The 57671-nt window shown below is 35.9% G+C and carries 69 protein-coding genes and 1 riboswitch (2 of these 70 cut by a window edge); of the genes, 62 read left to right on the plus strand and 7 right to left on the minus strand.

Annotation, left to right across the window (positions count from 1 at the left end; all coding sequences use genetic code 11):
• The 3 genes from QYB95_RS07145 to QYB95_RS07155 all read left to right on the plus strand — a co-directional run.
• Positions 1–183, plus strand: the 3' end of a protein-coding gene (locus QYB95_RS07145) for a 5-formyltetrahydrofolate cyclo-ligase (RefSeq protein ID WP_301137615.1). The gene continues 405 nt to the left of window position 1, outside the view; 183 of the gene's 588 nt are visible here — the last part of the coding sequence; its start codon lies off the left edge, out of view; the stop codon is at positions 181–183.
• The gene (locus QYB95_RS07150; RefSeq protein ID WP_301137616.1) at positions 180–392 is read left to right on the plus strand and encodes a YqgQ family protein; all 213 of its coding nucleotides are present in this window, start codon (positions 180–182) and stop codon (positions 390–392) included. Before QYB95_RS07145 ends, QYB95_RS07150 begins: the two co-directional genes overlap by 4 nt.
• A 383-nt stretch (positions 393–775) precedes the next feature.
• Positions 776–2680: an LTA synthase family protein gene (locus tag QYB95_RS07155; RefSeq protein WP_301137617.1), complete on the plus strand. Its 1905-nt coding sequence runs from the start codon at positions 776–778 to the stop codon at positions 2678–2680.
• 242 nt (positions 2681–2922) lie between these two features.
• Here the strand turns inward: QYB95_RS07155 and QYB95_RS07160 are convergent, their stop codons facing one another.
• Positions 2923–3102: a DUF2759 domain-containing protein gene (locus QYB95_RS07160; RefSeq protein WP_301137618.1), complete on the minus strand. Its 180-nt coding sequence runs from the start codon at positions 3100–3102 to the stop codon at positions 2923–2925.
• Between the two features lie 165 nt (positions 3103–3267).
• Here QYB95_RS07160 and QYB95_RS07165 point away from each other — a divergent pair, with 165 nt between their 5' ends.
• Entirely contained in the window at positions 3268–3912 is a 645-nt protein-coding gene (locus tag QYB95_RS07165; protein ID WP_301137619.1) for an MBL fold metallo-hydrolase, read from the plus strand.
• 239 nt (positions 3913–4151) lie between these two features.
• Here QYB95_RS07165 and QYB95_RS07170 read toward each other — a convergent pair whose 3' ends face one another.
• Together QYB95_RS07170 and QYB95_RS07175 are read right to left on the minus strand one after the other, a co-directional pair.
• Positions 4152–4394 carry a DUF2626 family protein gene (locus QYB95_RS07170; RefSeq protein ID WP_126657079.1) on the minus strand — a complete coding sequence of 81 codons (243 nt, stop codon included), beginning with the start codon at positions 4392–4394 and terminating at the stop codon, positions 4152–4154.
• A gap of 116 nt (positions 4395–4510) precedes the next feature.
• Entirely contained in the window at positions 4511–5206 is a 696-nt protein-coding gene (locus QYB95_RS07175) for a helix-turn-helix transcriptional regulator (protein ID WP_301137620.1), read from the minus strand.
• 290 nt (positions 5207–5496) lie between these two features.
• On the opposite strand from QYB95_RS07175, the gene comGA reads away from it, so the two are divergent.
• The 11 genes from comGA to gcvPB all read left to right on the plus strand — a co-directional run bounded on the left by comGA (position 5497) and on the right by gcvPB (position 14253).
• The gene (gene comGA, locus QYB95_RS07180) at positions 5497–6507 is read left to right on the plus strand and encodes a competence type IV pilus ATPase ComGA (protein ID WP_301137621.1); all 1011 of its coding nucleotides are present in this window, start codon (positions 5497–5499) and stop codon (positions 6505–6507) included.
• A complete protein-coding gene (gene comGB / locus QYB95_RS07185) occupies positions 6488–7558 on the plus strand; it encodes a competence type IV pilus assembly protein ComGB (RefSeq protein WP_301137623.1) in 1071 nt (356 codons plus the stop codon). Before comGA ends, comGB begins: the two co-directional genes overlap by 20 nt.
• Before the next feature lie 18 nt (positions 7559–7576).
• On the plus strand, positions 7577–7918 hold the full coding sequence (comGC, locus tag QYB95_RS07190; protein ID WP_301137624.1) for a competence type IV pilus major pilin ComGC: 342 nt from the start codon (positions 7577–7579) through the stop codon (positions 7916–7918).
• The gene (comGD, locus tag QYB95_RS07195; RefSeq protein WP_301137625.1) at positions 7908–8372 is read left to right on the plus strand and encodes a competence type IV pilus minor pilin ComGD; all 465 of its coding nucleotides are present in this window, start codon (positions 7908–7910) and stop codon (positions 8370–8372) included. The genes comGC and comGD overlap by 11 nt, the downstream gene beginning before the upstream one ends.
• Positions 8362–8670 (plus strand): hypothetical protein, encoded by a 309-nt coding sequence (locus QYB95_RS07200; RefSeq protein WP_301137627.1) that lies wholly within the window; start codon positions 8362–8364, stop codon positions 8668–8670. The genes comGD and QYB95_RS07200 overlap by 11 nt, the downstream gene beginning before the upstream one ends.
• Complete coding sequence (comGF, locus tag QYB95_RS07205; protein WP_301137628.1) at positions 8646–9107, plus strand: competence type IV pilus minor pilin ComGF; 462 nt, start codon at positions 8646–8648, stop codon at positions 9105–9107. Before QYB95_RS07200 ends, comGF begins: the two co-directional genes overlap by 25 nt.
• Entirely contained in the window at positions 9085–9273 is a 189-nt protein-coding gene (locus QYB95_RS07210; RefSeq protein ID WP_301137630.1) for a hypothetical protein, read from the plus strand. The genes comGF and QYB95_RS07210 overlap by 23 nt, the downstream gene beginning before the upstream one ends.
• Positions 9274–9308: 35 nt before the next feature.
• Positions 9309–9821, plus strand: a complete 513-nt coding sequence (locus QYB95_RS07215) for a shikimate kinase (RefSeq protein WP_301137632.1) — start codon at positions 9309–9311, stop codon at positions 9819–9821.
• Positions 9822–9954: 133 nt separating this feature from the next.
• A riboswitch (glycine riboswitch) is annotated at positions 9955–10048 on the plus strand.
• A 269-nt stretch (positions 10049–10317) separates the two neighbouring features.
• Positions 10318–11421: a glycine cleavage system aminomethyltransferase GcvT gene (gcvT, locus tag QYB95_RS07220; RefSeq protein ID WP_301137633.1), complete on the plus strand. Its 1104-nt coding sequence runs from the start codon at positions 10318–10320 to the stop codon at positions 11419–11421.
• A gap of 23 nt (positions 11422–11444) precedes the next feature.
• Positions 11445–12791: an aminomethyl-transferring glycine dehydrogenase subunit GcvPA gene (gene gcvPA / locus QYB95_RS07225; RefSeq protein ID WP_301137634.1), complete on the plus strand. Its 1347-nt coding sequence runs from the start codon at positions 11445–11447 to the stop codon at positions 12789–12791.
• Positions 12784–14253, plus strand: a complete 1470-nt coding sequence (gcvPB, locus tag QYB95_RS07230) for an aminomethyl-transferring glycine dehydrogenase subunit GcvPB (protein WP_301137635.1) — start codon at positions 12784–12786, stop codon at positions 14251–14253. The genes gcvPA and gcvPB overlap by 8 nt, the downstream gene beginning before the upstream one ends.
• 356 nt (positions 14254–14609) lie before the next feature.
• On the opposite strand, the gene QYB95_RS07235 is transcribed toward gcvPB, so the two are convergent.
• Entirely contained in the window at positions 14610–14993 is a 384-nt protein-coding gene (locus QYB95_RS07235) for a rhodanese-like domain-containing protein (RefSeq protein WP_301137636.1), read from the minus strand.
• A 107-nt stretch (positions 14994–15100) separates the two neighbouring features.
• Here QYB95_RS07235 and QYB95_RS07240 point away from each other — a divergent pair, with 107 nt between their 5' ends.
• Positions 15101–15934, plus strand: a complete 834-nt coding sequence (locus tag QYB95_RS07240) for a lipoate--protein ligase family protein (RefSeq protein ID WP_301137637.1) — start codon at positions 15101–15103, stop codon at positions 15932–15934.
• 57 nt (positions 15935–15991) lie between these two features.
• On the opposite strand, the gene QYB95_RS07245 is transcribed toward QYB95_RS07240, so the two are convergent.
• Both QYB95_RS07245 and QYB95_RS07250 read right to left on the minus strand, forming a co-directional pair.
• Positions 15992–16756 carry a TSUP family transporter gene (locus QYB95_RS07245; protein ID WP_301137638.1) on the minus strand — a complete coding sequence of 255 codons (765 nt, stop codon included), beginning with the start codon at positions 16754–16756 and terminating at the stop codon, positions 15992–15994.
• Positions 16757–16886: 130 nt separating this feature from the next.
• Complete coding sequence (locus QYB95_RS07250) at positions 16887–17771, minus strand: DUF1385 domain-containing protein (RefSeq protein ID WP_301137876.1); 885 nt, start codon at positions 17769–17771, stop codon at positions 16887–16889.
• Positions 17772–17953: 182 nt separating this feature from the next.
• On the opposite strand from QYB95_RS07250, the gene QYB95_RS07255 reads away from it, so the two are divergent.
• The 41 genes from QYB95_RS07255 to QYB95_RS07455 all read left to right on the plus strand — a co-directional run bounded on the left by QYB95_RS07255 (position 17954) and on the right by QYB95_RS07455 (position 53267).
• Positions 17954–18406, plus strand: coding sequence for a hypothetical protein (locus QYB95_RS07255; protein ID WP_301137639.1), 453 nt, complete (start codon positions 17954–17956; stop codon positions 18404–18406).
• A gap of 35 nt (positions 18407–18441) precedes the next feature.
• On the plus strand, positions 18442–18870 hold the full coding sequence (aroQ, locus tag QYB95_RS07260; RefSeq protein WP_301137640.1) for a type II 3-dehydroquinate dehydratase: 429 nt from the start codon (positions 18442–18444) through the stop codon (positions 18868–18870).
• A 15-nt stretch (positions 18871–18885) separates the two neighbouring features.
• Positions 18886–19947: a M24 family metallopeptidase gene (locus tag QYB95_RS07265; protein ID WP_301137641.1), complete on the plus strand. Its 1062-nt coding sequence runs from the start codon at positions 18886–18888 to the stop codon at positions 19945–19947.
• 15 nt (positions 19948–19962) lie between these two features.
• On the plus strand, positions 19963–20520 hold the full coding sequence (gene efp / locus QYB95_RS07270) for an elongation factor P (RefSeq protein WP_036202010.1): 558 nt from the start codon (positions 19963–19965) through the stop codon (positions 20518–20520).
• A 204-nt stretch (positions 20521–20724) separates the two neighbouring features.
• A complete protein-coding gene (locus QYB95_RS07275) occupies positions 20725–20931 on the plus strand; it encodes a stage III sporulation protein AC (RefSeq protein ID WP_137729024.1) in 207 nt (68 codons plus the stop codon).
• Positions 20932–20940: 9 nt separating this feature from the next.
• Positions 20941–21318, plus strand: coding sequence for a hypothetical protein (locus QYB95_RS07280; RefSeq protein WP_301137642.1), 378 nt, complete (start codon positions 20941–20943; stop codon positions 21316–21318).
• A gap of 14 nt (positions 21319–21332) precedes the next feature.
• Entirely contained in the window at positions 21333–22244 is a 912-nt protein-coding gene (locus tag QYB95_RS07285; RefSeq protein ID WP_301137643.1) for a stage III sporulation protein AE, read from the plus strand.
• Entirely contained in the window at positions 22241–22378 is a 138-nt protein-coding gene (locus QYB95_RS07290) for a hypothetical protein (RefSeq protein WP_301137645.1), read from the plus strand. The genes QYB95_RS07285 and QYB95_RS07290 overlap by 4 nt, the downstream gene beginning before the upstream one ends.
• A 181-nt stretch (positions 22379–22559) precedes the next feature.
• On the plus strand, positions 22560–22973 hold the full coding sequence (locus QYB95_RS07295; RefSeq protein WP_301137646.1) for a hypothetical protein: 414 nt from the start codon (positions 22560–22562) through the stop codon (positions 22971–22973).
• Positions 22970–23506, plus strand: a complete 537-nt coding sequence (locus QYB95_RS07300; RefSeq protein WP_301137647.1) for a SpoIIIAH-like family protein — start codon at positions 22970–22972, stop codon at positions 23504–23506. Before QYB95_RS07295 ends, QYB95_RS07300 begins: the two co-directional genes overlap by 4 nt.
• A gap of 185 nt (positions 23507–23691) precedes the next feature.
• A complete protein-coding gene (gene accB, locus QYB95_RS07305; RefSeq protein WP_301137649.1) occupies positions 23692–24198 on the plus strand; it encodes an acetyl-CoA carboxylase biotin carboxyl carrier protein in 507 nt (168 codons plus the stop codon).
• A gap of 14 nt (positions 24199–24212) precedes the next feature.
• Positions 24213–25592, plus strand: coding sequence for an acetyl-CoA carboxylase biotin carboxylase subunit (accC, locus tag QYB95_RS07310; protein WP_301137877.1), 1380 nt, complete (start codon positions 24213–24215; stop codon positions 25590–25592).
• Between the two features lie 194 nt (positions 25593–25786).
• Positions 25787–26767 carry an LLM class flavin-dependent oxidoreductase gene (locus QYB95_RS07315; RefSeq protein WP_301137650.1) on the plus strand — a complete coding sequence of 327 codons (981 nt, stop codon included), beginning with the start codon at positions 25787–25789 and terminating at the stop codon, positions 26765–26767.
• 138 nt (positions 26768–26905) lie between these two features.
• Entirely contained in the window at positions 26906–27310 is a 405-nt protein-coding gene (locus QYB95_RS07320) for an Asp23/Gls24 family envelope stress response protein (RefSeq protein ID WP_301137651.1), read from the plus strand.
• Between the two features lie 140 nt (positions 27311–27450).
• Positions 27451–27678: a small acid-soluble spore protein Tlp gene (gene tlp, locus QYB95_RS07325; RefSeq protein WP_301137652.1), complete on the plus strand. Its 228-nt coding sequence runs from the start codon at positions 27451–27453 to the stop codon at positions 27676–27678.
• Positions 27679–27879: 201 nt separating this feature from the next.
• Positions 27880–29370 (plus strand): glycerol kinase GlpK, encoded by a 1491-nt coding sequence (gene glpK / locus QYB95_RS07330; RefSeq protein WP_301137653.1) that lies wholly within the window; start codon positions 27880–27882, stop codon positions 29368–29370.
• A 326-nt stretch (positions 29371–29696) separates the two neighbouring features.
• A complete protein-coding gene (gene nusB / locus QYB95_RS07335; protein WP_301137654.1) occupies positions 29697–30080 on the plus strand; it encodes a transcription antitermination factor NusB in 384 nt (127 codons plus the stop codon).
• Positions 30081–30102: 22 nt separating this feature from the next.
• On the plus strand, positions 30103–30981 hold the full coding sequence (gene folD / locus QYB95_RS07340) for a bifunctional methylenetetrahydrofolate dehydrogenase/methenyltetrahydrofolate cyclohydrolase FolD (RefSeq protein ID WP_301137655.1): 879 nt from the start codon (positions 30103–30105) through the stop codon (positions 30979–30981).
• Positions 30982–31110: 129 nt separating this feature from the next.
• Entirely contained in the window at positions 31111–32463 is a 1353-nt protein-coding gene (gene xseA / locus QYB95_RS07345; protein WP_301137656.1) for an exodeoxyribonuclease VII large subunit, read from the plus strand.
• 3 nt (positions 32464–32466) lie between these two features.
• Positions 32467–32697: an exodeoxyribonuclease VII small subunit gene (locus QYB95_RS07350; protein WP_301137657.1), complete on the plus strand. Its 231-nt coding sequence runs from the start codon at positions 32467–32469 to the stop codon at positions 32695–32697.
• A gap of 3 nt (positions 32698–32700) precedes the next feature.
• On the plus strand, positions 32701–33585 hold the full coding sequence (locus QYB95_RS07355; RefSeq protein WP_301137658.1) for a polyprenyl synthetase family protein: 885 nt from the start codon (positions 32701–32703) through the stop codon (positions 33583–33585).
• Between the two features lie 216 nt (positions 33586–33801).
• Complete coding sequence (dxs, locus tag QYB95_RS07360; RefSeq protein ID WP_301137659.1) at positions 33802–35706, plus strand: 1-deoxy-D-xylulose-5-phosphate synthase; 1905 nt, start codon at positions 33802–33804, stop codon at positions 35704–35706.
• A complete protein-coding gene (locus QYB95_RS07365) occupies positions 35703–36521 on the plus strand; it encodes a TlyA family RNA methyltransferase (protein ID WP_301137660.1) in 819 nt (272 codons plus the stop codon). Before dxs ends, QYB95_RS07365 begins: the two co-directional genes overlap by 4 nt.
• A 114-nt stretch (positions 36522–36635) precedes the next feature.
• A complete protein-coding gene (gene ahrC / locus QYB95_RS07370; protein ID WP_036202066.1) occupies positions 36636–37085 on the plus strand; it encodes a transcriptional regulator AhrC/ArgR in 450 nt (149 codons plus the stop codon).
• Positions 37086–37179: 94 nt separating this feature from the next.
• Positions 37180–38883, plus strand: a complete 1704-nt coding sequence (gene recN, locus QYB95_RS07375; RefSeq protein ID WP_301137661.1) for a DNA repair protein RecN — start codon at positions 37180–37182, stop codon at positions 38881–38883.
• A 177-nt stretch (positions 38884–39060) separates the two neighbouring features.
• Positions 39061–40011: a SpoIVB peptidase S55 domain-containing protein gene (locus tag QYB95_RS07380; RefSeq protein WP_301137662.1), complete on the plus strand. Its 951-nt coding sequence runs from the start codon at positions 39061–39063 to the stop codon at positions 40009–40011.
• Positions 40012–40304: 293 nt separating this feature from the next.
• Positions 40305–41096, plus strand: a complete 792-nt coding sequence (gene spo0A / locus QYB95_RS07385) for a sporulation transcription factor Spo0A (RefSeq protein ID WP_301137663.1) — start codon at positions 40305–40307, stop codon at positions 41094–41096.
• 154 nt (positions 41097–41250) lie between these two features.
• Complete coding sequence (locus tag QYB95_RS07390) at positions 41251–42228, plus strand: tyrosine-type recombinase/integrase (RefSeq protein WP_301137878.1); 978 nt, start codon at positions 41251–41253, stop codon at positions 42226–42228.
• Between the two features lie 215 nt (positions 42229–42443).
• Positions 42444–43319 (plus strand): hypothetical protein, encoded by an 876-nt coding sequence (locus tag QYB95_RS07395; protein ID WP_301137664.1) that lies wholly within the window; start codon positions 42444–42446, stop codon positions 43317–43319.
• Between the two features lie 77 nt (positions 43320–43396).
• Positions 43397–43570, plus strand: coding sequence for a hypothetical protein (locus QYB95_RS07400; protein WP_301137665.1), 174 nt, complete (start codon positions 43397–43399; stop codon positions 43568–43570).
• A gap of 34 nt (positions 43571–43604) precedes the next feature.
• Positions 43605–43868, plus strand: a complete 264-nt coding sequence (locus tag QYB95_RS07405) for a hypothetical protein (protein ID WP_301137666.1) — start codon at positions 43605–43607, stop codon at positions 43866–43868.
• A gap of 20 nt (positions 43869–43888) precedes the next feature.
• Positions 43889–44173 (plus strand): hypothetical protein, encoded by a 285-nt coding sequence (locus tag QYB95_RS07410; protein ID WP_301137667.1) that lies wholly within the window; start codon positions 43889–43891, stop codon positions 44171–44173.
• A gap of 79 nt (positions 44174–44252) precedes the next feature.
• A complete protein-coding gene (locus QYB95_RS07415; protein WP_301137668.1) occupies positions 44253–44639 on the plus strand; it encodes a hypothetical protein in 387 nt (128 codons plus the stop codon).
• Between the two features lie 101 nt (positions 44640–44740).
• A complete protein-coding gene (locus tag QYB95_RS07420) occupies positions 44741–46222 on the plus strand; it encodes a DEAD/DEAH box helicase family protein (protein ID WP_301137669.1) in 1482 nt (493 codons plus the stop codon).
• Between the two features lie 166 nt (positions 46223–46388).
• A complete protein-coding gene (locus QYB95_RS07425) occupies positions 46389–46808 on the plus strand; it encodes a hypothetical protein (RefSeq protein ID WP_301137670.1) in 420 nt (139 codons plus the stop codon).
• A 365-nt stretch (positions 46809–47173) separates the two neighbouring features.
• Positions 47174–48679: a phage major capsid protein gene (locus QYB95_RS07430; protein WP_301137879.1), complete on the plus strand. Its 1506-nt coding sequence runs from the start codon at positions 47174–47176 to the stop codon at positions 48677–48679.
• A gap of 94 nt (positions 48680–48773) precedes the next feature.
• Positions 48774–49016 (plus strand): hypothetical protein, encoded by a 243-nt coding sequence (locus QYB95_RS07435; RefSeq protein ID WP_301137671.1) that lies wholly within the window; start codon positions 48774–48776, stop codon positions 49014–49016.
• A gap of 152 nt (positions 49017–49168) precedes the next feature.
• Positions 49169–49315, plus strand: a complete 147-nt coding sequence (locus tag QYB95_RS07440; protein WP_301137672.1) for a hypothetical protein — start codon at positions 49169–49171, stop codon at positions 49313–49315.
• Between the two features lie 241 nt (positions 49316–49556).
• Positions 49557–50858, plus strand: coding sequence for an SIR2 family NAD-dependent protein deacylase (locus tag QYB95_RS07445; protein ID WP_301137674.1), 1302 nt, complete (start codon positions 49557–49559; stop codon positions 50856–50858).
• On the plus strand, positions 50836–51324 hold the full coding sequence (locus QYB95_RS07450; protein WP_301137675.1) for a hypothetical protein: 489 nt from the start codon (positions 50836–50838) through the stop codon (positions 51322–51324). The genes QYB95_RS07445 and QYB95_RS07450 overlap by 23 nt, the downstream gene beginning before the upstream one ends.
• Positions 51324–53267 (plus strand): AAA family ATPase, encoded by a 1944-nt coding sequence (locus QYB95_RS07455; protein WP_301137676.1) that lies wholly within the window; start codon positions 51324–51326, stop codon positions 53265–53267. The genes QYB95_RS07450 and QYB95_RS07455 overlap by 1 nt, the downstream gene beginning before the upstream one ends.
• A gap of 205 nt (positions 53268–53472) precedes the next feature.
• Here the strand turns inward: QYB95_RS07455 and QYB95_RS07460 are convergent, their stop codons facing one another.
• The gene (locus QYB95_RS07460) at positions 53473–53895 is read right to left on the minus strand and encodes a hypothetical protein (RefSeq protein WP_301137677.1); all 423 of its coding nucleotides are present in this window, start codon (positions 53893–53895) and stop codon (positions 53473–53475) included.
• Positions 53896–54270: 375 nt separating this feature from the next.
• Here QYB95_RS07460 and QYB95_RS07465 point away from each other — a divergent pair, with 375 nt between their 5' ends.
• From QYB95_RS07465 to QYB95_RS07485, 5 genes are all read left to right on the plus strand, one after another.
• Positions 54271–54996: a copper amine oxidase N-terminal domain-containing protein gene (locus tag QYB95_RS07465; RefSeq protein WP_301137678.1), complete on the plus strand. Its 726-nt coding sequence runs from the start codon at positions 54271–54273 to the stop codon at positions 54994–54996.
• A gap of 112 nt (positions 54997–55108) precedes the next feature.
• Positions 55109–55675 (plus strand): hypothetical protein, encoded by a 567-nt coding sequence (locus QYB95_RS07470; RefSeq protein ID WP_301137679.1) that lies wholly within the window; start codon positions 55109–55111, stop codon positions 55673–55675.
• 478 nt (positions 55676–56153) lie between these two features.
• The gene (locus tag QYB95_RS07475; protein ID WP_301137680.1) at positions 56154–56804 is read left to right on the plus strand and encodes a helix-turn-helix transcriptional regulator; all 651 of its coding nucleotides are present in this window, start codon (positions 56154–56156) and stop codon (positions 56802–56804) included.
• Positions 56805–56814: 10 nt separating this feature from the next.
• Positions 56815–57189: a RidA family protein gene (locus QYB95_RS07480; protein ID WP_301137681.1), complete on the plus strand. Its 375-nt coding sequence runs from the start codon at positions 56815–56817 to the stop codon at positions 57187–57189.
• A gap of 71 nt (positions 57190–57260) precedes the next feature.
• Positions 57261–57671, plus strand: partial view of a threonine synthase gene (locus QYB95_RS07485; protein WP_301137880.1) — the start only. The gene runs 693 nt beyond the window's last position; 411 of the gene's 1104 nt are visible here — the first part of the coding sequence; it begins with the start codon at positions 57261–57263; its stop codon lies off the right edge, out of view.

Raw genomic sequence — 57671 nt, forward strand, 5'->3', positions numbered from 1 at the left:
TATGGTGGCGGCTATTATGATCGCTATCTAACTCATTTTAATGGGATGTTGATTTCCTTGGCGTTTAATATTCAAGTGAAAGAAAAGGTTCCTTCCGAAAATTATGATATACCAGTGGACCTAATACTTACAGAAACCGATCGAATTGATTGTTTGGAAAATCGAAAGGAGTTTTATGGATGAAATCAATGAAAGATATCTATGAGTTGCTAAAACAATATGGAACATTTATTTATACAAGAGATCGTTTAGGGGATATCCTTTTGATGGAAGACGAAATTCGCGAGCTCTATAAAGCGAAGGTTCTTGAACCCAAAGATTTTCAGACTGCGATGTTAATCTTGCGACAAGAAGCTTCACGAATTGAAAAAGAAGGAAAAAACATCCATTAGTCATAGATTGATACTGGAAAAAAATGATTTTTTTGTAAAATTTACAATTTCATGTTTGGAAAAAGAAAAACGTGGTAATAAATGTTAAATATCTGTTAATTAAATTCAAGGAACCAGCAGTGGATATTTTCCACTGTTTTCATTTGGGAACCTTTTTGTAAACGAAGCGTAAATAATTAAAGGCAATTATAAAATTTGCAATAAAAATGTTGTTTTTTGTACTATCCTGTCGATTAGTTTTACACTGGATACTATTGCTAAATAAAGTAAAAAAGATTAAGATAAATTTTGTTTATTATTATCTTTGTTGATTCAATGTAAATTTCATTTCACTAAAAATGTATTGCACTAATATATAAATTTGTAGGAAAGGATGTTTTGGAATGAGCTCATTTAAATGGCCTAAACATTCGATACTAGCGATTGCAATAATTGCAACTTGGCTTAAAACTGTCATTGTGTATCACACGAGCTTCGAGCTGGATATTGAAAATGCCATGCAAGAGTTAATATTAATCATTAACCCACTAAGTTTCATCCTATTTGCATATGGTATCTCATTATTCTTTAAAACAACGAAGACGCGAAACCGTTTTTTAATCGCGGTAAGTACAATTTTAGCAATCGTACTTTATGCAAACGTTGGGTTTTATCGGTTCTATAACGACTTTATTACCTTTGCAGTGTTGTTCCAGACAAGTAATTTCGGTGATTTGGGCAACTCAGTGGCCGATATTATCAGTATAACTGATATTCTATATTTTGCAGATGTTATCGTGTTGCTCCTAGCCATCAAGTTTATTCCAAAAGTACAGGGGATTACTCCTGTAAGAATAGAATTGCGTCGTGCTTATTTTATCCTTTCTATGGCAATGGTTTTCTTGAATCTAGGTTTGGCTGAAACGGAACGCCCTGAGCTTTTAACACGCGCTTTCGACCGTGAGTTGCTTGTGAAAAATATCGGTACGTATAACTATCATTTGTATGATATCTATGTACAATCCAAATCAAGTGCACAACGCGCTTTAGCTGATGGCAGTGAATTGGTTGAAGTAGATAACTATGTTCAAGCGAATCAAGCTACTGTCAATGAAGAGATGTTTGGAAAGTATAAAGGGCGTAACCTGATTATTGTTCAATTAGAGTCGTTACAAAGCTTTGTTATTAATAATAAAATGAATGGGGAAGTCGTCACACCGTTTCTAAATTCCCTAACAAATGATAAAGATACGTATTATTTTAATGACTTCTATCACCAAACTGGCCTAGGCAAAACGAGTGACTCCGAGTTCATCGCAGAGAATTCGCTTTTTGGATTGGGACGTGGAGCGGTATTCTTCACCCATGGAGGCAATACCTATAATACGATGTCCGAAAAACTAGGTGAGAATGGGTACTTTACTAACGTAATGCATTCCAACAATGCATCGTTCTGGAATCGTAATGAAATTTACGAGTCATTTGGTATTGATCAATTCTACGATATTGAATCTTATGATGTGAATGACGAGAACTCAGTAAACTGGGGATTGAAGGATATCCCATTCATGGAGCAATCCGTAGATTTAATGACTGGGATGCATCAGCCATTCTACTCAAAATTGATCACTTTAACTAACCACTATCCTTTTACTCTGGAAGAAGAGGATATTATGATTCCTGAGTATAATTCTAATTCCGGAACGTTAAACCGTTACTTCCAAACTGTTCGTTACTTAGATGAGTCGATCAAGACACTATTTGATGAATTAAAGAAATCTGGTCTATATGATAACTCAATTATCGTTATGTACGGGGATCATTATGGAATCTCGGAGAACCATAATAAAGCAATGGCAATGTATTTAGGAAAAGAAGAAATTACAGCATATGATAGTGCATTACTCCAATCAGTACCTTTATTCATCCATGTACCAGGCTCGGACGACGGGGAAGTGATTGACGAGGCTTCGGGTCAAATTGACCTGCGTCCAACGTTATTGCATCTTCTAGGTATTGAAACGTCAAATGATATGCAATTAGGAGCAGATCTTTTCTCCGAAGAACATGAGGATTTTGTAATTTTCCGCGATGGTCGATTTGTAACGGATGACTTGGTTTATGCCGGGGAAGTTTGCTATAACCGTGACACTGGCGAGGAAACAGGAATCGAAGCATGTCAGCCATATATTGACCGTTCCTTGGTGGAGCTTGAATACTCGGACGAAATCATCAATGGCGATTTATTGCGATTCTATGATGAGGAAACTGGTAATTTACACCAAGATGCATTAGAAGCAAAAGAATAAAATATCAAAAGTGTAGAGAAAGTTGAAATAGGACTTTTTCTGCACTTTTTTTCTGATGATTATGTTTACAAATACAAATAGCAGTTTTAACAGATGCTGGTGCAACAGGTGACTAGGAAAGCTGGAAGAATGTCGGAAATGACCTACTAAGCATAAAAGCGAGTCAAGTTGCTTGGGGAAAGTTTATAAACCCAAAAATAAAAAGAAAAAACGAGGTATCCGATAGATACCTCGTTTTTATCTTAATGCAATTTTGGTGGGTAACCTTGATTTAAAATTGTCATGACTACAAACCAACCAAAAATTGCTGCAGTAGCAAAACTAAAAACTAAAGCAAGAACATTTTTTTCTTTAACTGCTTGGAAAATATTTACTACTGCGAAAATTGCTACTAAAGCGAAAATAACCATTAATAAGTTCATTAAAAAGACACTCCTTTCGACATCAAAGAAAGCATGTCGATAAACAATATTCCTTCTTTATTGTAAATCACCTTACACTGTTTGTCGAGAAGAAATAATCTGATTGTTTGACTAGACAATGTAATTTTTTTCTAATCAATGTATAATAATCGAGAGGTGATTCCATTGATAAATGTTAAAGCATATAGCTTAGGTCCAATCCAGACAAATTGTTATATCGTTAGTAATAAGCAAAAAGATTGTATTATATTCGACCCGGGAGAAGAATCTTCAAAAATAATTAAAGCAATTCGTACAACTCAATTAAATCCTAAAGCTATTTTCTTAACGCATGCACATTTTGACCATATTGGTGCTGTGGAAGATTTAAGAGAGGAATTTAATGTTCCTCTATATATCCATGAAAAGGAAGTTAACTGGCTTATTGACCCACTGAAAAATGGCTCTGGCAGATATGCGGAACTTCCTAATTATATTGTGAAGAAACCTGAGAAAGAACATATAATCTATAAGGAACAATTGTTTAATATTGCTGGTTTTAGTTTTAAAGCAGTATTTACACCAGGTCATTCACCTGGCAGTATTTCCTACATTTTTGAGGAAGATGGATTTGCAATTGTAGGGGATACATTGTTTGAAGGAAGTATTGGACGGACAGATTTGCTTGGCGGTTCTCATAAGGAGCTTTTAAAGTCAATCCATGAAAAATTATTGGTATTACCGGAGGATACGATCATTTATCCTGGACATGGCAGCTATACGACACCGGCTCAAGAAATGGACAGTAATCCTTTCTTAAACGGATTTTAGGTAATTGAAGGACGATTCAACTGGGGTTGGATCGTTTTTATTATGGGGGTTTATAAAACCGTCATGTACAAATTACTTAAACTAATTATTTGCCATGCTATATGATGCAGTTCGGGAATTACCCGTTTAAAGGAAATAAAAGATGCCATCCATTTTGATCAGTGACTTGGCTGTAGTGGCGCTTAATCGTTTGAATTTAAATAAAAAACATCGACTGAGTATTCAGTCGATGTGATTTATTAGTGGCCAGCACCAGGTACATGGATAAACGTAGTGTAGTACGTAAATCCTGCGAAGAATATTGTTAAATAAGCTCCGAAAATGTACATGTACATGCGTTCTGTTAGGTTTAAGAAGCCTAATAATAAGAATAATATTGTATTACCAACGAATAATAGCGAAACCTCGTACATATCACCAAGGTAGAACATAACGGCAAAAATACCAGTCCAGAAAGCCATAACTTTATACATATTGCTCATGAAGAATCCCTCCTTTTGCCAAACGACACAATAATATCATCTTTTATTATAAATGATTTGAAACTATAATGTAAACTCTAACTTACATTAAGTTTGTGACATTACAGTAGAAAATACTAGAGGATGTCTATCTCGTACTTACAATTTTCACAATCATGAATCATGCTTTCTACCTGAACAATGTCGTTTTGAGTAAAAAGTACATCGACTTGGCCTTTTAAATAGGATTCATGTAAAGTACATATAATTTCATTATTTGTAGATAAATGATTTTTAAACGGACAATTATAGATTGAGAAAATTATTTTTTTCCCCGTTGAAGTTTCCACGATCTGAGGTATATATCCAATTAAAGCAGCTGAATCAGTCAGGAGCTTAATTTTTTTATCAAAATCCGGTAAGCCTATTCCTTTTCCGCTTTTCAGCAACAATTTCATTTCGGATTGTCCATCATCATAGCTTATTTGTTGAGCCATCTCCAACGCTTCCGGACCAATTGAATTGATAAGTTTCATGGCCCACTTTAGTAAACGGCTCTCGTCTTTTTTCGGAAAGCTCAATTCGATTCCTTGTTCAGAGGCTTTATATTCTCTGCCTGGTCTTCCACCTTTGCCAGTTTTCACAAAGTAAGCAGATAATAAATTGATTTCGGAAAGCTTCGTTAAATGCAGTCGGGCAACATTTGGGTGGATATTGAATTGATCTGCAATGGCTTGCACTGTAAATGATTTTTTTTGTTGAAGGAAGTACTCATATATTTGGTATCGTGTTTCATCGGATAAAGTACTTGTTATTTTTAAAGGATGTACCATGCAATCACCTCTGTACGATTATTTTACTTCTCTTACCATTACATTTTAACTTTTCTAGGATAGAATTGATACAGAAATTCCCAATCAATTATTACAATTACCGCAAAATTGAACTATTTTCTGTTTAGCCAAGTGAGCTGAAATTGTAGGGCAAAAATGAAATTTAACTAATTTTTGGTTAGCCAAAAATTAAACTTAGTTAAAAGGGTTTCTTATTTTGAAATACCAAGATATACTAGCGGTAAATAGTTGCGGTCAACTAATACTCTAAAAACAAGGAGGTGTGGTTAATGGAGATAGAATCGGTTGTTGAAAGCAAGAGTATGCAGTTATTGTTAAAGGCACTTCATTTTGGTGCATCAGATATTCATGTTATTCCAGGGCAAGGTAGCTATTTTATCCATTTCAGAAAATACGGGAAGCTATTTCCGGCAAGCAATCTACCCAATGAGATAGGAGACAGAATTATTTCTTATTTTAAGTTCCTGTCAGCCCTTGATATTAGCGAAAAGAGGAAGCCACAAAGTGGTTCTTTCCAGAAAGAAATGTTAAATACATTGTACGCATTTCGTGTGTCTACATTACCTTCAATTTTTAAAAGAGAAAGTTTAGTTATCCGGATTCTTGTCCAGAACTCCCGTCTTCCAATTTCTTCTATATCCTTACACCCTAACTCTGCAGAAAAATTAACCCAGCTTGTATCAAATAGACAAGGATTATTATTGTTTTGTGGTGCTACCGGATCCGGGAAAACAACCTCATTATATTCCTTAGTCAATCACGCAAGTGAAATGCTGGCTCGTCACGTAATTTCACTGGAAGATCCAGTCGAAAGCAACCAATCTAATCTACTTCAAATTCAAGTAAATGAGCGTGCAGGTGTCACATACGCAACAGGACTTAAGGCAATCCTGCGGCATTCGCCGGATGTTATTATGATTGGTGAAATAAGAGATCGAGAAACAGCCAAGATTGCTGTTGAAGCAGCACTGACGGGCCACTTGGTACTCTCGACGATTCATGCAAAGGATACGGTCAATTGTATCTACCGCTTATTAGATTTAAATATCTCGATTGAGGAAATTAGACAAGCCGTCATTGGAATTGTTGCCCAGTCATTAGTGCAAGTAGGGTTGGAGGAAAGAAAAGCAATATATGAGATTTTAAGCGACCTCAATCTAGTTGATGCAATAGCAGCAACCATGAGGGGGGAACAATACAAGCTGCCACATTCGGAAAGGCTGTCGAATCAGCTAGCTTCATATGAGGTGAGAAAAAGAAATGCACCTACCACTTCATAAAATAAAAAACCTTTCGTTTCGTCCCCGCAAAAAAGATAAAGTGCATCAGTTACCTTCTTTCCTGAACCGTATCAGTACATTGTTAAACGAAGGGTATACTTTCCCGGATTCTATCGATATGTTGCTGCCTTATCACGTCGATAATCCCGCTGAGTGGCGCAGCAAGATCCAGGAGAAATTTAGAAATGGAGAGGGTCTAATAGAAATACTGCAATGCTTTTCTATTCCAAAACATTTCTTGATTGCCATTAGCATTTCAGAGGAAAACGGAAAACTTGCCCAAAGTCTGCACTCGATTTCTATGCAATTGGACTTTAATGAAAAAATGCGCAAAAAAATAGTTAACTTATTAAGCTATCCTATTTTGCTGAGCATTGTGTTAATGAGCATCTTTTTTGCCTTCCGCATTTACTTTCTGCCGAATATTGCACAAATACTAGAATCGAGAACCGAAGTTGGCAGTAATTCCACAATATTTATCTCCTCAATTTTCCTCAAGCTGCCGGATATACTTCTTCTGGTTTTCGTCACCGTTCTTTGCATCATAACAACCTCAATTCTGTTTATTAAGAAACAAAGTGTCCAAAGACAACTACCGCTGATTTTAAAACTTCCCATCGTTAGCTACTTTTATAAAATGCATATTACAAATCAATTAGCGAAAACGATGGGGGATCTTTTGATTGGAGGATTTTCACTGCAACATGCCCTTACTATCCTGCAAAATCAGCAATTAAATAAGACATTGGCGTACGTGTCCAAAGAAATTGAAAGGCGAGTTACTTTTGGTGAATCACTTTCGTCGGCTGTTCTTCATTTAGGGTGGTTTTCGGCAAAATTTGAGGAATTTATAATACATGGTGAAAAAAACGGCTATCTTGGAAGAGAACTATTAATATACAGTGAGTTGATTGATGAAAAAGTACAGCATTTTATCAAAACAGGAGTATCAATTATACAACCACTATTCTTTATCATCATTGCGTTAAGTATTATTGCAGCGTATTTAAGTATTCTACTTCCTATGTACGAACTAATAGAAATCATTTAATAGGAGAGTGTGTATTCATTGAAAAGAATGAACGAAAAAGGATTTACTCTAATTGAGATGTTAATCGTTTTGCTGATCATATCGGTCCTCATATTGGTAACGATACCAAATGTGACAAAGCACTTTACGACAATTGATAACAAAGGTTGTGAAGCCTATTTAAAAATGGTACAGGGGCAGGTAGAAGCTTATAAAATTGATCATAATGCATTGCCTACCTTAGGTCAGTTAAAAACTGGCGGTTATTTAACTGATGATGAAGAAACTGCATGTCCAAATGGTGATTTGATTGAAATAGAAAGTGATGGCAATGTGGTAGCAGTGAAAAAGACAAGTGAAGTGGATACGAGTGACAGCTGAATTTCATACGCATCCTTACACGAAGAATCAAAAAGGGTTTACATTAGTTGAAATACTCCTCGTATTATTTATTTTCCTTCTCATATCTTCAATCGTTTTTCAAATAACGGTCAAAATTTCGGAAAAGCGAGTAGTGGATCATTTTTTTCAGCAGCTCATATTGGATATTCAAGAAATGCAGGCACTAGCTATCCAGCGTGAAGAAAAGATCCACATCCAATTTTATAATTCTAATCATTATAAGGCTTTCGGAGTATATTCTGGAGAAACCCTACTGGAAAAGGACTTCCCGAGCAACATTCAACTTGAAATTTATAGCAACTTGAAACGTTTCATTATAGATCCGAAAGGTGAGATTTCGCCATTTGGAACGATAAAGTTTTATACCCCATACGGAGAAACGAATCTGGTTATTTATATTAAAGAAGGACGGATGAGATTAGTTGAACAGTAAAGGAATCGCATTTGTGGAGACGTTGCTGACGGTTGTTATTGTTTTAATAATATCGGGATCATTAATTCCTTTAACCTATCAATTAAAAACTACTTTGCATAATGAAAAAGTTGAATTGCATGCATCCCAAACAGCCTTAGAGGCGGCTAAACTGATAAAATCGCGCTCTTTATCCAGTGGTACCAAATCGATTGAACACAATGAATATCAATGGAGATATGATGGAGAACAAATTTGTGTACAATTTAATAATTTAAGTGGAGAACAAGTGAAATGCATCAATCAAAATGGAGAATAATCCATAATAGTCAAGGCTATACACTCCTTGAAGCGCTCTTTTCCCTTGTGGTGTTTGTCCTTCTTTCCCAAATCTTGTTGCTGGTAATGTTTTGGATCAAGCAAATGGATACAACCTTTTTTACTGAAGAACACTTGCAATGGGAACTTTTCGTTCAAGATTTCCAGGACTCTTTCTCAAACGTGAAAGAGGTAAGAGTATCCAATCAATCCAACACATTAGAAGTGTTTTATATGAAGCCGGATGAATCAATAAAGATAGATCGAAGTGGTGATGTTCTGCGTCTAACCATTAATCATGAAGGGAATATTCCATGGTTAATAGGAATTGAAAGTGCTTTGTTTAGTTGGGATGGACAATTTATCAAGATATCCGTGATTTTTCAAAATGGTATAGAAAAGGAGAGGAGGTTTTTTGTTCAAACGAATACGGAATGAGAGAGGAGCAACTTTTGCACTTGCTATCATGCTGCTATTTGTAACAACTTCTTTTATTGCTTTCTATTGTTTATCTTACGAATCGCAAATAAAAACGTATAATTCATTGGAATTCGCCAATGTTCGTGCTACGATAAACCTACTGAAGGAAATTGGTAGTAAGTAGTAGATAGATTTTGGAAAGTCAAAGAAGGTGATAGCATGCGGAAAATATATTTAGTTGGCTTCATGGGGTGTGGTAAGAGCGCTATCGGACGAAGGCTAAGTTACTTTTTAAGACTGCCATATTACGATATGGATCATGAAATTGTTCGCCAACAAGGGATGTCGATTCCCGAAATATTTGAAGAGTACGGGGAAGCTCATTTCAGAGCCCTGGAGACGGAATTCCTGCTTAACTTCCGAGACGAAGCATGTATTATTGCAACTGGTGGTGGAGTGGCAATGAACGAAGATAATCGTAAAATCATGCGGCGTTCCGGATTGGTCTTTTTTTTGGATGCTACATTCGAGGATATTTATGTGCGAATCAAAAATGATAAAAATCGACCAATCGTGCAGCGTTCTACTAAACAAGAGCTGGAACAGTTGTATCAAGCAAGAAGAAAGTTCTATAGAGCGACGGGGCACATTCGAGTATTAACCGAAGGCCGAACTCTTCGTCAAATAGTTGAATATATTGGTTTCCAAGTGAATCGTTTGAAAACCGAATAATTAATTATTGTTACGTTTAAATGTTCGTTTTTAAACTATATTTAAAAAAAGATTGCCTTTTCATAAAGACCAATGTTAGGATATAGCCAAGAGATGTTGTATCGAGTACATTGAATTATGAATATTTGCGCGGATGATTGTGCGGGGAGAGAACGTGAAGAGCGTCGCCGAAGGAGCAAGTAGTGAAAAACTATGAATCTCTCAGGCAAAAAGACTCGTACAGGACGCATCTCTGGAGAGTGCTGTTTCGTTAAAGTTGTTTCAGCCACCAAAGGGGAAAGCCAATTTAATCGATTCAAAATTTATGATAATCGGTTTGGTGTAACTTTCAGGTGCAAGGACAGAGGATTCCTAGAAATAGGGATTCGTCTGTCCTTTTTTGCGCTTTGAAAGGTAAGGAGTAATTAGTATCCTGCATCAGATGCGACATCAACTCAACCTATTTGGCTTGATTTGTGTTTTTCCAATATGTAAAAAACTGTAGGGGGACATAACAATGGGGAATGAATTAAAACGAACGCCATTATTTAATGAGTATGCAAAATATGGCGGCAAGACAATTGACTTTGGAGGTTGGGATTTACCTGTCCAATTTTCTTCCATTAAAGATGAGCATGACGCTGTTCGTCACCGTGCCGGACTTTTTGATGTATCCCATATGGGTGAGATCATGGTAGAAGGAAAAGATGCATTAGTTTACTTGCAATATTTATTAACAAATGATATTTCAAAAATTCAGATTGGTGGAGCTCAATATAATGCAATGTGCTATGAAACTGGCGGCGTTGTGGATGATCTCCTGGTTTACCGATTAGAAGAGGAGAAATATTTGTTATGCGTTAATGCGGCTAATATTGAAAAAGATTTTGAATGGATGAAAGCGCAAGTTCAAGGCGATGTCACTGTAACGAACAAATCGGACGAATATGCACAAATTGCTTTGCAAGGTCCGCTATCTGAAGAAATACTTCAGACTTTGACAGATGTAGATTTAAACTCTTTAAAATATTTTAAATTTATAGAAAACGTACAGATTGCTGATCATTCCGTGTTGGTTTCCCGAACAGGATATACGGGTGAAGATGGCTTCGAACTTTACGGGGAGCCACAAGCAATTATTGATCTGTGGTCCAAAATATTAGAGGCGGGAGAAGACAAGGGCGTTGTGCCGGCAGGATTAGGGGCACGTGATACTCTGCGTTTTGAAGCGTGTCTTCCACTTTATGGGCAAGAGCTTTCAAAAGATATTTCACCACTTGAAGCTGGCATCGGTTTTGCTGTGAAGCTGCAAAAGGAAAGTAACTTTATTGGAAAAGACTCACTAATTTCTGAAAAGGAAAATGGTTCAGCCCGCAAGTTGATTGGTATCGAGATGATTGATAAAGGAATCCCTCGCCATGGCTATAAAGTGTATAAAGATGGTGTTGAAATCGGTGAAATTACAACAGGTACTCAATCACCACTTACAAAAAGAAATATCGGTCTAGCTTTAATTGATGCAAAATTTGCTCAATTAGATACTGAGTTGGAAATTGAAATTCGCAATAAAAAATTAAAGGCGAAAACGATCGCTACTCCTTTTTATAAACGCGTAAAATAAACTGTGAAAAGAGGCTTAATAGAATGGTACATCGTTATCTTCCTATGACGGAACAAGACAAAAAAGATATGCTTGCCACTATTGGTGTAGAAAGTGTAGATGAACTATTTTCAGATATTCCTGAAAGTGTTCGATTCAAAGGCTTATACGATATAAAAGCGGCAAAATCGGAATCTGCACTACTAAAGGAATTAAAACAGCTAGCAGCTAAAAATGAAGACACAGATTCAAACGTTTCCTTCCTGGGTGCTGGAATCTATAACCACTATAAGCCAGTAATAGTGGATCATGTTATTTCCCGTTCAGAGTTTTATACTGCTTATACACCATATCAACCTGAAATTTCACAAGGTGAATTGCAAGCGATTTTTGAATTTCAGACAATGATCGCGGAATTAACGGGTATGGATTTAGCTAACTCATCCATGTATGATGGCGGTACTTCATTAGCGGAAGCCGGGATGCTTGCTGCTGGTCATACTCGTCGAAAAAAATTGCTCGTATCTGAGTCCATCCATCCTGAATATCGTGATGTCGTTGCTACCTATGCATACGGCCAGTCGATTGAAGTTGTAACAGTACCAACGAATAATGGTGTTACGGATATCGACAAACTAAAAGAATTAATTGATGACAATACAGCTGGGGTTATGGTGCAATATCCAAACTTCTTTGGACAAATTGAAGATCTGCAAGCAATCGGTGACATTGCCCATGAAGCAAAAGGTTTATTCATCGTTTCTGCAAATCCACTTGCTCTTGGCATCCTGACACCTCCTGGTAAATTAGGTGCCGACATTACTGTAGGGGATGCACAGGTATTCGGTATTCCTGAGAGCTTTGGTGGTCCTTATTGTGGTTATTTCGCAACTACATCGAAACTGATGCGTAAAGTACCCGGCCGTTTAGTAGGTGAAACAGTCGATCAGGATGGTCGTCGCGGCTATGTACTAACATTGCAAGCTCGTGAACAACATATCCGCCGCGAGAAAGCAACGTCCAATATTTGTTCGAACCAAGCCCTATTAGCCCTTGCTGCATCTGTTGCCATGACGGCTCTTGGCAAGAAAGGCGTACAAGAAATGGCAAAACAAAATATTGTGAAAACCCGTTATGCGAAAAATGCTTTTGAAGCAGCTGGATTCACAGTTTCGTTCCAAGGTGCACACTTTAATGAAATAGTAGTCAAAACAACCAAACCTGTATCTGAAATCAATAAACAACTAATCCAGGACGGAATTATAGGAGGTTTTGATTTAGGAACTGTTTATCCTGAATTAGAAAACCATGTGTTAATTGCTGTTACGGAATTGCGTACTAGAGAAGAAATCGACGTATTAGTTGAGAAAATGGGGGCTTACAATGCATAACGAAAATCAATCACTCATTTTTGAATTATCCAAAGAAGGTCGTGTAGGCTATAGCTTACCTGAGTTAGATGTACCGGAATTCGATTTAACGGATTTACTGCCGGAAGGTTTTGTACGTGAAGAAGCAGCTGAATTACCTGAAGTAGCTGAGTTGGATATTATGCGTCATTATACAGCTCTATCTCGTCGCAATCACGGGGTAGATTCAGGGTTCTATCCATTAGGTTCTTGTACAATGAAGTACAATCCAAAAATCAACGAAAATGTAGCTAGGCTTTCAGGCTTTGCCAATATCCATCCTCTGCAAGATGAAGCAACAGTACAAGGGGCAATGGAATTATTATATGAACTTCAAACATCTTTGGTAGAAATTACTGGCATGGATGAAGTGACACTGCAACCAGCAGCAGGAGCTCATGGGGAGTGGACAGCATTAATGATGATTCGCGCATTCCATGAAGCAAATGGCGAAGGACACCGCAACAAGGTAATTGTACCGGACTCTGCCCACGGAACGAACCCAGCTTCGGCAACGGTTGCAGGATTTGAAACAATTACGGTGAAATCAAATGAAGATGGCTTAGTTGATTTGGATGATTTACGTCGAGTTGTCGGAGAAGATACTGCAGCATTGATGCTTACAAACCCAAATACATTAGGTTTGTTTGAGGAAAACATCCTGGAAATGGCTGAGATCATTCATGGTGTTGGCGGTAAAGTGTACTATGACGGAGCCAACTTAAATGCGGTTATGAGTAAAGCACGTCCAGGAGACATGGGGTTTGACTGTGTTCATTTAAATCTTCATAAAACTTTTACAGGTCCGCATGGCGGGGGAGGTCCAGGTTCAGGTCCTGTGGGTGTGAAAGCAGATTTGATTCCTTTCCTGCCAAAACCAGTTTTGGTTAAAACAGATGATGGATCTTTCCATTTTGACTACAACCGTCCGCAATCAATTGGCCGTGTAAAGCCTTATTACGGAAACTTTGGCATCAATGTACGTGCTTATACTTATATCCGTACAATGGGGCCGGATGGTCTGAAAGCTGTCACTGAATATGCCGTATTAAATGCAAATTATATGATGCGTCGCCTGGAACCATACTTTGACCTGCCATATAACCGTTATTGCAAGCATGAATTCGTTCTTTCCGGGCGTCGCCAGAAAAAATTGGGTGTTCGTACGTTGGATATTGCAAAACGTTTATTGGACTTTGGATATCACCCACCAACAATCTACTTCCCATTGAATGTTGAAGAGGGAATGATGATCGAGCCGACAGAAACGGAATCAAAGGAAACATTAGACGCATTTATTGATGCAATGATTCAGATTGCAAATGAAACAGAAGAAAATCCTTCGATCGTTCAAGAAGCGCCACATACAACAGTGATCAGTCGTTTAGATGAAACTCGTGCAGCCCGCACACCGGTTCTTCGCTATACGAAAGTAGAAGGGTAATACACTTGGGCGTCTCCACGCGGGGCGTCTATTTTTTATTTGAAAATTTCATAAAAAAACATCAACAAATGAATGTCATAAGAGTTTTTGTTATAACGGAAAAAGGAATGAAATACTATTCCTATATAATAGGAAGAAATTCATAACCTATCATTTTGGGATAGCGTTTTTTTGCGCTTTCCTATAGATGAACAACTGAAAATATGGCCGGGATAATATAGAATTCGAACCATTTTTAAAGGGACATCTCACAAAACCGAGAAGTCCCTTTTTAGGTGGAAAGTTTTAAATTAAAATGGTAAGTGAAAGAGATTTAACTCCAGCCTCATAGGTTTGAGTTGTCTCTTCTTAAAGGTTTATGCTTTTGATTTTACTTTACCTGTCCAAGTTTTGAATCCACCTTGCAATTGGTATACCTGGTTATAGCCTTTTTTCTTTAGGAAAAGTGCAGTACGTGCACTACGGCCTGCATTTTGGCAATATAGGTAGACTGGTAAATCAGGGCGGATTTCTTTGTAGCGTTGGCGAAGCTGTGTTGAAGGGATATTACGTGCACCTAGAATATGTCCCGCTTCAAATTCTTTTACTTCGCGCACATCAATCAGTTGTGATTTTCGATAGCCTTGGATAAACTCATCCTGAGTTAAGTTTGTCACTGCCTTTTTCAGACGCAGTGTATTTACTAGAACGTATACGATGATAAGACCTAGTATGATAGCAATTGTATAAAGTACAGCCACTGCAATATTTCTCCTTTCTTTCTTCATATTCCATTATAAAAGAGAAAGTGGCGTTCGTCCAATCAGTTTGTTAAAATGATATTTAGTGCGTCTTAGGAGATGATGAAATGAAAGCAAAATGGTATTTTATAAATTCAGGACCATGTAGTCCCTCGTACAATATGGCTCTAGATGAAGCGTTGCTCGATCTACATAGTAAAGGAGAAATTCCTCCAGTAATACGCTTTTATGAATGGAATCCAGCTACTCTATCCATCGGTTATTTTCAAAGTGCAGAAAAAGACATAGACCTAGAAGTCTTGCGAGAACAAAAATTGGGATTTGTCAGACGCCCAACTGGTGGACGGGCAGTGTTGCATGAGAGTGAATTAACTTACAGTATCATCGTGACTGAGCAATACCCCGATATGCCTCCAAGTGTCACAGAAGCTTATCGGGTGCTAAGTGAAGGGTTGCTTCTAGGCTTTCAAAAATTAGGTTTGGATGCGTATTTTAGTATTCCTGATACAGAGGAAAAGCAAGCAGATTTAAAGAAACCGAAAAGTGCTGTGTGCTTTGATGCACCGAGCTGGTATGAATTAGTGGTTGAAGGGAAAAAAGTAGCGGGAAGTGCCCAAACGCGCCAAAAGGGTGTTATTTTACAGCATGGAGCGATTTTGCTGGATTTGGATGAAGAGAAACTGCTCTCTGTATTTAAATTTCCATCCCCTGAAGCAAAAGAAAGAATGCGTCAGAAGCTACCGGAAAAGGCTGTTGCCATAAATGGATTAACAGATAAGGAAATTACGATCCCGCAATGCATCACGGCTTTCAAAGAAGGTTTTGAAGAAGCATTGGAGATCGATTTAGTTCCGTATCAACTAACTGAGGAACAATTACAATATGTTAAAACGCTTGAAGAAACAAAATATTTAAATGATGAATGGAATTTTAGAAAATAAGAAAATACATTTCTGTTGGCAAAAAGGCAATCCCGTGAAGGAAATTGCCTTTTTCCTTTAAGCGAACCAGTAATCATAGATGTTTTTAATAATTAATATGACAGTGATAATGATAAACAACATTCTAACGAAGCTGGTTCCTTTACTAAGTGCAAATTTTGTCCCAAAGAAAGCACCGGCAATCATCGATATCCCCATAATTAAGCCGTAAAGGAAAACTACTTCACCCAAAATCAAGAACATGATAAGTGCGGCAATATTACTAACAAAATTTATCAGTTTTGCATTGCCGGCAGCTTGTAAAAAATCAAAGCCTGCGATTAAGAAGACGAACATCATAAAGGACCCGGCACCTGGTCCGAAAAACCCGTCATAGAATCCTAGTAATACAATGCTGGCAACAAAGAGTGTACCGCGCTTCCAATCTAGTGGCTTTCTCTCTTCCGACTGTCCCCAGTTCTTTTTTATCAGCGTATAAATTAATACAGCTATTAACATGACAATAATTAAAGGCCTCAATAACTCGGAATCCATTAAATGGACGGTCCAGGCCCCTAACATTGAAAAGATGAAAACGAAAGGCAAAATAGGGCCAAGCAGCTTGACATCAATTTTACCTGCCTTAAAAAACGTTAAAGAGCTTGTCAGGTTCCCCATGGATGCTGCTAACTTATTTGTAGCAATGGCAGCCGATGGGGGAAGACCTACCGATAGTAGGGCGGGAAGCGTGATTAATCCGCCGCCTCCAACAGTAGCATTTACAAAAGCGCCGACAAAACCAAAAAAGATAATGATCATAACTTTCACTAAATCTAGTTCCATTTATGCGTGACCCCTAAACAATTACTGTAATGTGGTAATCTTATCGAACTTGTAGGAAATTGTAAATGGTTCTTTCTGAAATCGGGGCAACAATAAAAACGCATTTGGTATTTCACCAAATGCGTTCATGTTAGTCGTGATGTAATTTCATCCCGATTTCAGGATTCTTTTCAACTTCGTGCAATTTCTTGAATGAAGCGATTGCTACCTCAACCATTTCATCTTTCGGTTCTTTTGTAGTCAATAATTGGAGCCATAAACCTGGGTAGCCCAAGTATTTTAATACAGGAATGTTCCTAAGTGAATTTGTTGCTTGCAAGACTTCAAATGAGATTCCAAGTACTACTGGAATTAACAGAATTCGAATGACGATACGCAGCCACAAAGGATCGGTAGGGAAAAAGAAATAAATAAACATTCCGATCACTACTGTGAATAATATAAAGCTAGAACCACATCTGTAATGCAATCTCGATTGCTTTTGAACATTTTGCACTGTTATATCCAAACCGGCTTCATAACAATTAATGACTTTATGCTCTGCACCATGATATTGAAATACACGTTTAATAAGTGGGGTCATTGATATAACATATAAATAACTTAGAAGTAAGATTAGTTTAAAGAAAGTTTCCAAAAATATTTGCTCAAATTTCCCTGATATCCAGGGCGAAAATAATTCAGCCATAAACACCGGCACCAAGGTAAAGACAAATTTACCGAATAGGAAGGAGATGACCCCGACAACAGCTACACCTAAAATCATTTGAAGCTTGGACGTTTCTTCTGTATTTTCTTCTTCTGTACCAGGATCTACTTCATAGCGTTCGCTTGAAAATTGCAGATGTTTTGCTCCAAGTCCGGAAGACTCGATTAATGCAATAACTCCTCGTAGAAAAGGAACTTTTTTCAGTTTTTGAAAAATAGGTTTTTTCGGTTTTTTTGCATAATAGTATTCAATTGAATCATCGTTTCTGCGAACTGCTGTTACGGTATGATCCTTCCCTCCGAACATGACGCCTTCCAGAAGTGCTTGTCCGCCGTATACAGGTGCTTCATTACCCAAGGTTCTACACCACTCTCTCAAAATATAAAACTTATAGCTAATCTATTGTACTAAAATTTTGTCAAAACCTCTACGTTTACGCATACGAATTTTAAATATTGGCGAAACTTACGAAAAAAGAGGTGTTCTTCGTGATTTATATGGCTGTAATTACAAGCTTATTTGCTTCTATTTTTCTAACGATCAGTTTAAAGCTCTTATCCCTATTTCATTTCATTAAATGGAGCCCGGTAGGTTATGCAAAGAGGTTAAATATTCTGGAATCCAGTCACTGGACAGTAAAATGGCTATTTTTATTGATCGCTATTTTTTTAATAACCCTGCTTCTTTATTTTGCAATGCAGTTTGTGGAGATGGTTCCTAGTTTTCTAACTTCGCTTATTATTGGTTCCATCTTGGCCCTTATATGTGAGTGGATTATCTTTGATTTGCCTGCTGAACTTTCATCATTTAAAAAACTGTCTATTCCATTTATGGTTACCCTCGTCATTACTGCCAGGTTTGTTTTTGAAACAGCCGTATTCCACTATCGGGCACATAGTGGACGAAATAGGTTGCCGTATAAAGACTCTGTGGTAAAATAAAAGTGGTAATTTCCGTTAATAGAGGAGAAATGTTGATGAAGGTTTTAGTGCTGAATGGACCGAATTTAAATCGTCTTGGCAAACGCGAGCCCGAAATTTATGGAAGTGAAACTTTGGAAGATGTAAAAGAGAAATGTATCAACCTGGCATCACAATTTAATGCTGTAATAGATTTTAAACAGTCCAATCATGAAGGGGTACTGATTGATTGGATTCACGAAGCAGAAGATACGGATGTTGAAGCAATTGTCTTTAACCCTGGCGCATACACACATACAAGTATTGCGCTAAGGGATGCAATTGCTGCTGTAAATGTGCCTGTCATTGAAGTGCATATTTCTAACATACATAAAAGAGAATCGTTTCGTCACGAATCAAAGTTAGCAGCAGAATGTGTTGGTCAAATAAGTGGTCTTGGAACTTTTGGCTATGAACTAGCTCTTAGGAAGTTCTTGGAACAATGAATGGGGGAACTTTGAATGATTAAATTAGAAAAACTGCGTGAAGCGCTAGTTGAACAAAATGTTGATGGGTTACTGATTACAAACGGTTATAACCGCCGTTATATGACCGGATTCACGGGTTCGGCAGGTGTTGCTGTCGTATCCAAGGATGATGCAGTATTCATTACGGATTTCCGATACACTGAACAGGCCAGCAAACAAATACAAGACTTCCGTATTGTTCAACATGAAGGGACAATTTTTCAAGAAGTAGCAGATGCGATTGAAAAAATGGGTATCAAAACATTAGGGTTTGAGAAAGATACGTTGACTTACTCAATGTATGAGACTTATAAATCGCTTATATCAGCTGAATTAGTACCGGTTTCTGGGTTAATTGAAAAAATTCGCTTGATAAAGACTGAACAAGAGATTAATATTATTAAGGTTGCATGTGAGATTGCAGATAATGCTTTTTCGCATATTCTAGAATTTATTAAGCCAGGTTTGACTGAGCTTGAAGTTTCGAATGAATTGGAATTTTTCATGCGTAAACATGGCGCAACTGCCTCCTCTTTCGACACGATCGTAGCAAGTGGAGTGCGCAGTGCATTGCCGCACGGTGTTGCTACAGACAAAGTGATTGAAAAAGGTGATTTCGTTACACTTGATTTCGGTGCTTTATATAATGGTTATATTTCAGATATTACTCGAACAATTGCAGTTGGACAGCCTTCCGAAAAGCTTGTTGAAATGTACAATACAGTGCTGGAATCACAGTTGCTTGCATTGGAAAAAGTAGGTCCAGGCATGACTGGGGTTCAAGCCGACAGCATTGCACGCGATTACTTATCATCTAAAGGATATGGTGAAGCCTTCGGACATTCAACAGGACATGGAATCGGTCTGGAAGTACATGAGGGTCCTGCACTTTCATCAAGATCCAGCTCGGTACTGGAACCGAACATGGTTGTGACAATTGAACCAGGTATATATTTGCCGGGAATTGGCGGAGTTCGTATTGAAGACGATATTTTAATCACAGAAACAGGTAATGAAAAATTAACCCATTCTACTAAAGAATTAATTATTTTATAATGGAGGATTACAACTATGATCTCAGTTAATGATTTCCGTACAGGCCTTACAGTTGAAATTGATGGCCAATTATACCGCGTATTGGATTTCCAACACGTTAAACCAGGGAAAGGTGCAGCATTCGTTCGTTCGAAATTGCGTAACCTGCGAAATGGCAACGTAACGGAAAAAACTTTCCGTGCCGGTGAAAAAGTAGAGAAAGCACAAATCGACAACCGCAAAATGCAATACCTATATGCACAAGGTGATTCCCACGTATTCATGGATATGGAATCATATGAGCAAACTGAGCTTGCAGGTGCACAAATTGAAGAAGAGTTAAAATACCTTCTTGAAAATATGGAAGTTCACATTCAATCTTACCAAGGTGAAATGTTGGGTGTTGAGTTACCGAATACAGTTGTTCTTGAAGTTGCAGAAACTGAACCAGGCATCAAAGGTGATACGGCTTCAGGCGGAACAAAGCCGGCTAAAATGCAAACTGGTTTAATGGTAAACGTACCATTCTTCGTCAATGAAGGCGATAAATTAATCATCAACACTACTGATGGATCATATGTTTCACGCGCTTAATCAGGAAACGGTTTGATACTTTAGAGTGCAGACAAAGTCAAGTTGGCTTTGTTTGCACTCTTTTTTATTTTGGAGCTGATAATTACCTTAATTTGATAATAAAGTTATAAAAAGTCATCTTTCTATCAGATGATTTTTTTCTTTGGTTCAAGGTCTATTTTTTTGAACAAGCTCATATATTGCCTTACACAAGGAGGCGTCGTGATGGAGTTACAGGACGTTTTGCGAGTAGCTGGAGTAGGGCTCATTATTGCTTTGCTTCATGTTTTCTTCGAGCAAATCGGCAAAAAGGAATTCTCTTTCTTTATATTTTTTATCGCATATTTGTACATCACTGCAGAACTAATACGATTTTTACGGCTTTTCTTTGGCGATATTCTTACATTCTTCCAATGGCTTAATTTAAATTAGGGTTCATCTATGACATTTTTAATTTACGCCGTAATCCTGATGATTCTTCTACTATTTATTAGAGAAACAATCAACAAACTACACGGAATAATTGTCGTCATCTTTTTTTTCGTCCTATTATATTTCTTGCTGTCGATGCTCACTATTCCTTTTTTAGAGCAGCTCCTTTCATATGTTCAATCAGTGCCCTATGTACCTCAACTTGTGTACTCTGCACTTTTCTATCAGCTAGGTTTGTTCTTTCAATCAATGTTTGAGGAAGAGGATTATGAAACATTCGGCGAACTTGTTATGTTCTCAATTCGTATCGTGCTGTTATTTTATTGGACTAGTGAACTAGGAAAAATACTGTCGGATTTATCGTCAATTTTAGAAAAGCTTCAGTAAGGGGCTCTGCGCCAATGCATGAAATACTCAATATCTTTATAGGTCCATTGAAGATTGCTGGACAATCCATCATCCTGATCTTGACCTATACCATCATGTTTTTAATCGTTGAAGCATTTGTACCCAAATTCAAAAAATGGGCAGATGCATTATTTGTGATTATTCTCGTTTTAACACTAGGACAAACCGTCATGGATGCTTTCTCCTTGATGGGGGATTTAGTCAATGTTGCTTCTGATTTCTTTTTAGCGCTTACACCAATTTTAACTTCCCTTTTAGTTGTCTTAAATGCAGTGTTTTCTTTTATTGCTTGGAGCCCGGTTATTCTTTTTATTTTCGAGATGCTGATTTTGCTTTGTAAAAAAGTCTTGATTCCGGCCATTACGGTGGCATTGATACTTGATTTTTGTACAAGGTTTATTCAAGATATTTCATTTTCAAAGGCCTCAGAATTGATACGGGGAACAGTGATGACCTTGATTACTGCATCCCTGATAGCGATGGTCACCGTACTTTCTTTTACCGGTGTGGCTTTCTTCACAATTGACCAAGCCATCGCAAGCCCGATCAAGAAGGTTATCGAACAAACGGTTCCCATAGTTGGATCACTGATTGTTGAAGGGTTTTCTATTTTCCACAAATACCAATCGACTGCCACAACAGTAGTCGGCTTTGGAGCTATGACTGCTTTTTGGGGAGCGTCCTTCTATCCTGCCGGTAGGCTGCTTATTCATGCCTTGACATTTAAATTTATTGCCGCGATAGTTGAACCCTTTACTGGAAGTACGATAAGTGGATTGCTGGATGATGTAGGGAAGTCGTTATTGCTGCTTTGTGCAGTTGCCATTTTGCTGGGAATTGCCTTTGTCTTTATCTGGTTGATATTAATGGTAATTATGCAATTAGGGGTGGGGAAAAGCTTTTGATCAAACTAATCGCAATTATTTTAATAGGAAAATGCTTACTACTTCTGGCAGATGAAAAAGACATCCTGGTCTATGTAAAACTAGCAACCTTATTAATTTTTTTAACAACAGTATTAGATTTTCTGAAACTCTAAAGCATAGAGTTGGGACTAGCTTCATACAATGTGTTGAAACAGTAAACTTTGTTCAGTAAGGCTGTAATCAGCTAGAAGCTTTCATTCACGTATAAAGAAATTAAGATGCCGAACAAAGTAAAGGCCCATCGGCAAATGCCGGGGCGGATTTGATAGAAGGGGGGCGCCAAGAAAACGTGAGGTGGAAAATAAATGGAAAAAACAAAAATTAATCTTTATTCCGATTGCCGTATTGGTGTTCATTGCGTACATTTCTGTTACGTGGAATGAGTCAAACGAAGAGCAATATCAATCGTCAACAGAAGAAAGCAGACTTGAACAAGTACTTGGTCAGATTCAAGGTGTTGGACAAGTAAAGGTATATTTCCATTATGAGAACCAGAATCCTAATGAAGATGACTCGGACAACCTGCTGAATGGCTATTTAAGTTCAAGTGAAGGGTCAAAATATGTATCAGGATTGCTCGTTGTATCGGAAGGGGCGTCTAACCCGGCTATAAAAAAGCAACTTTTAGAAACAATTAGTAGAGTCATGCAAATGCCTACTCACAGAATCATGATTGTACCTATGGAGAACAAAGGAGATGAACAATGAAAGTTAAAAGAAGAACAGTATGGTTATTAACGTTACTAAGTTTGGCGGCAGTTATTTCAGTTTATTATGTATTTGAACCAAACCGCAGTGTGGATCTAACAACTATTTTCACGGATGACACATTACAAGAAACGACTCTGACGGGTGTAACTGAAGAAGAAATTACAACAACTACTTCAGAAAGTTATTTATTCGATGAGATGCGTATGGAAGCTAGCAACGAACGTGATCAGCTTAGAACTCAATTAACTGACAAGATTGCATCAGACGACTATACAGCAGAAGAAAAAAGTGCTGCATATAATGAAATGAATGAATTAATCGCACAAGAATCTTCGGAATCAATGCTGGAGATGTTGATTGAATCCATTGGTTATTCAGATGCATTAGTTCGAATTAGTGACGAAAAAGTGGCAGTTTCAGTATTGACTGATGAGTTATCTTCAGCACAAGCAAACGAGATTATCTACATCGTAAAATCTGAAATCGAAGACGCACAAGTTACAGTAAACCCAGAATCAAATTACTATTAAGATGATAATATATTAATATAATATAAGGATATTCTTTCAAACAGAAATTACGCAGTGCGTTCGTTAATAGAAACGAAAGCACTGTTTTTTTCTGTTTTTCAATAAAAATCTATTTTTGTATTTCAAAAAGTATTAAAAAAATATAAAATGGTAATTGTAGTTATTAAAGTACAAGGGGTGTTCTCATGTTTAAAGTACAAGAATTGAGAGAGATAATTAAATTAGTGGACAATTCATCAATTGACGAATTCGTCTATGAAAACGATGGGGCTAAGCTAAAGCTGAAAAAAAATAATGGAGTAATCTCAGAGGTGGTTGTACCGGCAAAAGAAACTGCTGCAGTAGTACAGCCAGTTGCACCAGTTGCAGCTCCTGTTGTCCCTGAAACTCCAAAAGCAGAAGAACCAAAAGTGGAGGAAAATACAGCGCCAGCTCGTGTAGATGATTCGTCATTACATAAAATTACTTCCCCAATGGTTGGTACTTTCTATCAAGCGTCTTCACCTGATGTACCTGCCTATGTAAAAGCAGGAGATAAAGTTGGCGAAGAAACAATCGTTTGTATCGTAGAAGCAATGAAGCTATTCAATGAAATAGAAGCTGAAATCAAAGGTGAAATCGTTGAAATACTAGTTAAAGACGGCCAATTAGTTGAATATGGTCAACCACTATTCCTAGTGAAACCTGAGTAAGGGGTGCTTTAATGATGAAAAAAGTATTAATTGCAAACCGTGGTGAAATTGCAGTACGTATCATTCGTGCATGCAAAGAGTTAGGAATTGAAACAGTGGCCGTTTATTCGGAAGCAGACAGCAATGCGCTTCACGTTAAATTAGCAGATGAGGCCTACTGTATTGGACCAAAATTATCAAAGGATTCTTATCTAAGCTTCCCGGCTGTTTTAAGCGTTGCCGAGAAAACTGGTGTGGATGGAATCCACCCTGGATATGGCTTCCTGGCTGAAAATGCTGATTTTGCAGAGAGCTGTGAACAAGCAGGCATCAAGTTTATCGGTCCATCATCCGATTCCATCAAAATAATGGGAATCAAGGACGTTGCTCGTAGTTCAATGGAGGAAGCCGGTGTTCCGTTGGTACCTGGTACAGGCATTGTGCCAGATATTGAAACGGGCAAGAAATGGGCAAGCGAAATCGGTTACCCGGTTATTATTAAGGCAACTGCCGGCGGCGGCGGTAAAGGTATCCGTGTAGCACGTACAGAAGAAGACTTGGTAAAAGGCATCGAAATTACACAAAAAGAAGCAGCAGCTGCATTCGGCAACCCAGGTGTCTATCTGGAAAAATTCATCGAATACTTCCGTCATTGCGAAATCCAAGTGTTGGCGGATTCTTATGGAAATGTTGTACACCTAGGTGAACGTGACTGTACGGTACAACGTCGTATGCAAAAGCTAGTTGAGGAAGCGCCATCTCCTGCACTATCAGAAGAACGCCGTGCTGAAATGGGAGCAGCAGCTGTCCTGGCAGCACAAGCATGTAACTATGAAGGTGCCGGCACTATTGAATTCATTTATGATTACCGTGAAGATCGTTTCTACTTCATGGAAATGAATACACGCATTCAAGTGGAACACCCTGTAACAGAAATGATTACAGGAGTGGATCTGGTTCAGCAGCAGCTGAAAATTGCTTCCGGTGAGGCTCTGCCATTTAAGCAAGAAGATATTAAAATCAACGGCTGGGCGATTGAATGCCGCATCAATGCAGAAAATGCTTATAAAAACTTTATGCCTTCAGCTGGTACAGTTGAAACTTATATAACGCCTGGCGGCTATGGTGTACGTATTGATTCAGCGGTATATGCCGGCTATACAATCCCGCCATATTACGATTCAATGGTAGCAAAATTGATTGTTCATGCAGATACTCGTGAGGAAGCAATTGCAAAAATGAATCGGGCATTAAGTGAATTTGAAGTGGATGGACCAGGGATTCACACAACAATTCCATTCCATGAAGCATTAATGAATAATGAAGTTTTCCAATCCGGGAAATTCAATACTAAATTCCTTGAAGAAAACGACATTTTAAATGTTTCGAAAAAGGAAGAAATCGCTTCAAATTAAACGATCTAATTACAAAAACGTCCTTCATCGATTGAATGAAGGACGTTTTTTTGTAAACCATAAGGAAGTATTTTCATTAACATATAAGTAAGTTCTTTATTTCGATTATTCGATTTGCTTAATAACGAGCCAAAATAAATGATTCATTACGAGGTTCGTTTTATACTTAATAGGTATGAGAGGGGGAAACATAATTGTTGCCAAAATTATCAGTACTTGATTTAGCACCGGTGTTGGAAGGTAGTACACCTGCAGAATCATTTAAAAATAGCAGAGAGTTAATTCAAGCTGTCGAAAGCTTTGGGTACAATCGTTATTGGGTGGCAGAACATCATAATATGCAGGGGATTGCGAGTTCAGCGACTGCCGTTTTGATCGGATATTTAGCAGCTGCCACAAAGTCGATCCGAGTGGGGTCCGGTGGCATTATGCTGCCAAATCATTCGCCTTTACTTGTTGCAGAGCAATTCGGAACATTGGAATCCATGTATCCTGGGCGTATAGATTTAGGGTTAGGCAGAGCACCCGGCTCAGATATGATGACAGCTCGCGCACTGCGCAGAGATGACCGTGGGGCCTATGAATTTGACCGTTTAGTGGATGAACTAAGAGGATATTTTGAAGATGTAGAACGTCCTGTTATTGCTGTCCCGGGTAAAGGGATGTCCATTCCGGTTTGGCTTTTGGGTTCAAGCCTTTATAGTGCACAACTAGCTGGACAATTGGGGTTGCCTTATTCATTTGCGAGTCATTTTGCACCGGATTTATTGGATGATGCCTTGAATACCTATAGAAGAAATTTCAAGCCATCAGCCGTGCTTGATAAGCCTTATGTTATGGTAGCTGTCAATGCAATTGTTGCAGATACAGATGATGAAGCAGAGTTTTTAGCTAGTACCTTATTCCAGCAATTTTTGGGAATTATCCAAGGGAAAAGAGGGAAAACACAACCCCCTCGTGACATGACGGACCTTTGGACAGAAGACCAAAAGAAAGTAGTACTGCAACAACTCAAATATACATTCTATGGCTCAAGTCAAAAGGTATTCACCCAATTAGTTAAATTTATGCAGCATCGCGAAATAGATGAACTCATGATAAATAGTCCGATCTACAATATTGAGGATCGGAAAAAATCGTATGAATTGCTTTCAAAAGTCTGGAAGGAAGTTTAATAAAACTTGGAAATTACAGTGTTCACTTGAAGCCTTCTGGAGAAAAATGGTGTATAATGAAATTCAAATAGAAGTCTTTATAAAGTACTGTTTTTTAATAAAATAGACAGATTTATGAAGTGAGAGAGGATGAAGAAGATGGCTGAGAAAGTAACAAAGGCTTTCATACAACCAACTCCTTCTGGTAAAGAAGAACTTGGTCAGATAGAAGTGGCACCGGAAGTAATTGAGGTGATTGCAGGCATCGCAACAACCGAGGTTGAAGGCGTTGCTGCAACGCGGGGTAATTTTGCTTCGGGTGTAGCCGAACGCTTTGGCAAAAAAGTACATTCCAAAGGTGTAAAGGCGATTATTACCGAAGAAGGACAAATAGTCATCGATGTATTTTGTTCGGTGAAATATGGTTTTTCAATCCCCAAAGTGGCTAAGGAAGTCCAAACTGTAATTAGACAGGCTATCTTGAATATGACTTCAATCGATACAAACGAAGTGAATGTCCATATTACGGCCATCCAATTTGAACAGGCCAAAGAAGCAGAGTAATTTAATGCCATCGATACCACAAAGGTTAAAAGACCTTTGTGGTATTTTTTTCCAAAATAATTGACAACGAAAAAACGTATAAACACAAAAAATGATACCAAACTAAATCCGTATTTGAATTTTAATAAGGAGGCTTTCTTATGTCAAAATATCAAAAAGCAAAACCAGACGACAGATCAGATAATGTAGAAAAATTACAAGCAACGGTACACAATACTTTAGAAAACATTGAAGCTGCAGAAGAAACGCTAGCTTTTTCAAGTCCTGAAGAAAAAGCGAAAATTCAAGCAAAAAATAATCGTCGCAAAGAGGCAGTTGAAGGGTTGCGCGAAGAAATTAAAGACGAAGCTGCTCACAGGGAACAATAAGATCGGCGGAAGAATCGTTTATTTTCAAAAAAATCGTGTAATAAATTGATAAAGTATGCATTAAAAGAGTATGTCCAATCCGGCATGCTCTTTTTTTAGGGGTTTATTTCTTTTACTTTTGTGAATCTAAATAGTAATAATAGAATGTAAGGAAAGACATGATTTAGTTGGTACATAATCATACTTGGAAGGAGAAAATAAATGGAAAAGTACATTTTATCCTTAGATCAAGGAACTACAAGTTCTAGAGCCATTTTGTTTAATAAAGAAGGAAAAGTAGAGCATATCTCACAAAGGGAGTTTAAACAATACTTCCCGCAAGCTGGCTGGGTTGAACATAATGCGAACGAAATTTGGAGTTCGATTCTTTCCGTCATTGCGACTGTTTTAACTGAAAAAAATATCCGTGCCGAACAAATTGCGGGCATCGGGATTACAAATCAACGGGAAACTACCGTTGTCTGGGATAAAACAAGCGGAAAACCAATCTATAATGCTATTGTCTGGCAATCCCGACAAACAGCGCAAATTTGCAATGAATTAAATGAAGCAGGATATGGGGATTTATTTCGAGAGAAAACGGGATTATTAATTGATGCTTACTTTTCGGCTACCAAAGTGAAATGGATCTTGGAGAATGTTGAAGGGGCAAAAGAAAAGAGCGAGAAAGGCGAGTTGCTATTCGGGACAATCGATACTTGGATTCTCTGGAAACTAACCGAAGGAAGAGTTCATGTTACCGACTATTCAAATGCTTCCCGAACATTAATGTATAATATTCATGAATTAAAATGGGATGAAGAGCTATTGGGAATATTAGGTATACCAAGCTCCATGCTGCCAGAGGTTCGACCATCTTCGGAAATCTATGGGCATGTTTCGAAAAAGCACTTCTTTGGAGTCGAGGTTCCAATCGCGGGAATAGCAGGCGACCAGCAAGCTGCATTATTTGGACAGGCATGTTTTGAATCGGGAATGGTTAAAAATACGTATGGTACAGGTTGCTTTATGTTGATGAACACGGGTGAAAAAGCAGTTCGCTCAGAGCACGGCTTATTAACGACCATCGCCTGGGGTATCGATGGCAAAGTGGAATATGCATTGGAAGGAAGTATTTTTGTTGCCGGTTCAGCCATTCAGTGGTTGCGGGACGGCTTACGGATGCTTCGTGACTCATCGGAAAGTGAGCAATATGCCCAAAGGGTGACAAGTACAGATGGTGTCTACGTCGTTCCTGCATTTGTCGGTTTAGGCACGCCATATTGGGATAGTGAAGTCCGTGGGGCTGTATTTGGATTGACCCGGGGTACGGAGAAGGAACATTTCATACGTGCGACATTGGAATCGTTGGCTTACCAAACGAAGGATGTTCTAGGTGCCATGGAAGCGGATTCTGAGCTTTCTTTGAAATCACTCCGTGTTGATGGGGGCGTAGTTAAAAATAATTTCCTGATGCAATTCCAATCGGATATTTTGGATGTTCCGGTTGAACGCCCTGCCATAAATGAAACAACTGCTTTAGGAGCCGCCTATTTAGCAGGTCTTGCGGTAGGCTTCTGGGAAAGTAAAGAAGAAATTAGCGAGTACTGGGATCTTGATCAAAAGTTCGAACCCCAAATGGATAAAAAATCCAGAACGGAATTATATGGTGGATGGAAAAAGGCCGTACAAGCAGCACAGATTTTTAAATGAACTAAGCTTATGTTGCTGAAGTTTTCGTATTCAGGTAATGGAAAATAGAAAGTGCCGTCTATAAATGTACGGCACTTTTTTAGGGATTACCCATTTTTAGGATATGATTGCTCTGGACAACTCCAACCACAGCCACACTAAATACTCTTTCCACAAACTTGCACCTTATATTCTCTCCATCATGAATAAATCACCTAATCATAGCTCAATAAATAATACTGATAGCCTAATGACAAATTTTTTAGGCGGAAATGATTGAAGCAGTGTTCGGAAAGCTAAAATATGTTATTATAAAAACTAATGTTACCAATGAAGGAGATTTATACATGAAACGACATGATGCGCGCGAAAAAGCAGTGCAAGTACTGTTTCAGTTAGATAACACAGATCTAACATTACAGGAAGCAATTAGCCACGTACTAGAAGAAGAGGAATCAGATGCTTTTTTTGAAAAGTTAGTACATGGTGTTACGGAAAACTTGGAAGAAATTGATGAACAACTTACTAAAAACCTAGAAAACTGGTCATTAGGCCGTTTACCTAAAATAGAAAGAACCGTATTAAGAATTGCTTTATACGAATTGCAATATATGCAGGATACGCCCAACCGTGTAGTGTTGAACGAAGCGATTGAGCTTTGCAAAACATTCGGTGATGAAAAATCGAGTAAATTTGTAAACGGTGTACTATCTAAATTCACACAACAATAGTCGTTTGAAAGGATGTAAGAAAATGTCGAATGCAATGATTATCAATGGTAAAGAAATTGGACAAGAAATCCGTAAATCTGTAGCTGAGGAAGTAGCCAAGCTAAAAGAACAAGGGATTACACCTGGATTAGCAGTTATTTTAGTTGGTGACAATCCTGCATCACAAACATATGTAAGAAATAAGCAGAAATCATGTGAAGCGATTGGAATCTACTCCGAACTTATCAAGTTACCGGAAGAAGTTTCTGAAGAAGAGCTGCTTGCTCAGATTCGTTCTTTAAATCATAACGATAATATTCATGGGATTTTAGTACAACTGCCGTTACCTGGGCACATTAATGAAGACAAGGTCATTGCGACAATTTCTCCTGAAAAAGATGTTGATGGCTTTTCTCCTGTTAGCGTGGGAAAAATGATGCTAGGCCAAGAAACATACTTACCATGCACCCCATATGGCGTAATGAAATTATTAGAATACGCACAAATAGATATCGCTGGAAAACATGCAGTTATCGTTGGCAGAAGTCATATTGTCGGTAAACCAATGGGACAACTGCTTCTTCAAAAAGATGCTACTGTTACATATACACATTCAAAAACACCTGACCTGCCATCCATAACAAAACAAGCAGATATTATTGTTGCAGCTGTTGGTCGCCCTAATTTTATTACAAAAGAACATGTAAAACCTGGTGCAGTTGTAATCGATGTGGGGATTAACCGTGACGAAAATAATAAATTGATAGGTGATGTCAACTTTGCAGAAGTAGAGCAGCTTGCATCACATATTACACCGGTTCCCGGTGGAGTAGGGCCAATGACAATTACAATGTTGCTGTATAATACAGTGCAGTCCGCTCAAAAAACGCTATCACAGGACAAAAAGCATAAAAACATGTAGAATATAAAAGGGCTGTTTTTCTTTAGAGAAACAGCTTTTCTATTGATGAACATCGAATTTCGCTTTCTTGGTGAAATTCGTATTTTTCTAATAAAATGAATTTAACCATTCGATGAAGGAGCCGTACATATGACAACGTCTTCTTATTTAACCGTAAAAGCACTAACGAAATATATAAAAAGAAAATTTGATGCGGATCCACATTTACGTGAAGTCCATGTAAAGGGTGAGCTTTCCAATGTCAAAATACATAGTTCAGGCCATATTTACTTTACTTTAAAGGATACGGACGCAAGAATAAATGCTGCTATGTTCCGGACACAGGCAAGTAAGCTGAAATTCAAGCCCGAGGAAGGAATGCAGGTTTTCATCCGTGGTGAAGTGTCTGTTTATGAATCGTCCGGAAATTACCAGCTTTATGCCCATACGATGGAACCGGATGGAGTCGGCGGATTATTCGTCGCATTCAATCAGCTAAAAGAACAGCTGCAAAAAGAAGGATTATTTAATCCGAATTTTAAACAGCCTATTCCAAAGTTTCCAAAAACAGTAGGCGTTCTTACAGCTACAACCGGTGCTGCTATACGGGATATCTGCACGACCATTTCAAGACGTTATCCATTGACGGAAATTGTCATATATCCAACGATCGTTCAAGGGGATTACGCAGCACCTAATATTGTCGAAAATATTCGACTAGCGAACAAACAACAACTATGCGACGTCTTAATAGTAGGGCGCGGTGGAGGCTCAATAGAGGATCTTTGGGCATTTAATGAAGAAATTGTTGCAAGAGCGATTTTTGAAAGCCGCATCCCTATCATCAGTGCAGTTGGACACGAAACAGATACAACGATTGCTGATTTTGCAGCAGACCTTCGTGCACCAACCCCTACAGCAGCAGCAGAATTAGCTGTTCCTAATCAACATGAACTAATGCAGCAATTGCTGCGAAGCCGTTCTCAATTGCACCAAATGACGTCACAAAGATTACAGTATGAGAGACAACGTTTAAATAAAATGCAAAATGCGTATCCACTAGCAACGCCTGAGCGGCTTTACCGTCCTTTTACGGAGAAGGTCATTCAATTAGATATGCAATTAGGCAGAGCTTCCCAATTGTACTTAATGAAAAAGTCAAATGAGCTGCAAAAGTACGTGACAGCCATCAAGCTACATTCACCGCTATATGCGATTCAATCGAACCATAAGCAAATCGAACAAATGACGAGGATGCTAAATCGTTCCATCTCGTCTCTATTGGACAAAAAGAAAGATGTATATCTATCCAATATACGCACTTTAGAAGCATTGAATCCCTTGGCGATTATGACGAGGGGGTATAGTGTAGCTTATAAGGATGAACAGGTAGTAAATACGATTACAAAACTTTCAAAAGATGATGAGATTTCAATTCATTTCCATGATGGGAAAGCACAAGCGAAAATTCTAGATACGCTTGAACAAGAAGGAGGCGAATAATACGTGGAGAAACAACAACCATTTGCTGAGGCTATGTCGGAGCTTGAGGAAATTGTTCGTAAACTGGAACTTGGAGATGTGCCTTTGGAAGAAGCGATTGATTTATATAAAAAAGGCATGGAATTATCTCATTATTGCCATCAAAAGCTTTCAAATGCAGAAAATCAGTTAATATCGATCGTGAATGATCAAGGTGAAAAGCAGCCATTTGAACCTGCAAACGGAGAGGACTAAATTATGACAAATCATTTAGAGCAATTTATTGATGATAATCTATCTAAAATTGAGGCAGAGTTATATGATTTAGTTGAACGGATAAAAGCCCCGGAAACTTTAAAAGAATCGATGCTCTATTCATTAAAGGCCGGTGGTAAAAGAATTCGTCCACTTTTTGTTGTAGCAGTGTGCGATTTGTTTCATAATAAGCAACATGAAGCGCTGACGGTTGGGGCTGCAGTTGAAATGATTCATACATATTCTCTTATTCATGATGATCTGCCAAGTATGGATAATGATGATATGAGGCGTGGAAAACCAACAAACCATGTGGTATTTGGAGAAGCATTGGCAACACTTGCAGGGGATGCATTAAATACTCTAAGTTTTGGTGTTCTCGCAAGGCTTGAAAACGTAGACCCACATAAAAAAGTGGAGCTCATCAATATGCTAAGCATTGCATCAGGTTCTGAAGGCATGGTGGGTGGTCAAGTATTGGATATTGATGGGGAAAGCCGCCGTTTAAATCTGCCGGAACTTGAACATGTTCATATCAACAAAACGGGTGCAATTTTAAGATTCAGTATTGAATCCGGAGCAGTATTATCGGACGCATCGAAAGAGGAGCGGGAAGCTCTGGTGGAATATGCCCACCATATTGGCCTGGCTTTCCAGATTCAGGATGACATTTTAGATATCGTTGGAACTAGTGAAGAACTTGGCAAAACAGCTGGAAAAGACGTTGAAAGCCAAAAGAGCACTTATCCAGCTCTCCTGACTCTGGAAGGCGCCAAAGTAAAACTGGAAGAACATTATAATCTTGCTATATCGGCACTTGCAAAAATTGAGAAGAACACGTCATTATTAGAAGAATTTGCTAGGTATATTGTGAAAAGAAATAACTAAATGATAGGAAGTTCTTTTGAATGCGAGTATTCACTGTTATAATAGTAAATACGTTTTTCCTACTATCATTTAGCTGCGGCGGCTAACTTTCGGAAACTTTAGCTTCCACGAACTAAGCAAAATTCATGCTTATTGAATTTTCTTTATTCCTGTTGAAGCTCATACGGGCCGCCTCCGTTTTTCTTAGAATAATTATGATGAAAAGGTGTGTGAGAGATGGATTTAACTAAAATTACCAGTCCATCCTTTTTAAAAAGTATGACGAATAAAGAGCTGGAGTTATTAAGTCGTAAAATCCGCTCATTCCTGATTGAAAAATGTTCGATCACCGGCGGACATATAGGTCCTAATCTTGGTGTAGTTGAACTAACGATTGCTTTGCATAAAGCATTTAATAGTCCCAAGGATAAATTTCTATGGGATGTAGGACATCAAGCTTATGTTCATAAGATTTTGACTGGTCGTGCTGATCAGTTTGATACGTTACGTCAATATAAAGGCCTAAGCGGGTTTCCAAAACGCCTGGAGAGTGAACATGACGAATGGGAAACTGGACATAGTTCAACTTCGCTATCAGCTGCCATGGGAATGGCCATTGCTCGAGATATTAAAAAAGAAAACAATTACGTTGTCCCAATTATCGGCGATGGTGCACTAACTGGTGGGATGGCTCTTGAGGCGCTAAATCATATTGGTCATGAGAAAAAGAATATGATTGTCATTTTAAATGATAATGAAATGTCGATTGCCCCTAACGTTGGTGCACTGCACAGTATTTTAGGACGCCTGAGAACAGCAAAAGAGTATTCAAAAGCAAAAGAAGAACTGGAAGTATTAATGAAGAAGATTCCTGTATTAGGCGGGAAATTTGCAAGTACGGCTGAACGTGTAAAAGATAGTCTGAAATATCTTGTAGTTTCAGGTGTATTCTTTGAAGAAATGGGCTTCAAATATTTAGGTCCAATTGATGGTCATGATTTTGAAGCATTAGACAAAACATTAGAGTATGCGAAAAAAGTAAAAGGTCCTGTCATAGTTCATGTGATTACCAAAAAAGGCAAGGGCTACAAACCGGCAGAAGAAGATACGGTAGGTACATGGCACGGTACGGGTCCTTATAAAATGGAAACAGGTGACTTTGTTAAATCGACGGTAAAGGGACCCGGATGGAGTAATCTGATTTCTGAATCCGTTCGCAAGCTTATGGAAAACGAAGAGAGAATTGTGGCGATCACTCCTGCAATGCCCGTCGGTTCAAAAATGGAAGGTATACAGCGCGACTTCCCAAATCGTTTCTTTGACGTAGGGATAGCAGAGCAGCATGCTACGACAATGGCAGCTGGAATAGCTACGCAAGGAATGAAACCATATTTGGCTATCTATTCTACATTCCTGCAGCGTGCATACGATCAAGTGCTGCATGATATTGCCAGACCGAATTTAAATGTCGTTATCGGCATTGATCGTTCTGGATTGGTTGGAGCCGATGGTGAGACACACCAAGGCGTTTTTGATATTTCATTCCTGCGTCACTTGCCAAACATGGTATTAATGATGCCTAAAGACGAAAATGAAGGTCAGCATATGGTCAAAACAGCATTTGAGTATAACGACGGCCCTATCGCATTGCGTTACCCACGAGGCAATGGTTTGGGGGTTCCGATGGATCAAGAAATGAAAACCATTCCAATCGGTAGCTGGGAAGTCTTAAAAGACGGCAAAGATGCTTGTATTTTAACATTCGGGACAACAATCCCTATGGCTATGGAAGCTGCAGAAGAATTGGCTTCCAAAGGTATCGATGTAAAAATCGTAAACGCCCGTTTTATTAAACCGCTTGATGAGGACATGCTGCATGAATTATTTGCTAAGAAAATGCCGATTTTAACAATCGAAGAAGCTATGCTTCAAGGTGGTTTTGGCAGTGCAGTGCTGGAATTTGCGAGTGAAAACAACTATTACGATGTTAAAGTGGATCGTATAGGGATACCTGACCAGTTTATTGAACAAGGAAGCGTCGACCTGTTATTGGAAGAAATTCATCTAACAAAAGAAGAAACAGTTGCCCGAATAGAGCGATTGGTAAAAAGCGACAAAGTAGTAGGTACGAAATTAGTATGACTAAACAACTAAAAGAACGAGTGGATATTTTGCTTGTCGAAAGAGGCCTATGTGAAACTCGCGAAAAAGCAAAACGTTCGATTATGGCTGGCCTTGTTTATTCCAATGAAACAAGGATTGATAAAGCCGGCGAAAAAATTTCAATTGATGCACCTTTGCAATTGAAAGGCTCACAATTAAAATATGTAAGTCGTGGCGGTCTTAAATTGGAGAAGGCGTTAGAAATTTTTGATATGTCTGTTTCGGGCAAACTGATGCTGGATATAGGTTCATCTACAGGCGGTTTTACTGATTGTGCCCTGCAAAATGGAGCAAAGCATTGTTATGCTCTTGATGTAGGTTCCAATCAGTTAGCCTGGAAAATCCGCTCCGATGAACGAGTAACGGTTATGGAAAAGACCAACTTCCGATACTCGAAGCCGGAAGACTTTACTGAAGGATTACCGGATTTTGCTACAATTGATGTTTCCTTTATTTCGTTATCACTGATACTACCAGTTTTAAAAACGATTTTGATTCCTGGTGGAGATGTCATGGCATTAGTCAAGCCGCAGTTTGAAGCTGGGAGAGAGAATGTCGGGAAGAAGGGGATAGTTCGTGATCCCAAAGTGCATCTGGATGTACTTGAAGAAACCGCGAGTATGGCAACAAAACTTGGTTTTATCGTAAAGGATGCTTCGTATTCCCCTATCACCGGTGGAGAGGGGAATATCGAATTTCTCTTCCATTTGGTAAATCCTAAAGAAAACCAAGATGTTGCTCCCTTTACAAACTTTAAAGAGGTAGTAGAATCAGCTCATACTGAATTGAAATAAGATTTAGTAGTGAAAGTGGGCGGCCCTGGAAATCAGGGTTGTCCACTTTTTCTTGTGGTTTTTTAGGCGAGATGTTAGTATAAATATACATAAATATTCATAAGAGGTGAATGTATGAACAAGGGTCAACGCCATATGCGCATACGGGAAATCGTAACAAATAATGAAATTGAAACACAGGATGATTTAGTAGATCGCTTAAAGCAAGCCGGGTATAACGTAACACAAGCAACAGTTTCGCGTGATATAAAAGAATTGCATCTCGTAAAGGTGCCGCTCCAGGATGGACGCTATAAATACAGTTTACCGGCAGATCAACGCTTTAACCCTTTACAGAAGCTGCAAAGAGCTTTAGCGGATTCATTTGTCAGTATTGATGGTGTTGCTCATTTTCTAATGTTAAAATCTTTGCCAGGCAACGGAAATGCGATAGCCGTGTTAATAGATCATCTAGAATGGGAAGAGATATTAGGGACCCTATCCGGCGATGATACCATCCTAATCATTTGCCGCCGTGAAGAAGACCGTGAAATGATTAAAGAGCGGATAATTGGATTAATTTAATGATTGAAAAATAGTCCAGTGTTCCCGCAATGAACTATTGCATGAATAATTAGCTTGTACATAGTATAAAGCAAATTCAAGAGGTGATGTATGTTTGTTAAAAGAACTTAGTATTCGCAACTTTGCAATCATTGATGATTTAACTGTGGACTTTTCCGAAGGACTAACCGTTTTAACAGGCGAAACAGGTGCAGGTAAATCCATTATAATTGACGCGGTTCATTTACTGGCGGGTGGACGAGCTTCACTTGAATTTATTAGACATGGTGCTAAAAAAGCAGAGTTGACTGGCCTATTCATGATTCTGAATGAAAAACACCCTATCCATGATAAGCTTCAGGAATATGGAATTGAATGTGAAGAAGAAATGATTATTCTTCGAAGGGATATCAACGAGAATGGGAAAAGTGTATGTCGTGTCAATGGAAAATTGGTTACACTATCAATCCTTCGAGAAATTGGCTCAACATTAATTGACATTCACGGGCAGCATGAAAGTCAGGAATTGATGGATGAAAAAAGGCATATCTTTTTACTTGATCATTTTGCGCATGCTGAGTTAGCGCCAGTAAAAGAAAAATATACAGAAAAATATCAGGCATACAGGGAATTTAAGCGTGAAATTGCCTCAATCAGCTTGGATGAACAACGACTTGCTCAGCGCATTGATCTATATCAGTTCCAAATAAACGAGCTTGAAGAAGCGAGCCTGAAAATCGGTGAAGAGGAGCAGCTTGTTGAAGAACGCAGACGTCTATCAAATTTCCATAAAATCTTTGAAAAAGCCAATATTGCCTATGAATCCATCTCCGGTGAATTAAAAGGCCTGGATCATATTGGTGATGCGATGGGTGCGTTGGAGGATATTATCGAGTTAGATGAACAATTTAAAGAATCCTCCGAATCGGTTAGCTCCGCTTTTTATGCATTACAGGATGCTGCATACCAAATAAAAAATGTCCTGGATGACCTGGAATTTGACCCAGAACGTTTAAATGAAGTCGAACATCGTTTGGCACAGTATCAAACAATGAAAAGAAAGTATGGAAATACGACCGAGGATATATTGAATTATTTTGAAAAAATCCAGGATGAGTTAATCCAATTGCAAAACCGTGACGAAACGATTCAAAATTACGAGAAAAAAATCAACATGATGGAAGAAGAGCTGGAACAGCTTGCACTATCGCTAACAAAGATTAGAAAACAAAGTGCACTAAAATTAAGTGAAGCCATCATGGTTCAATTGCGTGATCTACATATGGAAAAAGCGAAATTTATCGTTAATTTTGAAACCTTACATAGTTTTGATTCCAATGGGAAAGACTATGTATCATTCTATATATCAACAAATGTTGGTGAACCACCTAAATCTTTGCCAAAAATTGCATCAGGTGGAGAGTTATCCCGTATTATGTTGGCATTAAAAACGATGTTTTCTTCATCAAACGGCATCACTTCCATCATCTTTGATGAAGTCGATACAGGAGTGAGCGGCCGGGTTGCACAAGCGATTGCCGAGAAGATTGCCGCGATTTCAATCGCCTCGCAAGTACTTTGCATTTCACATTTGCCGCAGGTCGCGGCAATGGCAGATCAGCATTATTTAATTCGTAAGCAGGTAGAGCAGAATAGAACCTATACAACTGTTTCCAATATCGGTATACAAAATCGTGTAGAAGAGATTAGTCGTATGATGAGTGGGTCGGAAATAACCGACCTCACATTGCAACATGCTTCCGAACTTTTAAAACTTGCCAATGTTCGAAAAGAAGAAATGAAAAAACTGATCGTTTAAATTCAATATAATGCATTTTTGTTAAATAATATTTGTCCAATGAATTCTGGGAGTAGTTAGAACGATAGCTACTCCTTTATTCCACCTTTTTTAAGTATTACACGACAAATATTTACCTCTCATTATTGATGTACAAGTGACACATAGTAAATGTACAAATCTTAAAGGAGGTGGACTATGAAGTGCCATTTGCGTAATCTGTTTACGTTTATCATACTCATGGTATTCATTTTATCGCCAAATGCGGAAGCCTTTGCGAAGAAATTAATACCGATGGGTGAATCGATTGGGATACAGTTGCAATTGCCATTTGTTTACGTTGCCCATGATGTGCTCCTGCCAAATGGTCAGTGGCTGAAAAAAGGTGACGTAATTAAGGGAATAAACGGTTCGGAAGTATCATCAGTTGATAAAATTAAACAGCAGTTAGGCACCAAAGAGCTTACATTATCCGTTAAGCAAAAAGCACAGGAACAACGCGATATTTCGCTGACGAGCGAGCAGGCAAACAATATTTTGCCCTTTTTGAAAGATGAAACGGATGGCATCGGGACATTAACCTTTATAGATCCAGAATCGAAACAATACGGCGCTTTGGGTCATCAGATAATAGATGGTGTTTTAAATGAACCACCAGACTTTACAGATGGATCTATATTTTTAGCTTCCATTGAACAAATAAAGAAGAGCAGTCCGGGCAATCCTGGTTATAAAATTTCTGTAATAGAAAATAATAATGTTCGATTAGGGAATGTAAAATCGAATGATTTATATGGTATTTTCGGCAGCTGGGAGAGCGAAATAAAAAACAACCTGCGAAAACCAATCGAAATAATGAAAGATGAAGAAATAGCGTTAGGCAAAGCTGAAATTTATACAGCTATCGAGGGTTCCGAAGTAGAGGCCTTTGAAGTTGAAATTGTGAAGATTGAAGATAACTTTTTACAATTTCTTGTAACCGATAAAGAGCTCCTTGAAAAAACAGGTGGAATTCTGCAAGGAATGAGTGGGAGCCCTGTTATTCAGAATGGCCAATTTGTTGGTGCCGTTACCCACATGTTTGTCGAACAGCCTTCCAAAGGTGCTGCGATAACGGTAAATGAAATGTTGAAGAAAAAGCCAAAATAAGATTTAAAAGGGAAAAAGACTATATTTTTTAAAACTATAGTCTTTTTCCTTTTTTTTTATTAAAATAAAGCTTATATATATTTGAAAATTGACGTTTAAGAAAGTTATTCATAAAATAATGTCGATTCAGCAAGAAACAATCCTACTACATAATTATTTTTAATTTAAAAAAAGGTTTTTCCTCAAAATTGTCGAAAATAGTGTTGTCAAGTATAGTAAATATGTGGCATAAATTGAAATGGGATACTATTAAAGTAGAATATGTGTTGTTTATAATCTAAGGGGGAATTTTTTTGGCGAAAGTAAGAGTGGCAATAGCCGACGATAACCGAGATTTAGTTAGAACGATGGAGCAATTTTTTGAAAACCATCCTGAAATTGAAGTAGTGGCAACTGCATCAAATGGTAAACTTTGTATTAAGATGTTAGAAGAATTTCATCCAGACGTTTTACTCCTAGATATTATTATGCCTCATTTGGATGGTCTCGGCGTACTTGAAGCAATGTATAGCGATGATGGCCTTGCAAAAACGCAAGTGATCATGCTTACTGCCTTCGGACAAGAGGACGTCATGAAACAAGCGGTTACATATGGCGCTTCATACTTTATGTTAAAACCATTTGAGTTTGACCAACTCGTGCAAAAAATCCTGCATTGTGCCGGCCAGAAAGTAGAAAGTGTAAAAAGGCAAAGCATCCTTCAACCAGAAGGACAAGCTAAAGTAAATCAGCGTCAGTTAGATACAACAATTACGGCCATTATCAAAGAAATCGGTGTCCCAGCACATATTAAAGGATATTCTTACTTAAGAGAAGCGATCCAAATGGTGTACTATGATATTGAATTATTAGGTTCGGTTACAAAAATTCTATACCCTGAAATCGCAAAGAAATTTGGCACAACGCCATCACGTGTGGAGCGTGCCATCCGCCATGCCATCGAAGTGGCCTGGAACCGGGGCAATTACGAATCCATTTCGCAAATGTTCGGCTACACAGTGCACCACCTAAAATCTAAACCAACAAACTCAGAATTCATCGCCATGATTGCGGACAAAATCCGTATTGAATTGGTGGCTTCGTAAGTATTGGTATGACTGGGTTTGTAGATGATAGAGAACCAATAAACTTTGAATAATTATACTCAACATCAATTTTTAATCCAATAAACTTTTGAGTAAACGACCAATGAACTTTTTTATTCGTTGGTTGTTTTTATTTTGTTTAGGAGTTGATGAATTGAAACTGACAGAACTTGAATTTTACTTAGAAGACTTTTTAATTTACTGCCAATCGAGAAACTTATCTAACAAAACAATATCTTCATATGAACAATCATTAAAATTATTCATTGTATACTTAAAAAATGAACAGGAGATTGAGGAACCTGAAAAAGTAAAATCCGGACATATTCGACAATATATAAAATATTGTCAAGAACGTGGAAAATATACAGTAGTAGCTAGTGAAAAAAGTCGTCAAATAAACCATCCACAAAATAGAACTGATTATAAAAAGACAATCAGCAATATCACAATTAATAATTACATTCGGATTATAAAAGTATTTTTTAATTGGCTTCATAAAGAAGGAGAAATAAGGAAGAATCCAGTTGAAAATATCGAGAAAATAAAAACAGTTAGAAGAAAGAAAGTAGAAATAACCGAGAAAGAATTTAGAGCACTACTTGAAGAATTTGATTATACAAAATTTCACGGTTACAGAAACAAAATAATTGTAATGTTGCTCCAAGACACAGGAATGCGTATAAGTGAGACATTAGCCTTGAAGGTAGATAATATTGACTTTAAACATCGAATGATTCTAGTAACTAAAACAAAGGGCAAAAAAGAGAGATATGTTTTCTTCTCACAACAAATGAATCGAGAATTAAGACATTATATCCAATTCAAAGAAAGGTACACTTCCTCAAGCCTATTATTCCCAACAATGAGGAATACAGAAATGAGTGTACATTCCTTTGAAAAGCAATTAAAACAAGTAGCAAGTCGAATTGAATTGTCAGTTCATCCACATCAAATTCGAAATAATTTTGCGAGGCAGTATCTGATGAATGGCGGCGATATTTATACACTTAGTAGGATATTGGGCCATAGTTCTGTAAAAGTCACAGAAGAAGCATACTTAGATTTGACAGATGAAGAAATAGCGAAGAAATACCATAACCATTCACCTTTAGCAAAATGGAGGATATAGGATATTTTTACCAAAGAGAAGATTTACTATCGAACAAATGTTTGTTATAATAAATATATACGCTTTAACGCACTAATAAACTAAAGTGTTGTTGAAAATAAAAATCCCTGTCTACATGAGTTGGTCGCTCAGACAAGGATAAGTCATAAAACAGAAGTATTCTGCTACAATTAATTTTAGTAGTTCTCCTTCTGTTTGTCAAAGGAGAGAATAAAGTGAAATTATTATCAATGTTAGGTGGAAATGCTTTCGTAATGTTTAACAAAGAACTTGCTCATGAAGTATCAGTAAATGGAGCAATTATTTTTGGACAACTTTGTTCAAGCTATGAAAGTTTTGGTAGTAAGAATATGCTTACTAAATATCAAGGAAAAGAATATTTCTTTTTAACAAGTGAGGTTCTTGAAGAAGAAACTGCACTTTCATACAAACAGCAATTGAAAGCTACTAAAGATCTAGAAGAAGCTGGATATATTGAAACTGTTATTATGGGTCAACCAGCAAAGAAATTCTTTCATATTACAGATAAAATATTTGGACAGTTCAGCTCTGACAAAAAGGAAAACCTGAAAGAGATCGAGGATGTTGATGTAGCACCAGTCAAGGAAATTTTCAGCTCGGACGAAAGGGAAACCCTAGGTGTGACAAAAGAGCATCGCAAGCCTTTACCTTTTGGCCCAACATATAAAGAAATAAATAAAAAAGAAAAAGATAAAAATAATAAAGATAATTACAATTGTAATTACAAGGAATCCTTAGATGCTAATCAATTTAGTATCTTATTAAAAGATGCTTGTAATGAGCTTTATACAACATTTGCATCTGGAAGATACTCAAAAAAGAAATGGAGTACACTTGTCGATATTTTTGTTAGTGACTCGATTCAAAGTAAATATCATGAAAGAGTTCCAGAAGACAAGGTGTTGGGATTTGCTTTTAAATGCCTAGAAAAGATTGCTGATAACACAGACTACAAGAATTCTGACGATTTTAAAGAGTATCAAGAAGCTATGATAGAATTATCGAGGAGTTCTACTCCAAGAAATACTTTTAACCCGAATACTCCAAATTACGATTGGCTAAACAATTAAGTAGTGTCTTGGATGTTCAGATTGGGTTATATGAGCTTTTAGATTAAAAGTTGAATATATTCTATTACAAGAGGGAATTGGGCGCAAATATGAATGAGAATAACCAAAAACATATTGTAAATGTTAAAATCGAATTAGAATTAAAAGTTGAAAATAAAAAATATTCCTATGAAGAAGTAAGAGAAATAATAGGGAAAAATATGGATGATGTTGAACGTTTTAAATTAGTTAATGCTATAAAGAATTTTTAACTATGAAACCAAACAAAAAAAGGAGCAAAACCAAATGAGAGATTACAAGCAAATTGAGAAGACTGAAATAGATTACAAACTATCGTCTATTACATGTAATAAGTGTGGAACTACTCATACTTTTAAAAGCGAGAACCAATTTACAGAATGGCAAGAAGAGACTTTCCAGTCCTTTGACTTTACTTTCGGTTATGGAAGCAAATTCGATGAAGAACATTGGAAGTTTGATTTATGTGAAGATTGCTTGGAAGAATTAGTTGATTCTTTTGTACATAAACCAGAAGGGTACAGAAAATAAGGTTAGAGAGGAGCATAAAAATGAACAAAGAAGAAGAACTTACTGAACTTATTATAAAAAAGCTTACAGAAATGAATGAAGAATTTAAAGACTTTGCTAACGATGTTGATAAATCTTTTAGTAAAATTCAAAATCGATTTGATTTGCTTGATGAACGATTTGATTCGCTTGAAGTTAAGTTAACTAAGCCAACTGAAAATATAACTGTATCAAACAAGAATTTCAACGATGAATATGATTCTCTTGAAAGAAGAATTACCAAAGTAGAAGAGAAGATTAGAGAGATTAAGAAATCTCGAAAATAATTTGTATTTTGCTTTACATTTTGTTTCCTCGAGATAAAACCTCTGTGTAATATAAAACAAATTTACGGAGGTCATTAAAATGACAAAAACAACTACTATTCAAATTTCAGTCTATGATTGGTATCTAAAGCATGAATATATCTATGAAACTCAAATTGGAAGTGTTGAAGATTTGATTTCTCTTTCCAGTCAGTTTAATAAGAAGGTAAAGTATAAAAAACCGACGGATATAAATTGGTATTATAGCAAAACAATGATTAAACGACTATTTAAGAAAGAGATCGCTTCTGCAGAGTATCCCGAAGTAAAACTTGTAGCTACAAATGATTTAAACAAACTGATAGAGGAACGGCATCAAGAAAAATTGAAGAAGGAAAAGGAACGATTAGAGTACGAAAAAATGATGCTCGAATTTGAAGAGAGAAAGTATCAAATGGAAGTCAGCAGTAGAAATTTAATATTTTAATTGGTCGAGCTTAATGCTCGGCTTTTTCTTTTATATTGATTTACGTTCAATTTTCTCCAGATATAAACAATAAGTAACAATATATCTAGGAGGAATTTATTATGGAGAATAAACAATATGTAAGTGAAGTAATAACAACTGATGTTATTGATAAATTGGAAAATGGAAAGAATTATTTAATTGGTTCAGAAATGAGCAGTGGGAAAAACTACTGGGCTCGACATGTCTTACTTCCATATGCCTTGGATACTAAAAAGAGAACATTATTCTTATCACATCGTACTCAAAGTTTAAAACAACAACAAAGCTACCTTGAAGATTATAGATTAGAACGTGAACGACAATTTTTAGGTGGTATGTATGAATTAAAAACGTACCAATCATTTCAGAATATGATTAAGAGACGTGACCCAATTCTAAAAACATTTGATTATATAGTTTGTGATGAAGCTCATTATTTTGTTTCCGATAGTGCCTTCAATACAAAAACAGAATTGTCATTCAATTACTTAAACGAAAATACTGATGCAGTAAAAATATTTATGACGGCTACTTCTGATGGGCTATTTTATCTTCCGTGGAAAAACAAATTTGAAGTTTTGAAGGAAGCAAATTTTTATAACAATTCAGTAAAAGATTTATATCGATATGAAAAAGATGAAACTGTCTTGTCAGTAATCTCTAATGAAGTTGAAAATGATAATAAGGTTCTTATGTTTCATAATTCAGTTGAAACTATTGCAGAATTCAATATTGGTAATAGTAAAATCTTACATGCTGGAAATCGTGAAAATTCATCAGAGTTCAAACAAATTGCTGAATCTCAACAATTTGAATGTGATATATTGAATACAACAAAACTATTGACCGAAGGTACTGAAATTAAAGATGATTCGGTTGAAACAGTTGTTATTCATGGTATCAGTGATATTGATACATTTGTTCAAGCTACGGCACGTGTCAGAAATCAGAAAGTAAATGTTTACTACAAACGTATTTCCAAAAAGTCTATCCAAGCTAAACTTCGTTATCTTGAGAAACAGCTCCATTATTACGATGAATTTGATCGTCTTGGTGAAATTGAATTTATTAAAGAATATGGAATTGATGTAATTGGAAAGTCAATGAAGGCCTTCTATTTGGACACAGTAATAGACCCAGAAAGTAATCAAGAATATACCCGGCTGAAGGTTCATCAGACAGGGCTTGCTTATCTTTGTTACCAAGAAGAAGTGTATTCATTTATGAATGAATTGGGATTTGAAGCTTTCTTCGATAAATATTTCCCGAATATTCAGTTCTATGATTTGGAACTGTTGAAAAGAGAAAACTGTATAAAGCTTGATATTATTGATAATTACAGTAACAAAAAAATCTTCAGGGACCAACAACAAGAACTAGTCAATGTTATCTGTAGTAAGTATGGATTACGTGGCAAAAACGGTTCAACTAAAGTCGGTATGAAAACTATCAACTCATTCTTTGAGGAAAATAATATTCCATATGTTATTGAAAGTAAGAAAGATAATACAAGAGATTCTGAAACTTACGGTAAAAGATATTGGATTCTTAATAATAATTGAAACCAAAAAAGTTATATGACTTATTTAATATAGTAAGGTAACATATTTGGTTTAATCTTAAAGGACAGCAAATTAAAGCTGTTCTTTTTTTATGCTCTCATTTACGTTTCAGTTCTTTCAGATATAAATAGAAAGTAATTAAAATAAAAGATTTGGGGGAAATATTATGGAGCATCCAATAAATGAACAAATTCGTAAGCAAGTTGAAGACATTGAAAAAATTAAAGAAGAACTGGCATTTCTTAAAGAACGATACCCTCGAAGATCGTTTGAAGGATATTCTGAACTCTTCGTTTTTAATGGAGTTTCTAAAGGCGATATACCAGCACCACATTCTCGACCAGTTTATATTCTTAATAAAGAATTACAAATTATTGCTAGAGTTGAAGAAATTCATTTGGTGGGTCCATGGATTTCTAAAAAAAAATATTGGTTCAAAGCACCTGGACGGTCTACAATTTATGAATACATCAAGCGAAAGCTGTTGTATAAGGAACAACTTTATTTTGTTGAAGTTAGTAAGTATGAGGAATTTATGAAATATAAAAAATTTAGTTTTTTTAAAAACAATTGTCCCGGAAGATAGATCTGAACGTTGTTTTGTTATATATAAATATGTAGAGCTCTATAAGCTCTTACTTCCTCGCTTGATTTGGTTGGTTGTTTACTTGTAAGTTTAATGTTCATTAGAATGGCAGTTTCATTTCTGTCACGAAGATCGAGGTTACTCCTATACCTTGGTCTTCCTTCATTTGTTTAATATTTATAGATAATCAAGAAATTTGCTGCTATCAGCAGTTACTAAAATAATTATCATTACAGAATAGTTTTTTCCTGTTATTTTTTCTTGTGTGGGCGTGCTCGATTATGGGTACGCTTTTTTATTTTTTATACTATTTTTGCTTCGTCGAGCAAAAGAAATATTTTTTATTGAGGTGAAAGAATTTGAGAATGGAACTCCGTGTTCAATCTGTTGAATTAACTTCGAATGAAGATGGTTCGATGACGGTTTCTGGATATGTGAATAAAACTAATCAATTTAGTAATGTACTAGGAACAACAAAAAAATTCAAAGAAAAAATCGCAAAAGGCGCTTTTCATAGAGCGATTCAAAATGCTCAAAAAGATATTGATTTTTTAGCAGAGCATAATAATAAAAAAATTCTTGCATCCACTCGTAATGGTTCATTAGAGCTTCGGGAGGATGACAAGGGTTTATTTATGTCTGCAACTATTGCTCCAACTTCATGGGGCAAGGATTACTACGAGTTGATTAAATGTGGTATTTTGAAAAACATGTCTTTTGGTTTCCGAACTGTCAAAGACAACTGGAGAAATATTAGTCCAGGTCTTTTCGAAAGAACTATTGAAGAGCTTGAATTGTTTGAGGTTTCAGTTGTTCGAGATCCAGCTTATAGTAATAGCACTATTGCAGCAAGAGGAATTGATCTAGTTGAAAAAGTCGTTCCTTTAAACATACAAAATGAAAAGAAAGAGGAGAACAAAAATATTATGAAGACAGAATATCGTTATAACATTGCAGTTAAAGAAACAGAGGAAGAAACAGAAATTCGGGAGTTTAATAACGGATTGCGAAACCTTCAAATGACAAGTGGTAGTTCGTCAGTTATTCCAGAAACAGTTGCAAATATGATTGTTAAGAAGCTAGAAGAAACATCATCAATCTTCTCGCAGGCAAGAAAAATTCCATCAGTAAATGGAACTGTTAAAATTCCGAGAGAAACAGTAGTAGGTATCGGCTCATTTGTAGGTGAAGGCAAAAGTTTGATTGAAGAAGCTTTTAGCTTAGGAGAAGTGAAATTGCAGCAAAAGAGAGTTGGAGCCTTCGTTTCAGCAACGCAACAACTGTTAAATGATTCTGCAATTAATATGGCAGACTATATTTCATCTTTACTGGCCACTCGTACTTACAAAGCAATTGAAAAATCGATGCTAAAAGGAACGGATGAAGACGAGTTTTCAGGTATTGTTCCTAATGAAGAAGTGTTTGAACATACTTTATCAGTGGGAGCTTCTGATCAAGAATTGTTAGATAAATTGTTAGATATGACGTTAACTATACATCCAGAATATTTACAGGGTTCTCAATTTATCTTGTCTCGATCTTTCTTTAATAGAGTATCAAAATTAAAAGATGCAGCCGGGAAATTTTATCTCCAAAACGGAATGAATAATGGAACAATCAATTATTTACTGTTTGGATTACAAGTAGTAGTTACTGATAGTTTAGATGCTGGTGATGTAGGAGAAGTTCCTTGTATTGTCGCGAATATTCAAGCTTCGTATGCTGTAATGATCAAGAAGAGTCCCACTATTACTATAGTACAGGATACGGATAGTGCCCTAAGAGGAACTGTCGGATTCTTATTTGATAGCTACTTAGATGGGGTGGTATATAACCCAGACGCTATAGCGAAGTTAACAATAGTTGCTTAATTAAAACTAATTATGTGAACTATTTAATAAATGCAGACGAGACTAAGTTTAAGATGCTTGGTCTTGTCTATTTTAAAAGAAGGGAAGTCAGCAGATGGAAAGTCAAGAACCTAGAATGAAAGAGAAATTAGAACACTTAAATGCAATTAGAGACGAATTAAAAAAGGATGATTTCAATTTTCTGTGTGCAACCGTCATTGCTCAAGAATATATATCTAGCTGTAATTTTCAAGGGATTAAACGCAATAGGCAAAACATTCTCAATAAAGTCAATGCAGAATTAAAATCAATTGGATGTGATTCAGTAAGCTATGGGTTTCTACGTAAGCTTTGTTAGATATTTATAAAGTATCGCCTTACCTTGAAATAAAAAAACTGTCGGAGAACAGAGATAAACGGGAGAGAGCTATTCACACACAAGGACCCAAAACGAATTTTGGAAGCAAAGATGTTTTGGTAAAAATGTTAAGTATTGTAAGGGGGGAAACTATGATTAAGCTTTATAATTTCATATATAAAAGAAAGTTTATAAAAGTTTTTGCTTCGTCATTTCATGAAGCTGAAATAATTGCACAGGAGATATTTAATGAATTAGATACACTTGAAGAACAAGAAGAAAACGAAGAAAAAGATTAGGCCCTTGATTTGTCATTTAATATGATTAGTTGAGGGCTACTTATTTTTTTATTTTGTAAAGAGCTATAGTATAAATGAATTTTATGGAAAGAATCTTCTCAACCACTGTTATATTAAAAAAGAAGAGACACATATCAGGTGTACGTGATATTTTAAAAAATTCATATTATGGATAAAAATGTAATGTTAAGTTAAAATAAATATAAAAATATTCTTGGTATAGAACAAAGAGGAGTCAAATATGAGTCGTTATTTAGATGATTTACGAAAAGATTATCACGATGGTAATGTGGTTCCCTTTATCGGAGCAGGTCTGTCTGAACCGTTTAAAGTACCATCATGGGGCAAATTAATTGAATATTTAACCGAAAAACATGCTATAGAGGATTTAGCGTGGATAAAGAAAGCAGTTGAAACTGATTTAAAGAATTATGACTACTGGGGGGCAATTGATATGTTAAAAAAATATGCCCTTGAAGAGGAAGATGTTCAAGAAGAAATAGTAGATCTTATCATGGAAAAACAAATAAATCTAGATGAAAATTCAATGCATAACTATTATGATCTTAGTTTAATGAATTTCAATTTGTATTTAACTACTAACTATGAAAATCTATTACAAAAGTACTTGAACTTTGACTTACAACCAATTCTTCTAAAAGATATTAATTTTAACACTCAAAAATTATTTGCGCAAAATAGAGTATGTCACCTTCATGGAGTTATTTCAAATTCAGGCTCTATTGTAATTAGCAGAGAAAGTTATAAAGAATTATATAATAATAAAAAATATGATGATTTATTAAGATTAGTAACTGGTAATAAAAAGTTACTGTTTATGGGTTTTTCTTTTAATGACCAATTTATTAAAACGTTAATAAAAGAACATCGAGAATCATTTAAAGGAGTACATTATATTCTTTTAAATAATCCTACTGAAGAAACAATTAAGGAATTTAGAACTTACGGATTACGTACCATTTCTTACAATACAGAGGAATCTAATCATCCTAATGAAATAAGAAAAATTCTTAACCAAATTTCTCAACCATTAAAAAAAAAGAGTAATAATGATGAAGAAGAAAGACCAAAATCATCAATTATAATGGGGGCAGGCTTGAAATCTTTTAAAAAAAACTTTGAAGACAACTTATTCTTTAAAAAATTAAAATTAGAAGATATTAATCCTGATTTAATAGATTTAAGTTCCGTTTTCTATGTTGCAGCAGAGTCATATATTCGAGAATTCAAGAAAATAGGGATGCCAATAGAAATTATAGATTCACTATTAGGACAAGTTTTTATGGAGTACCAAGATAAATATAGTGATACTTATAAAATACATGGGAATAGTGAAGAATTTTTAAATGTTGTTCATAAAAGTTTGGAAGGAATTGACTTTGGACGACTGAATAAGGCATTAAAAGATAATACATCTAATAAACATGAAAATAGAGGTTTTATACATATTCTAGCTGATGATGAAAATGAGGAAATTTGGTGGGGGGAGGAACGGTTTAATGATACAAAAACAAGAATCTAATTATTCCACTCCTACATCAATACAAATATTATTTAATAATCAGAAATTAGAAATAATGAAGGTACTATGTTTATTGAATGCATTATCAAGTCAAAATAATAAACAGAGAAAAGTAGAAGAAATATTGTTTTACTATAGCATAGTGAATTTTGAATTAGACTATCTATTTAGAGAAAAGCAAAAGAGTGAAAAGGACATTTTTCCATCATCAAATCAATATTTTCGATTTCAAACAAAAATTAATGAAATATTGTTATTAATGTCGAGTTTGAAATTTATCGAGGTGAAAGGGAAAATATCCAATAAATTAGATGATTTAAAAGTAAAATTACTAAAAGACGGTAGAGTTTTTTTTGTAGATAATTCATCAGATTATCTTAAAGCTCTTTATGAAAATTATATTATTGCATTCAATTCAATAAATTATTCTATGGAAAATGTAAAAATAATAAAGGAGGGATACTAGTGAGTAGACTAATTTTAAATAAACTAATATTACAAGGTACTACATATAAAAGGACTATTTCTTTTAATAAAGGTTTAACAATTATTAGTGGTGAAAAAACATCTGGAAAGTCTCTTGTTTTAAGTTTGATAGATTACTGTTTGGGTAAAAGTGGGAAAATTGATTTTAATGTGCAACGAGAATTAGATAAAAGATGTGATCAAGTCTTTTTAGAGATGAGTATTAATAAAGAAGTATTAACCTTAAAAAGATTATTAAAAGAGAAGCAAACAAAAATTAGTATTTATTTTTGCTCTTACAACTCTATTGATGAGTATACTCCTAAAACACTAGATATTCCGGATGCAATGAAGATATTAATGAATAAATTAAATGTAGATGAATATAAATTAATTCGTCATCAAAAGCATAGTAACAAAAAAGAAATCGAAAATGTTTCATTTAGAGATATATTTCGTTATGTATATATTCATCAACATGAGCTGGGAACAGGTGATTTTTTAGGGAAAAAAGATAATTTTAAAGCTCGTAAAAACCCACATGCTTTTAAAATGATATTTAATTTAGTGGATGTAGATAAAGAAGCGTTAAATGAACAATTGGTTAAGGTTCAAAATGAAATAGAGGATATACGTAGAGAACTTTTTGGATTAAATGCATATTTGGAAGATTTAGATGAAACAGATAAAGTAATTTTGCATTTAAAGTCCGGAAAGCTTCAAGAAGAAATAGAGAAAAATAAAAAACGAAAGATAATAATATTAGAAAAAAGCGTTAATAAAAGTAATAAGAATGATGAGAACAAAATGTATATCAAATTAAAAGAGGATTTTAATTTGATATCTAATAAAATATTTCAATTTCAAAATCAAAAAAGAAAAATACAATTATCAATTTCTTCAAAAGAAATATTGATAGATGATTATATAAAAGAATTGAAAGAAATTGAAGAAACTTTAGAGATTAATTATAAATTGATAATCCCAGAACAAGTTATTGAATGCCCTTTGTGTAGTTCACAAATACCAGGGCATAATCATAAAGATATTATTAAAAATGAGAATGCAGAAAAAACTCTTCATAGAATTAAAAAGCAAATTCTAGGTAAAATTAGTTTTGTGAAAAATTTAATAGAAAAGGAAAACAAGAAAATAGAACAATTAGATAAAGAGATTACTATACTATCAGAAAAACAATCTATTTATGATGATGCCTTAAGTGTATATTCTAAAAAAACTAATGTTCCGTACCTTTCTCAAATAGATAGTATTAATTCTATAATGAATAATTTAACTAAAAAGCAAGAAATTTTAAAAGAAGGGTTAAGAATACATAATAAAATTGAAGAAAAAGATAAATTAATAGAGGATTTAAAAAACGAGGAATCTCGTCTAATTAAGAGTATTGAAGCTCTACAAATTAAAGATGATAAAAAAGATATTATATTTAATTTTTTAGATGAAGAATACCAGGGTTTTATGAAAAGATTTAAGTATGATACAGAAGAAACATTTATTGATAGAAGTCTTATGATTCCTTTCTACAATGGAGCAAGTGTCTATGCTCATGAAAGTGGTGGATTGTTAGAATGTATGCAACTCTCATACTTAGCAGCAATTCTAAATTCTAAGATTGAAGGCCATGGAACAGGTCATCCTGGTCTTTTGTTATTAGATTCTATAAGTAAATATGTAGGAACTTTAGAAAAGAATCCTGAAGTCGAAGGTGATACTACTAACACTGAAGAAAAAATTAATGATCCAGAAGTTTATGACGAATTTTATAAGATTCTAATAGAATTAAGTTTGAATCATCAAATAATTCTTGTAGAAAATACACCACCGGATAAGTATGATTCAATTTATACAAAGTATACTTTTTTAAATGGCGAAAAAGGTTTAATAGATGCAGAGAAAAACGAACTTGAACAAATTGCTTATTAATAAAATATCAATTATATATCCAAATTAAAGGTTATTAATAATAATCAACTTGATTATTTTCTTAACTAGTAGTTTATTTTGTAAACTACTAGTTTACTTTTCTATTTACACTAATCTCTCATAATAGTAAGATAAACATATTAACACTTTACGATATATCGTAAAAATGAAAAGACTTACCTATAAGGCAAGTCTCATTTTAAAGCTATTTCTTTTTGATGGTAAAAAAGGTCTTATTATCTCTTCTTATTGTTTCAACATTGATATGGCCTTTTCTTCTTAGTGAACCTAATAAATCAAAAATGTTTTTCCATTGTAGACCATATTCATTTAATAGCTTCTGCTCTAATAAATCTTTAGAAATAGTAGGAGTTTGGTCAAAGTAGTTCTTAAGAATTTTAGTTATTTGTGGACTAGAAATCTTCTGGGATTTACTTTGTAGATTAAACTCATTTTTCTTACTTTTACTTTGTTCTAAGGGGTTAACAACAGGAGTTTCATCAGTTACTTCAGTTACTTTTGCAAACTTCGTTATATAAGTTTGATAAATCATTTTCTTTTCTTTAATAATTTCATGTTCTTGATCTAGTAGTTCAATCTGTTTTAATAGCATAGTTTTTTCATCCATGATATTGCCCTCCTAATAGTAAGTTGATGATGAAAGTTTCCGACGCTTACATCATTATTAGTTTACTATTAGTTTAGTCTATTGACTAGTAGGTATATATAAAAAAGTCGAAATATTCGGCTTTTTATTTTGTTTAACAGGTTCAATTAATAAAGTGAATTAGATACAGCTTATCTTCTTCTATTAGAATAAAATCTAAATTTTATATATTAAAATCATCTCTATTTCAATTCCGAGGTGATTTTTTTTCGTCTGAATTGAATAAATGTGTAGGTATTTTATGGAAATCCCTCTTTTCATTGAGAATTCTATAAAATTTAAGTTATTATTGAATATATAACCTATTAATATATAGCACACTAGAGAGGGATACATATGAAGAATATTAAAAGATTAGCATTAACTACTTTAGCAACAACAGTATTAGCAACAGGATTTGCTATTGGAGGAAATAATGCCGAAGCTGCTAGTACAGGTCTTGCTATGCATGAGCATGAGCATGAAATCTATGGTGGTAAACTTCTAAAAGGAAGAACTTATGGCCCGATTCGAGCGATTGGCGAAGAACTTGATGCTAAAGTTGAATGGAACAACAAAACTAAAGTAGCAACCATAATTAAAGGCGACGACACTATCACAATGAAGGCAGGCTCAAAAGTTGTAACAGTAAATGGTGAGAAAATTCAAATGGATGCATCTGTTCATTTGGAAAAGGGAGTTACTTATCTACCAATGAGATACGTTGGTGAAGCTTTGGGAGAAGAAATACGTTGGGAAAAAAATAGACAACGTGCTGTAATAGGAAGCAATTGGAATGATGAAACTGTGAAAGAGCAGATTTTTATCTATGTTCAACCAATTTTCTGGAGAGATGCAGTTGAGATTGTTGACAATAAAATAAGTAACTCTGGTGATCGTTATGTAGATATGACAAACGCTGATTATCTAGATTATTCTTATCCAAACCAAACAAGTATGATAATCGAAAGAATAATGGTAGTTGGCGATGCAAATGTTACACAATTAGCTACATTAATTAAAAAGAATGGTAAGTGGTCAGTGTCTTCTATCGTGGAAGATTCTGAAATGTACCGTCCATAATTTATACCGAAATCCGTCCTAGTGACGGGTTGTACACTTAAATAATAATAAAATAAGAACTTTATTTTACATTTTAGATTGCCTCGATATAAGAATATCGAGGTGATTTTTTATGTTTTATGTATATATTCATAAACTAAAACAAACGGAAGAAGTAGTGTATTGTGGTAAAGGTTCTAACCAAAGATTTCGTGATTATAATAGTCGTGGAAAAGAACATGTGTCTCTTATGAAGAGTGGTCAATTAGATTACATTATCTTGGAGTATTTCGAAGATGAGAATGAAGCATATGATAAGGAAGAAATAATTACAGAACGATATAAACTAGCTAATCAATGTAGGTTTAATATAGCACTCGGAAGAAGAACAAGTGAACAAACAAAACGAAAATTATCAAAAGTTCTAAAAGGAAAGAAAAGAAGTAAAGAAACAAAAGAACGTATTAAGAAGAATCATAAAAGGCCACATGCTAAAAAAGTTCTATTGTTCAAAGAGGGAAGATTAATTAAAACTTTTAGAAGTTCACGTGAAGCCGGTCAATATGCTGTTGAAAATGGTATATGTTCATATGGTTGGTGTGGGCGATCTCTCAAAACGGGAGAACTTACAAAGCCTACAAAAGAATTTCCAATTGGGGGCTTTCTATTTGAATATGAAGATGATAATATTGAGTTATAAATTACCAATATGTTTTTTACTAAGTACAAAAAACTCTTGGTCATTTTACTCAAATTTTGAAAATTAGATGTTGATAAATCAATGTTTTATACCTTCATTTACAAATAACCAACCGATATGCTCAGAATTCATCGCCATGATTGCGGACAAGATTCGTATTGAATTGGTGGCTTCTTGAAAGTGATAGGACTAGGGTTTGTAGGGGATGGAGAACCAATAAACTTTCCTAATTTGTACTTAACATAAATTTTTAAGTAAATGACCAATGAATTTATTTATTCATTGGTTGTTTTTTATTTTGTTTAGGAGTTGAAGAATTAGCAAAGCATTTACAAGTATGAAGATAGGGATCGTTGAACTGAGTTTTTGGTGATTCACTAATGAACTCTTTTAGAATGTATAAAAAAATCTACAACTTGCCTACTTTATATAAAAAAATATATAATTGAATGGAAATTTATAAATGAGGTAGTTAGTCATGGAAGAAATTAAGAAATTATTAGAGAGTTTTATCCCTATAGCCAAATCTACTGCAAAAATGTTTGGATCAAATTGTGAAGTCGTTATTCATGATTTGACGAACCCTCAAGCATCTGTAATGTTTACAGTAAATAATCATGTTACAGGAAGAGAAATCGGTCAATCATTTGATCACCTAGTGAAGACAGTATTACAATCGAAAGATTTTAAAGAGGATTATCTTGCAGGTTATACTTTTGTAACAGCTGATCTGCGTACTATTCGTTCTTCGACTTCATTAATACGAGATTCCAAGCAAAAAGTGATTGGAGCTTTCTGCATAAATTTTGATGTTGAAGCACTGAATCAAATGCAACAATTTATGAATACTTTTCTTTCTACACATGATGAAGTTCAAGACAATGTAAAAAAATCTGACAATGATATAGGAAATGTTGAAGGTATAGTGGATCAATTGATTCAACAAATCATTCAAAACAGCGTTCATCCTGTCATGAAACGCCATGAAAAGATTGAATTAATAAGATTTATGGACGAAAAAGGTATTTTTTTAATGAAAGGATCTGTTGAGAAGGTCGCATCTTTGTTGGGCATTTCCAAAGTAACCGTCTATAGTTATTTGGATGAAATCAAAAATAAATCTAGTTAAGGAGAATCCAATGAAAAGCACTTTTGAAGTAGGAAACCTAAAATCAAATGGACACTATGCATTGGCAACAGTTTATCAGAACACTGTCTATGTATCAGGGCAATTTTCCATTAATCCAGAAACACGTGAAAAGAGATTCGGTACAATTGAAGAAGAAACATTGCAAGCACTTAAGAATGTGGAAAAGATTGTAGAAGCTGCTGGAAGTAAAAAAGAAAAGATTTTGCGCATGACATTATATATCCCCGATGTGAAATTATGGGATAAAGTAGATGCTGTTTATAAGGAGTTTTTCGGTGAACATAAACCTGCTCGTACCGTTGTACCAACTAATGAATTACATTTTGGGTTCAAAATTGAAATTGATGCCATTGCCTATATTTAGTAATATTTTTTTACCTGTTTAGTATAAAAAAGTCTAATTTATATAAAAAATATTCAAAGGAATGATAAATGATGAACCAATTTGTTTGTAACAGTTGTGGCAAAAAGCATGATATTACACCAACTCTATGGAAATGTGATTGTGGCGGAGTATTAAACATAGTAAAAGATACCCCAAAAGTTGATATTTCTGCATGGAATAACTATCCTAACTCCATATGGCGCTATTTTGAAACCATGCCTTTCGCAAAAGATTCTAAGACATGGCAATCCGTGACGATGGGTGAAGGGCAGTCACCTTTAATCGTTCTAGATCCTATGGAGCCAAATACGTATGTAAAAGTTGATTATATGATGCCTACATTATCCTTTAAAGACCGCGGAGCTGCTGTTTTAATGACAAAGGCAAAAGAATTGGGGGTATCGAAAGTAATTGCTGATAGTAGTGGTAATGCAGGAACCGCGATTGCAGCTTATGCAGCA

This window comes from Ureibacillus aquaedulcis (genome assembly GCF_030418165.1).
GTDB lineage: Bacteria > Bacillota > Bacilli > Bacillales_A > Planococcaceae > Ureibacillus > Ureibacillus aquaedulcis.

Coding starts and splice junctions, on each gene's coding strand:
- QYB95_RS07150 (WP_301137616.1), top strand. CDS start 180: ATGAAATCAATGAAAGATATCTATGAGTTGCTAAAACAATATGGAACA.
- QYB95_RS07155 (WP_301137617.1), top strand. CDS start 776: ATGAGCTCATTTAAATGGCCTAAACATTCGATACTAGCGATTGCAATA.
- QYB95_RS07160 (WP_301137618.1), bottom strand. CDS start 3,102: ATGAACTTATTAATGGTTATTTTCGCTTTAGTAGCAATTTTCGCAGTA.
- QYB95_RS07170 (WP_126657079.1), bottom strand. CDS start 4,394: ATGAGCAATATGTATAAAGTTATGGCTTTCTGGACTGGTATTTTTGCC.
- QYB95_RS07175 (WP_301137620.1), bottom strand. CDS start 5,206: ATGGTACATCCTTTAAAAATAACAAGTACTTTATCCGATGAAACACGA.
- comGA (WP_301137621.1), top strand. CDS start 5,497: ATGGAGATAGAATCGGTTGTTGAAAGCAAGAGTATGCAGTTATTGTTA.
- comGB (WP_301137623.1), top strand. CDS start 6,488: ATGCACCTACCACTTCATAAAATAAAAAACCTTTCGTTTCGTCCCCGC.
- comGF (WP_301137628.1), top strand. CDS start 8,646: ATGCATCAATCAAAATGGAGAATAATCCATAATAGTCAAGGCTATACA.
- QYB95_RS07215 (WP_301137632.1), top strand. CDS start 9,309: ATGCGGAAAATATATTTAGTTGGCTTCATGGGGTGTGGTAAGAGCGCT.
- gcvT (WP_301137633.1), top strand. CDS start 10,318: ATGGGGAATGAATTAAAACGAACGCCATTATTTAATGAGTATGCAAAA.
- gcvPA (WP_301137634.1), top strand. CDS start 11,445: ATGGTACATCGTTATCTTCCTATGACGGAACAAGACAAAAAAGATATG.
- gcvPB (WP_301137635.1), top strand. CDS start 12,784: ATGCATAACGAAAATCAATCACTCATTTTTGAATTATCCAAAGAAGGT.
- QYB95_RS07240 (WP_301137637.1), top strand. CDS start 15,101: ATGAAAGCAAAATGGTATTTTATAAATTCAGGACCATGTAGTCCCTCG.
- QYB95_RS07245 (WP_301137638.1), bottom strand. CDS start 16,756: ATGGAACTAGATTTAGTGAAAGTTATGATCATTATCTTTTTTGGTTTT.
- QYB95_RS07250 (WP_301137876.1), bottom strand. CDS start 17,771: ATGTTCGGAGGGAAGGATCATACCGTAACAGCAGTTCGCAGAAACGAT.
- aroQ (WP_301137640.1), top strand. CDS start 18,442: ATGAAGGTTTTAGTGCTGAATGGACCGAATTTAAATCGTCTTGGCAAA.
- QYB95_RS07265 (WP_301137641.1), top strand. CDS start 18,886: ATGATTAAATTAGAAAAACTGCGTGAAGCGCTAGTTGAACAAAATGTT.
- efp (WP_036202010.1), top strand. CDS start 19,963: ATGATCTCAGTTAATGATTTCCGTACAGGCCTTACAGTTGAAATTGAT.
- QYB95_RS07275 (WP_137729024.1), top strand. CDS start 20,725: ATGGAGTTACAGGACGTTTTGCGAGTAGCTGGAGTAGGGCTCATTATT.
- QYB95_RS07280 (WP_301137642.1), top strand. CDS start 20,941: ATGACATTTTTAATTTACGCCGTAATCCTGATGATTCTTCTACTATTT.
- QYB95_RS07285 (WP_301137643.1), top strand. CDS start 21,333: ATGCATGAAATACTCAATATCTTTATAGGTCCATTGAAGATTGCTGGA.
- QYB95_RS07300 (WP_301137647.1), top strand. CDS start 22,970: ATGAAAGTTAAAAGAAGAACAGTATGGTTATTAACGTTACTAAGTTTG.
- accB (WP_301137649.1), top strand. CDS start 23,692: ATGTTTAAAGTACAAGAATTGAGAGAGATAATTAAATTAGTGGACAAT.
- accC (WP_301137877.1), top strand. CDS start 24,213: ATGAAAAAAGTATTAATTGCAAACCGTGGTGAAATTGCAGTACGTATC.
- QYB95_RS07320 (WP_301137651.1), top strand. CDS start 26,906: ATGGCTGAGAAAGTAACAAAGGCTTTCATACAACCAACTCCTTCTGGT.
- tlp (WP_301137652.1), top strand. CDS start 27,451: ATGTCAAAATATCAAAAAGCAAAACCAGACGACAGATCAGATAATGTA.
- glpK (WP_301137653.1), top strand. CDS start 27,880: ATGGAAAAGTACATTTTATCCTTAGATCAAGGAACTACAAGTTCTAGA.
- nusB (WP_301137654.1), top strand. CDS start 29,697: ATGAAACGACATGATGCGCGCGAAAAAGCAGTGCAAGTACTGTTTCAG.
- folD (WP_301137655.1), top strand. CDS start 30,103: ATGTCGAATGCAATGATTATCAATGGTAAAGAAATTGGACAAGAAATC.
- xseA (WP_301137656.1), top strand. CDS start 31,111: ATGACAACGTCTTCTTATTTAACCGTAAAAGCACTAACGAAATATATA.
- QYB95_RS07355 (WP_301137658.1), top strand. CDS start 32,701: ATGACAAATCATTTAGAGCAATTTATTGATGATAATCTATCTAAAATT.
- dxs (WP_301137659.1), top strand. CDS start 33,802: ATGGATTTAACTAAAATTACCAGTCCATCCTTTTTAAAAAGTATGACG.
- QYB95_RS07365 (WP_301137660.1), top strand. CDS start 35,703: ATGACTAAACAACTAAAAGAACGAGTGGATATTTTGCTTGTCGAAAGA.
- ahrC (WP_036202066.1), top strand. CDS start 36,636: ATGAACAAGGGTCAACGCCATATGCGCATACGGGAAATCGTAACAAAT.
- QYB95_RS07380 (WP_301137662.1), top strand. CDS start 39,061: ATGAAGTGCCATTTGCGTAATCTGTTTACGTTTATCATACTCATGGTA.
- QYB95_RS07405 (WP_301137666.1), top strand. CDS start 43,605: ATGAGAGATTACAAGCAAATTGAGAAGACTGAAATAGATTACAAACTA.
- QYB95_RS07410 (WP_301137667.1), top strand. CDS start 43,889: ATGAACAAAGAAGAAGAACTTACTGAACTTATTATAAAAAAGCTTACA.
- QYB95_RS07415 (WP_301137668.1), top strand. CDS start 44,253: ATGACAAAAACAACTACTATTCAAATTTCAGTCTATGATTGGTATCTA.
- QYB95_RS07420 (WP_301137669.1), top strand. CDS start 44,741: ATGGAGAATAAACAATATGTAAGTGAAGTAATAACAACTGATGTTATT.
- QYB95_RS07425 (WP_301137670.1), top strand. CDS start 46,389: ATGGAGCATCCAATAAATGAACAAATTCGTAAGCAAGTTGAAGACATT.
- QYB95_RS07430 (WP_301137879.1), top strand. CDS start 47,174: ATGGAACTCCGTGTTCAATCTGTTGAATTAACTTCGAATGAAGATGGT.
- QYB95_RS07435 (WP_301137671.1), top strand. CDS start 48,774: ATGGAAAGTCAAGAACCTAGAATGAAAGAGAAATTAGAACACTTAAAT.
- QYB95_RS07440 (WP_301137672.1), top strand. CDS start 49,169: ATGATTAAGCTTTATAATTTCATATATAAAAGAAAGTTTATAAAAGTT.
- QYB95_RS07445 (WP_301137674.1), top strand. CDS start 49,557: ATGAGTCGTTATTTAGATGATTTACGAAAAGATTATCACGATGGTAAT.
- QYB95_RS07450 (WP_301137675.1), top strand. CDS start 50,836: ATGATACAAAAACAAGAATCTAATTATTCCACTCCTACATCAATACAA.
- QYB95_RS07460 (WP_301137677.1), bottom strand. CDS start 53,895: ATGGATGAAAAAACTATGCTATTAAAACAGATTGAACTACTAGATCAA.
- QYB95_RS07465 (WP_301137678.1), top strand. CDS start 54,271: ATGAAGAATATTAAAAGATTAGCATTAACTACTTTAGCAACAACAGTA.
- QYB95_RS07470 (WP_301137679.1), top strand. CDS start 55,109: ATGTTTTATGTATATATTCATAAACTAAAACAAACGGAAGAAGTAGTG.
- QYB95_RS07475 (WP_301137680.1), top strand. CDS start 56,154: ATGGAAGAAATTAAGAAATTATTAGAGAGTTTTATCCCTATAGCCAAA.
- QYB95_RS07480 (WP_301137681.1), top strand. CDS start 56,815: ATGAAAAGCACTTTTGAAGTAGGAAACCTAAAATCAAATGGACACTAT.